Source organism: Streptomyces sp. NPDC056480, from assembly GCF_042795405.1.
Lineage (GTDB): Bacteria > Actinomycetota > Actinomycetes > Streptomycetales > Streptomycetaceae > Streptomyces.
Window position 1 is genome coordinate 1 of the sequence record NZ_JBHTSA010000002.1, and the last position, 55498, is coordinate 55498.

General features: G+C 72.9%; 53 protein-coding genes and 1 pseudogene (1 of these 54 cut by a window edge). 28 read left to right on the forward strand and 26 right to left on the reverse strand.

Annotated elements, in window-relative coordinates; translation table 11 throughout:
- Positions 1-277: 277 nt before the first annotated feature.
- Both ACFQ79_RS01495 and ACFQ79_RS01500 read left to right on the forward strand, forming a co-directional pair.
- Positions 278-1495: a CapA family protein gene (locus ACFQ79_RS01495; RefSeq protein WP_383578762.1), complete on the forward strand. Its 1218-nt coding sequence runs from the start codon at positions 278-280 to the stop codon at positions 1493-1495.
- Between the two features lie 63 nt (positions 1496-1558).
- Positions 1559-1612, forward strand: a pseudogene (locus ACFQ79_RS01500) (hypothetical protein); the annotation flags it as partial.
- Here the strand turns inward: ACFQ79_RS01500 and ACFQ79_RS01505 are convergent.
- Entirely contained in the window at positions 1596-2057 is a 462-nt protein-coding gene (locus ACFQ79_RS01505) for a universal stress protein (RefSeq protein WP_383578764.1), read from the reverse strand. The pseudogene ACFQ79_RS01500 and the gene ACFQ79_RS01505 sit on opposite strands and share 17 nt — an antisense overlap.
- A 105-nt stretch (positions 2058-2162) precedes the next feature.
- Between ACFQ79_RS01505 and ACFQ79_RS01510 the strand changes: the two genes are divergently transcribed.
- Complete coding sequence (locus ACFQ79_RS01510) at positions 2163-3017, forward strand: polysaccharide deacetylase family protein (protein WP_383578766.1); 855 nt, start codon at positions 2163-2165, stop codon at positions 3015-3017.
- 130 nt (positions 3018-3147) lie between these two features.
- Here ACFQ79_RS01510 and ACFQ79_RS01515 read toward each other — a convergent pair whose 3' ends face one another.
- Entirely contained in the window at positions 3148-3807 is a 660-nt protein-coding gene (locus ACFQ79_RS01515; RefSeq protein ID WP_383578768.1) for a class F sortase, read from the reverse strand.
- Between the two features lie 424 nt (positions 3808-4231).
- Between ACFQ79_RS01515 and ACFQ79_RS01520 the strand changes: the two genes are divergently transcribed.
- Positions 4232-4750: a hypothetical protein gene (locus ACFQ79_RS01520; RefSeq protein WP_355967728.1), complete on the forward strand. Its 519-nt coding sequence runs from the start codon at positions 4232-4234 to the stop codon at positions 4748-4750.
- 118 nt (positions 4751-4868) lie between these two features.
- Here ACFQ79_RS01520 and ACFQ79_RS01525 read toward each other — a convergent pair whose 3' ends face one another.
- From ACFQ79_RS01525 to ACFQ79_RS01535, 3 genes are all read right to left on the reverse strand, one after another.
- Positions 4869-5426: a hypothetical protein gene (locus tag ACFQ79_RS01525; protein ID WP_383578770.1), complete on the reverse strand. Its 558-nt coding sequence runs from the start codon at positions 5424-5426 to the stop codon at positions 4869-4871.
- A 168-nt stretch (positions 5427-5594) separates the two neighbouring features.
- Positions 5595-6359 carry a hypothetical protein gene (locus ACFQ79_RS01530; protein ID WP_383578772.1) on the reverse strand — a complete coding sequence of 255 codons (765 nt, stop codon included), beginning with the start codon at positions 6357-6359 and terminating at the stop codon, positions 5595-5597.
- Between the two features lie 18 nt (positions 6360-6377).
- Positions 6378-6920: a hypothetical protein gene (locus ACFQ79_RS01535; RefSeq protein WP_383578774.1), complete on the reverse strand. Its 543-nt coding sequence runs from the start codon at positions 6918-6920 to the stop codon at positions 6378-6380.
- An 830-nt stretch (positions 6921-7750) separates the two neighbouring features.
- Here ACFQ79_RS01535 and ACFQ79_RS01540 point away from each other — a divergent pair.
- Together ACFQ79_RS01540 and ACFQ79_RS01545 are read left to right on the forward strand one after the other, a co-directional pair.
- Positions 7751-8563: an SAM-dependent methyltransferase gene (locus tag ACFQ79_RS01540; RefSeq protein ID WP_383578776.1), complete on the forward strand. Its 813-nt coding sequence runs from the start codon at positions 7751-7753 to the stop codon at positions 8561-8563.
- Complete coding sequence (locus ACFQ79_RS01545) at positions 8560-10725, forward strand: putative bifunctional diguanylate cyclase/phosphodiesterase (RefSeq protein WP_383578778.1); 2166 nt, start codon at positions 8560-8562, stop codon at positions 10723-10725. Before ACFQ79_RS01540 ends, ACFQ79_RS01545 begins: the two co-directional genes overlap by 4 nt.
- Positions 10726-10865: 140 nt before the next feature.
- Here ACFQ79_RS01545 and ACFQ79_RS01550 read toward each other — a convergent pair whose 3' ends face one another.
- A complete protein-coding gene (locus ACFQ79_RS01550; RefSeq protein WP_383578780.1) occupies positions 10866-13040 on the reverse strand; it encodes a hypothetical protein in 2175 nt (724 codons plus the stop codon).
- Positions 13041-13170: 130 nt separating this feature from the next.
- Entirely contained in the window at positions 13171-14082 is a 912-nt protein-coding gene (locus tag ACFQ79_RS01555) for a LysR family transcriptional regulator (RefSeq protein ID WP_383578782.1), read from the reverse strand.
- A gap of 97 nt (positions 14083-14179) precedes the next feature.
- Here ACFQ79_RS01555 and ACFQ79_RS01560 point away from each other — a divergent pair, with 97 nt between their 5' ends.
- From ACFQ79_RS01560 to ACFQ79_RS01580, 5 genes are all read left to right on the forward strand, one after another.
- Complete coding sequence (locus tag ACFQ79_RS01560) at positions 14180-14905, forward strand: succinate dehydrogenase (RefSeq protein WP_383578784.1); 726 nt, start codon at positions 14180-14182, stop codon at positions 14903-14905.
- A gap of 1 nt (position 14906) precedes the next feature.
- Positions 14907-16853: a fumarate reductase/succinate dehydrogenase flavoprotein subunit gene (locus ACFQ79_RS01565; RefSeq protein ID WP_383578786.1), complete on the forward strand. Its 1947-nt coding sequence runs from the start codon at positions 14907-14909 to the stop codon at positions 16851-16853.
- Positions 16850-17599, forward strand: a complete 750-nt coding sequence (locus ACFQ79_RS01570) for a succinate dehydrogenase/fumarate reductase iron-sulfur subunit (RefSeq protein WP_383578788.1) — start codon at positions 16850-16852, stop codon at positions 17597-17599. The genes ACFQ79_RS01565 and ACFQ79_RS01570 overlap by 4 nt, the downstream gene beginning before the upstream one ends.
- Positions 17600-17891: 292 nt before the next feature.
- Positions 17892-18284 carry a tyrosinase cofactor gene (locus ACFQ79_RS01575; protein ID WP_187621270.1) on the forward strand — a complete coding sequence of 131 codons (393 nt, stop codon included), beginning with the start codon at positions 17892-17894 and terminating at the stop codon, positions 18282-18284.
- A 23-nt stretch (positions 18285-18307) separates the two neighbouring features.
- Positions 18308-19135 carry a tyrosinase family protein gene (locus ACFQ79_RS01580; protein WP_073904704.1) on the forward strand — a complete coding sequence of 276 codons (828 nt, stop codon included), beginning with the start codon at positions 18308-18310 and terminating at the stop codon, positions 19133-19135.
- Positions 19136-19290: 155 nt separating this feature from the next.
- Here the strand turns inward: ACFQ79_RS01580 and ACFQ79_RS01585 are convergent, their stop codons facing one another.
- Positions 19291-21651 carry an ATP-binding cassette domain-containing protein gene (locus ACFQ79_RS01585; RefSeq protein ID WP_383578790.1) on the reverse strand — a complete coding sequence of 787 codons (2361 nt, stop codon included), beginning with the start codon at positions 21649-21651 and terminating at the stop codon, positions 19291-19293.
- 99 nt (positions 21652-21750) lie between these two features.
- Here ACFQ79_RS01585 and ACFQ79_RS01590 point away from each other — a divergent pair, with 99 nt between their 5' ends.
- Positions 21751-22878, forward strand: coding sequence for a PP2C family protein-serine/threonine phosphatase (locus ACFQ79_RS01590; protein ID WP_383578792.1), 1128 nt, complete (start codon positions 21751-21753; stop codon positions 22876-22878).
- Between the two features lie 51 nt (positions 22879-22929).
- Here ACFQ79_RS01590 and ACFQ79_RS01595 read toward each other — a convergent pair whose 3' ends face one another.
- Complete coding sequence (locus tag ACFQ79_RS01595) at positions 22930-23964, reverse strand: LLM class flavin-dependent oxidoreductase (RefSeq protein WP_383578794.1); 1035 nt, start codon at positions 23962-23964, stop codon at positions 22930-22932.
- A gap of 98 nt (positions 23965-24062) precedes the next feature.
- On the opposite strand from ACFQ79_RS01595, the gene ACFQ79_RS01600 reads away from it, so the two are divergent.
- From ACFQ79_RS01600 to ACFQ79_RS01625, 6 genes are all read left to right on the forward strand, one after another.
- Positions 24063-24554 (forward strand): hypothetical protein, encoded by a 492-nt coding sequence (locus ACFQ79_RS01600; RefSeq protein WP_383578796.1) that lies wholly within the window; start codon positions 24063-24065, stop codon positions 24552-24554.
- Positions 24554-25078, forward strand: a complete 525-nt coding sequence (locus ACFQ79_RS01605) for a GNAT family N-acetyltransferase (protein ID WP_383578798.1) — start codon at positions 24554-24556, stop codon at positions 25076-25078. Before ACFQ79_RS01600 ends, ACFQ79_RS01605 begins: the two co-directional genes overlap by 1 nt.
- A gap of 116 nt (positions 25079-25194) precedes the next feature.
- On the forward strand, positions 25195-25410 hold the full coding sequence (locus ACFQ79_RS01610; protein WP_383578800.1) for a dodecin: 216 nt from the start codon (positions 25195-25197) through the stop codon (positions 25408-25410).
- A gap of 295 nt (positions 25411-25705) precedes the next feature.
- Positions 25706-26953 (forward strand): extracellular solute-binding protein, encoded by a 1248-nt coding sequence (locus ACFQ79_RS01615; protein WP_383578802.1) that lies wholly within the window; start codon positions 25706-25708, stop codon positions 26951-26953.
- Positions 26954-27091: 138 nt separating this feature from the next.
- Positions 27092-27961, forward strand: coding sequence for a GNAT family N-acetyltransferase (locus tag ACFQ79_RS01620; RefSeq protein WP_383578804.1), 870 nt, complete (start codon positions 27092-27094; stop codon positions 27959-27961).
- A complete protein-coding gene (locus ACFQ79_RS01625) occupies positions 27958-28866 on the forward strand; it encodes a lysophospholipid acyltransferase family protein (RefSeq protein ID WP_383578806.1) in 909 nt (302 codons plus the stop codon). The genes ACFQ79_RS01620 and ACFQ79_RS01625 overlap by 4 nt, the downstream gene beginning before the upstream one ends.
- Here ACFQ79_RS01625 and egtD read toward each other — a convergent pair.
- The 4 genes from egtD to egtA are packed head-to-tail and all read right to left on the reverse strand — an operon-like array spanning position 28761 to position 33056.
- A complete protein-coding gene (gene egtD, locus ACFQ79_RS01630; protein WP_383578808.1) occupies positions 28761-29726 on the reverse strand; it encodes an L-histidine N(alpha)-methyltransferase in 966 nt (321 codons plus the stop codon). The two genes, ACFQ79_RS01625 and egtD, sit on opposite strands and share 106 nt — an antisense overlap.
- The gene (gene egtC / locus ACFQ79_RS01635; RefSeq protein WP_383578810.1) at positions 29723-30475 is read right to left on the reverse strand and encodes an ergothioneine biosynthesis protein EgtC; all 753 of its coding nucleotides are present in this window, start codon (positions 30473-30475) and stop codon (positions 29723-29725) included. Before egtC ends, egtD begins: the two co-directional genes overlap by 4 nt.
- Complete coding sequence (egtB, locus tag ACFQ79_RS01640) at positions 30475-31800, reverse strand: ergothioneine biosynthesis protein EgtB (RefSeq protein WP_383578812.1); 1326 nt, start codon at positions 31798-31800, stop codon at positions 30475-30477. The genes egtC and egtB overlap by 1 nt, the downstream gene beginning before the upstream one ends.
- Positions 31797-33056 carry an ergothioneine biosynthesis glutamate--cysteine ligase EgtA gene (gene egtA, locus ACFQ79_RS01645; RefSeq protein ID WP_383578814.1) on the reverse strand — a complete coding sequence of 420 codons (1260 nt, stop codon included), beginning with the start codon at positions 33054-33056 and terminating at the stop codon, positions 31797-31799. Before egtA ends, egtB begins: the two co-directional genes overlap by 4 nt.
- A gap of 227 nt (positions 33057-33283) precedes the next feature.
- Here egtA and ACFQ79_RS01650 point away from each other — a divergent pair, with 227 nt between their 5' ends.
- Positions 33284-34117 (forward strand): TIGR02452 family protein, encoded by an 834-nt coding sequence (locus ACFQ79_RS01650; RefSeq protein WP_383578815.1) that lies wholly within the window; start codon positions 33284-33286, stop codon positions 34115-34117.
- Between the two features lie 77 nt (positions 34118-34194).
- Entirely contained in the window at positions 34195-34365 is a 171-nt protein-coding gene (locus ACFQ79_RS01655; protein WP_167346832.1) for a hypothetical protein, read from the forward strand.
- Between the two features lie 164 nt (positions 34366-34529).
- On the opposite strand, the gene ACFQ79_RS01660 is transcribed toward ACFQ79_RS01655, so the two are convergent.
- The 4 genes from ACFQ79_RS01660 to ACFQ79_RS01675 form a co-directional block, all read right to left on the reverse strand.
- Positions 34530-35945, reverse strand: a complete 1416-nt coding sequence (locus tag ACFQ79_RS01660) for an SPFH domain-containing protein (RefSeq protein ID WP_383578817.1) — start codon at positions 35943-35945, stop codon at positions 34530-34532.
- 83 nt (positions 35946-36028) lie between these two features.
- Complete coding sequence (locus ACFQ79_RS01665) at positions 36029-36259, reverse strand: hypothetical protein (protein ID WP_030313172.1); 231 nt, start codon at positions 36257-36259, stop codon at positions 36029-36031.
- Between the two features lie 14 nt (positions 36260-36273).
- Positions 36274-36981 carry an alpha/beta fold hydrolase gene (locus ACFQ79_RS01670; protein WP_383578819.1) on the reverse strand — a complete coding sequence of 236 codons (708 nt, stop codon included), beginning with the start codon at positions 36979-36981 and terminating at the stop codon, positions 36274-36276.
- Between the two features lie 42 nt (positions 36982-37023).
- Complete coding sequence (locus tag ACFQ79_RS01675) at positions 37024-38286, reverse strand: MFS transporter (protein WP_383578820.1); 1263 nt, start codon at positions 38284-38286, stop codon at positions 37024-37026.
- Between the two features lie 154 nt (positions 38287-38440).
- Between ACFQ79_RS01675 and ACFQ79_RS01680 the strand changes: the two genes are divergently transcribed.
- From ACFQ79_RS01680 to ACFQ79_RS01690, 3 genes are all read left to right on the forward strand, one after another.
- Entirely contained in the window at positions 38441-39475 is a 1035-nt protein-coding gene (locus ACFQ79_RS01680) for a LacI family DNA-binding transcriptional regulator (RefSeq protein WP_383578821.1), read from the forward strand.
- 44 nt (positions 39476-39519) lie between these two features.
- Positions 39520-39789: a hypothetical protein gene (locus ACFQ79_RS01685; RefSeq protein WP_187621251.1), complete on the forward strand. Its 270-nt coding sequence runs from the start codon at positions 39520-39522 to the stop codon at positions 39787-39789.
- Between the two features lie 168 nt (positions 39790-39957).
- Positions 39958-41145: a thiolase family protein gene (locus ACFQ79_RS01690; protein ID WP_383578822.1), complete on the forward strand. Its 1188-nt coding sequence runs from the start codon at positions 39958-39960 to the stop codon at positions 41143-41145.
- A gap of 60 nt (positions 41146-41205) precedes the next feature.
- On the opposite strand, the gene trxA is transcribed toward ACFQ79_RS01690, so the two are convergent.
- Positions 41206-41571, reverse strand: a complete 366-nt coding sequence (gene trxA / locus ACFQ79_RS01695; protein ID WP_355965405.1) for a thioredoxin — start codon at positions 41569-41571, stop codon at positions 41206-41208.
- Between the two features lie 115 nt (positions 41572-41686).
- Between trxA and ACFQ79_RS01700 the strand changes: the two genes are divergently transcribed.
- Positions 41687-43135: a dihydrolipoyl dehydrogenase family protein gene (locus tag ACFQ79_RS01700; protein WP_383578823.1), complete on the forward strand. Its 1449-nt coding sequence runs from the start codon at positions 41687-41689 to the stop codon at positions 43133-43135.
- A gap of 7 nt (positions 43136-43142) precedes the next feature.
- On the opposite strand, the gene ACFQ79_RS01705 is transcribed toward ACFQ79_RS01700, so the two are convergent.
- The gene (locus tag ACFQ79_RS01705; protein WP_383578824.1) at positions 43143-43829 is read right to left on the reverse strand and encodes a TetR/AcrR family transcriptional regulator; all 687 of its coding nucleotides are present in this window, start codon (positions 43827-43829) and stop codon (positions 43143-43145) included.
- Positions 43830-44027: 198 nt separating this feature from the next.
- Here ACFQ79_RS01705 and ACFQ79_RS01710 point away from each other — a divergent pair, with 198 nt between their 5' ends.
- On the forward strand, positions 44028-45455 hold the full coding sequence (locus ACFQ79_RS01710; RefSeq protein ID WP_383578825.1) for a purine-cytosine permease family protein: 1428 nt from the start codon (positions 44028-44030) through the stop codon (positions 45453-45455).
- Positions 45456-45557: 102 nt separating this feature from the next.
- On the forward strand, positions 45558-47222 hold the full coding sequence (locus ACFQ79_RS01715; protein ID WP_383578826.1) for an amidohydrolase: 1665 nt from the start codon (positions 45558-45560) through the stop codon (positions 47220-47222).
- Between the two features lie 220 nt (positions 47223-47442).
- Here the strand turns inward: ACFQ79_RS01715 and ACFQ79_RS01720 are convergent, their stop codons facing one another.
- From ACFQ79_RS01720 to ACFQ79_RS01735, 4 genes are all read right to left on the reverse strand, one after another.
- Positions 47443-48342, reverse strand: a complete 900-nt coding sequence (locus tag ACFQ79_RS01720; protein WP_383578827.1) for a F510_1955 family glycosylhydrolase — start codon at positions 48340-48342, stop codon at positions 47443-47445.
- 159 nt (positions 48343-48501) lie between these two features.
- Positions 48502-49212 (reverse strand): DUF305 domain-containing protein, encoded by a 711-nt coding sequence (locus tag ACFQ79_RS01725; protein WP_383578828.1) that lies wholly within the window; start codon positions 49210-49212, stop codon positions 48502-48504.
- Positions 49213-49304: 92 nt separating this feature from the next.
- Positions 49305-49718, reverse strand: a complete 414-nt coding sequence (locus tag ACFQ79_RS01730; RefSeq protein WP_383578829.1) for a DUF6153 family protein — start codon at positions 49716-49718, stop codon at positions 49305-49307.
- A 52-nt stretch (positions 49719-49770) separates the two neighbouring features.
- Positions 49771-50118, reverse strand: a complete 348-nt coding sequence (locus ACFQ79_RS01735; protein WP_383578830.1) for a tetratricopeptide repeat protein — start codon at positions 50116-50118, stop codon at positions 49771-49773.
- 120 nt (positions 50119-50238) lie between these two features.
- On the opposite strand from ACFQ79_RS01735, the gene ACFQ79_RS01740 reads away from it, so the two are divergent.
- Complete coding sequence (locus ACFQ79_RS01740; RefSeq protein ID WP_383578831.1) at positions 50239-51204, forward strand: pirin family protein; 966 nt, start codon at positions 50239-50241, stop codon at positions 51202-51204.
- A gap of 35 nt (positions 51205-51239) precedes the next feature.
- On the opposite strand, the gene ACFQ79_RS01745 is transcribed toward ACFQ79_RS01740, so the two are convergent.
- Positions 51240-52742 carry a cryptochrome/photolyase family protein gene (locus tag ACFQ79_RS01745; protein WP_383578832.1) on the reverse strand — a complete coding sequence of 501 codons (1503 nt, stop codon included), beginning with the start codon at positions 52740-52742 and terminating at the stop codon, positions 51240-51242.
- Between the two features lie 263 nt (positions 52743-53005).
- Between ACFQ79_RS01745 and ACFQ79_RS01750 the strand changes: the two genes are divergently transcribed.
- Positions 53006-53668, forward strand: a complete 663-nt coding sequence (locus ACFQ79_RS01750; protein WP_383578833.1) for an SDR family NAD(P)-dependent oxidoreductase — start codon at positions 53006-53008, stop codon at positions 53666-53668.
- An 18-nt stretch (positions 53669-53686) separates the two neighbouring features.
- Here ACFQ79_RS01750 and ACFQ79_RS01755 read toward each other — a convergent pair whose 3' ends face one another.
- Positions 53687-53866 carry a DUF6480 family protein gene (locus ACFQ79_RS01755; protein ID WP_383578834.1) on the reverse strand — a complete coding sequence of 60 codons (180 nt, stop codon included), beginning with the start codon at positions 53864-53866 and terminating at the stop codon, positions 53687-53689.
- A 193-nt stretch (positions 53867-54059) separates the two neighbouring features.
- A protein-coding gene (locus ACFQ79_RS01760) for an ABC transporter ATP-binding protein (RefSeq protein WP_383578835.1) crosses the window boundary here: on the reverse strand, positions 54060-55498 show its 3' portion. It continues 388 nt past the right edge of the window; the window shows 1439 of its 1827 coding nt (coding positions 389-1827); the start codon falls outside the window, past its right edge; the stop codon is at positions 54060-54062.

Here is a 55498-nt window from a genome sequence, read left to right on the forward strand (position 1 = left end):
GCCGTGGTCATGCTCCCCGCCTCTCCTGCGGCTCGTCGTCCGGGGCGTATCGCAACCCATTCGGACGGTGAGGGACAGGGAACGGACACCGGTCTGCGACGAACGGTCGCACCGAGCGGCGAATGGTACGGCGAGCGGTCAGGAGGCGGCCGACCGGAGTCGCTGCGTCCGTTTCAGCGGGGTTCTCACGCCCTGCGGCCCTGACCCTTGACTGCGGCTTTCTCGCGAGATCAATTCATATGAAGAAATGTTCATCCCATGAATCGGGCGGGCCGACATGACCTCACGCACCAGACCCGCGGGTGCGGTGGCGCTCGCCGCCGTCCTGCTCGCGGCGGCGACCGGTTGCACCGACGAGAGCGGCCCGGCCGGGGGAGCACCCAGCCCCGAGGCGAGTAGCGGTCGGCCCGGATCCGCACGGCCGGCCGTGCCGTCCGCCGCGCCCGGCGGGGCGTCCGCGCCCACCGGATTCACCCTCGTCGCCTCAGGAGACGTCCTTCCGCACGACTCGATCATCCGCCGCGCGGCCGAGGACGCGGGCGGGGACGGCTACGACTTCACGCCGATGCTCTCCGGTGTGAAGTCCGTCGTCTCCCGGGCCGACCTGGCCATCTGCCATATGGAGACCGTGTACGGGCAGGAGGGCGGGCCCTACACCGGCTACCCCGCCTTCAAGTCGCCGCCCGAGGTCGCCGCCGCGCTCAAGGCCACCGGATACGACTCCTGCTCCACCGCCTCCAACCACACCCTCGACGACGGAGCGGCGGGCCTCGGCCGCACCCTCGACGCCCTGGACCGGGCCGGTGTCCGCCACGCCGGCTCGGCCCGCACGGCCGAGGAGGCGGCGAAGCCCACACTGCTCGAGGCGGGCGGCGCCACCGTGGCCCAGCTGGCCTACACGTACGACACCAACGGCTATCCGATGCCCGAGGGGCAGCCCTGGGCCGTGCGGATGCTCGACGAGCAGCAGGTGATCGCCGACGCCCGCGCCGCCCGTGCGGCCGGCGCCGACGTGGTCGTGGTCAGCGTCCACTGGGGTACCGAGTGGCAGACCGAACCCGACGAGCGGCAGCTCGCGCTCGGCCGGGCCCTCACCGCCTCGCAGAGCGGCGGCCGCCCCGACATCGACCTGATCATCGGAACGCACGCCCATGTCCCGCAGGCGTACGAGAAGGTCAACGGCACCTGGATCGTCTACGGGATGGGCGACCAGATCGCCGGGGACATGATCAACCACGAGGGCGCCCACGACCCCCGCGGCAACCAGGGCAGCATCGGCCGCTTCACCTTCGGCCCGCCCAGGACGCCCGGCGGGCGCTGGGAGGTCACCAAGGCCGAGTTCGTGCCCCAGTGGTTCGACACCGGACGCGGCCGGGTGGTCAACCTCGGCGCCGCCGACGGGACCGACCCGCGGCTCACCGAGATCCGGGACGCCGTCCGGAAGGTGGTGCTCAGCCGCGGCGCGGCCGAGGACGGCCTGGTGATGGGCAGGTAGCCCGCCACCCGTCGCAGCAGCCGGTCAGGGTGCGCGGCGGGCGGTCACGGCAGTGACGGGCCTGGCGCGGCGCCCCTGGTCGCGGCGGCGGCCGGGCCGGTCACGGCACGACGGTGACCGGCCAGCGGCCCGCCTTCACGAGCCGGACGGCCACCGAGCCCACGAAGCGGTGACCGGCCGACTCGGAGGCGCCCACCACCACGGCGTCCGCCGTCAGCTCCTCCGCCGCCTGGACCAGGCCCGCGTAGGCGTCGCCGCGGAAGGTGTGGAACTCCCACCGCATCCGCCAGAGGTCCTTCACGCGCTCGGCGGAGGTACGGATCTCCGCGACCAGCTCCTGGGCGATCTCCTCGGTGGTTCCCACCGTCGGCGCGCCCATGGCGGCCCCCGCGGTGATCACCGGCTGCACGTAGACGAGCGCGAGCAGGGCGTTCTGCCGCCGTGCGAGCCCGGCCGCGTACGCCGCCGCGCGCAGCGAGGAGTCGGAGCCGTCGACTCCCGCCATGATCACTTTCGGGCCGTCGGTACCGCGTTCGAACCGATCGGGCTGCTGTTCGCTCACCCTTCGAGGTTATCGGCTCATCGGGTGCTTTCGGTGGGGCGGTCGGTGTCGATGAGCCGCGCGGACCCTCATCCGTATGAACCATTAGTCATGAAAAAGGATCAGATGCCCACGGGGCGTCGCGCGGTGCTGCGACTGGCCGCCGCGCTCGGGGCCACCGCCACCGTCGGAGTCATCGCGGCCGACCGGCTCGCGGCACCCGAACGGACCGGCGGGACCGCCGCGCCTCCCGCCCCGCCGGGCCGGGGAGCGGGCCCCGCCGCCGGCCCGCAGGCGCAGGCCGCCCGGCTGCGCCCCACCGCGTACCGCCTCCAGCCGATGACCGCGTACGCGCCCCCGGCGTACCGACGGGCCGTGCCGCCGGTCCGGCAGCGCCCCTTCCTCAGCATGTCCGGGGTCGGCCGCTCGATGGTGCTCAGCTTCGACGACGGCCCGGACCCCCGCTACACCCCGGGCATCCTGGAGACCCTGCGCCGCCACGACTGCCGGGCCATGTTCTTCGTCTGCGGCGAGATGGCGGCCGAGAACCCGGACCTGCTGCGGGAGATGGCCGCGGACGGGCACGTCGTCGGCAACCACTCCTGGTCGCATCCCCTCATCCCCAAGCTGAGGCCCTCCCGCATCCGCGACGAGCTCGGCTCCACCAGCGAGGTCGTCGAACGGACCCTGGGGAACGCCCCGCTCTGGTACCGCGCGCCCTACGGGGCCTGGAACCGGCACTCCTTCGAGATCGGGGCCGAGCTCGGCATGGAGCCGCTCGCCTGGACCGTCGACACCCTGGACTGGAAGGAACCCGGCGCCGACACCATCGTCCGCCGGGTCCTCGACGGTGCCGCGCCCGGCGCCGTCGTCCTCTCCCACGACGCCGGCGGCGACCGCGCCCAGAGCGTGACCGCGCTCCGCCGTTATCTGCCCGAACTCCTCGACGCGGGCTACCACATCACCGTCCCCCGGCGCTGACCACGGCGGTACGGGCGGCGCGTGCGCGGTACGGGCTCCGGCACGGGAAGGGGGCCCAGCACGGGAAGGGGCCCCGGCACGGGAAAGGGCCCCGGCGCCACCAGGTGCCGGGGCCCTTCGCCGTGCCCCGCTAGCGGGAGCCGATCATCCGCGCGTACACCACGACGTTCCCGTCGTAGCCACGCGCCCGCGTGTAGCCGCCGCCGCAGGTGATGACCCGGAGCTCGGGCTCGCCCGTGTCGGCGTACACCTGCACGCCCGGGAAGTTGTCCTTCGAGTACACCTCGAGCCCGTAGATCTCGAAGACCGCGATCCGGCCGTCGTACCGCTCGACCTCGATGTGCTGGCCCTTCTCCAGGGAGCCCAGGCCGTAGAAGACCGCCGGTCCCTGGGCGTTGTCGACATGGCCGACGACCACGGCGGTGCCGCGCTGGCCTGGGGAGATGCCGTTCTGGTACCAGCCGGCGAGGTTGGCGTCCTGGGGCGGCGGGGCCGCCACCCAGCCGTCCGGGTCCAGACCCACGTCCATGATCGGGGCCGCGACCTGGATCGCCGGGATCCTGATCCGGGAGGCGGGGGCGAAGGGCAGCGGTTCCAGACCCTCGGTCGCCCCGTCCGGCGGGGTGACCGGGCGCGCCACCGGACGGGCCGCCGCGGCGGGCTGCGGAGGCCCGTCCGCGAGGTCCACGCCGTTGCGCATCATCGCGATCCCGGACAGCATGGCGAGGGTCAGGACGCCCCAGGGGCGGCGTCTCCTGCGCTGGAAGACGCGGAAGTCCTTCGGGGGCATGGTTCTCCCTTCGTGGCGTCGTCAGAACGGTAAAGCCGACCTGACGGACCGTCGCGCCGGACGGAGCGAACGGGTGGGGGCCGCCGCCGGACGGGTGTCGGAGCCGCGGATACGGGTGCGCCGGCGGCCCCCTCGACCCCGCGCGCCCGGGGGCGGCGCGGAGCGTGCTCCGGGCGCCGGGCGGCCGTCGGGCGGGTGACACCGGGCTGACCCATCCGAGTAATCGTCAGATAACCAGCCCACTCGGCCCTGACCTGCGGTTCCTCCTCCTTCGAAGCCCTGATTCCGGGCGTGTCGCCTCACCGGGGTGGACCAGTGCCGAAATGCGCGGCTCGCTCCGACTTGTGATGGTTCGTCATGGAAGGCGTACTCGTCGACACTCCCGGAGCACCGCTTTGGGGCGTCTTCCACTGGAGGTTCAACCATGCGTGCAGCACGCACTCTGGCGGTGACCGCCACCGCGATCGCGGCGGTCGGCCTCGCGGCCCCCCTTGCCGCCGCCACCTACGGTCCGGGCAACGTCGTCAGCGGTGGCTCCAACAACACCCCGAGCAACGTCACCGTCAGCCCCTTCGAGGTCCACCCGGGGTCGACGCTCACGATCACCGCCAGGGGCTGCAACCGTGGCGGCACGGTCACGTCCAACGCCTTCCCGGACGCCACCCTCTCGGGTGGCAACGGCGTCTCCACCGCCGTCGCCCGCGTCTACAACAACGCCACTCCCGGCAACTACAACCTGGCTGTCAGGTGCAACGGCGGCTCCAACGTGGTCACGGAGCCGTTCCGGGTCCTCCCGGGCCGCGGCGCCCAGGGCGGCCTCGGCGGCTCGCTGGCTCCCAGCTCCACGGAGATGGCCGTCGGCGGCAGCCTGGTCGCCGCCGCCGCGCTCGGCGGCGGGCTCTTCATCGTCCGTCGTCGCCGTATGACCGGTGCGGGGGTCTGACCGGTCGAACCTCCCGGTCGGCCCGCTCCGCCCGTCGCCCCCGAGTCCCTGCCGGGACCCGGGGGCGACGGGCGTCCGCGACGCCGGGCACCGACACCGGACCGGTCACGACGGCCGCTCAGTGACGACGGGCCGAGCCGGAGCGGCGACGCACCACGTACACGCCGCCGACGGTCGCGGCGAGCACGAGGGCGCCTCCGGCGGCCAGTTGGAGCGGTTCGAAGCCGCCCGCCGAACCGCCCAGACCACCCTGCACACCACGCGGGGGAGTGAGGATGGTGGAGCTGATGGTCGGGGTGGCGGTGGGAGTGCCGCTGATCGTCAGCGTCGTGGTGTCCGAGATCCCGCCGGTGCAGTTGAACGACACCGTGTACACGGCGCCGCGTCGCGCGTCCAGGTCCACCGTGGCGATGGCCGCGGAGCCCGGCGCGATGGTGACGGTGTCGAAGATGCCGGCCGAGGCCGTCGCCGTACTGGCGCAGCCGGGGGCGCTCAGCGTCACCCGGCCGCCCGGGGCGACGACCGAGGGCGACACGACGAAATCGCCCGGTGCCTTGGCCCGTGCCGCTCGCGGGTTCGGTGCGGGAGCACCGTCCGCCGCGACGGCGGTGGGGGCGGCCAGGGCGAGGGCGGCCGCCCCCAGCAGGGCAGTGGACGCGGCACGTATCGCGCGCATGGTGAATCCTCCGGGTCCCGAGGGGCAGCCGCGGAAAGGGGGTTTCCGCGAAAGACCGTGCGTACACCTCGTTGTCCGGAACGCTAGAAGCGCACTACCACAGCCGCGAGCGCAGACGTGCGAATGGGGCACGCATGTCCCCCGAGTGGCTCATCCGGCCGTGTCGCCTCACGGTGTGAGCTGCGGGAACAGATCGGTGAACGGCGCGGCGGTGGCCGAGATGCCCCGGCCGAACGGCGCGTCGAAGTCCCAGATGAGGAACAGCAGGAAGGCGATCAGCACGCTGAAGAGTCCGGCGAGCAGCAGTTCGCGCCCGGTTCTGCGGATCTGCAGGGTGAAGATCAGTCCGACCGTCACCAGGGCGCCGATGATCAGGCCGAACCACACCACCCCCGGCATGGTCGCCCCCGCGTTCTGCCCCCGGGCTCCCCGGGCGTCGTCGGCCACCGCCACCTGGTCGACCAGCGGCTGGTAGGCCTGCCCCTCGAAGTCGTCGGCCGGCCGGTAGTCGGTGACGCTGCGCCGCACCTTCTCCAGGAGCGCGGTGCCCTCCTCGCTCAGCTCGCCGTTCTCCGCCATGTACGTCCACTCGTCGTCGACGACGTAGCGGACGTACGCGTCGACGTCGGCCCGGATGCGCTCGCGGACCGCCTGCGGGTACACCTCGACGCGGGCCGAGATCTCGTGCATCGCCTGCGCCTCCTGCCGCACGGTCTCCTGGGCGGCGCCGCGGGCCTCCCAGACGCCGGCGATGGCGAGGCCGAGGACGATCGCGTAGATCACGCCGATCATCATCGTCATGTACTCGATGACGTCCGGGGTCTCGCTCGGGTCGTCGTCCTCGGGGATCCGGCGGTGGTTGATGACGACGATCGTGAGGACGACGGCGCACGCGGCGGCCATCGCAAGGGTGAGAACAAGCCATTCAGACATGGATTCCTCTTGTGGGATTCAGAGGGGCGGAGAGGCAGGGGGCAGAGAGGCGGACGGGGCGTCGGAGTCGTCGGGGCCGCGGGTCACTTGGACCGGGGGCGCAGGATCGCGGTCGCGAGCACCGCGGGCGCGGTGATCATGAGGGTCGCCGTGACGACGGAGGTGCCGCTCTTCGGCTGGGGGCGCGAGACGCGCCGGTAGTGGGGCAATGCCACGGGGCCGGGCGCCGGGGGCCGGGGGCGCACGGTGGGCGGCGGCGTCGGGCTCGGGCTCGGCGGGGGCGGCGCGGGCGGGGCGGGCGCGGGCTCCGGCGGCCTCGTGGCCGGAGGCGCGGGGGGCGGTGGCGCCGGGCGGGGAGCCGGCCTGGTGGACGGTGGCTTCGGCGCGGGCCGGGGCGGAGGAGGGGTCGGCCGTGGAGGCGGCTCCGGCTTCGGTGACGGCGTGGGCGTCGGGGAGGGAGAGGGGGACGGCGGTTCGGGCGTCGGCGTCGGCGTGGGAGAAGGCGTCGGCGTCGGGGAAGGCGTGGGAGTCGGCGTCGGCGTGGGCGTGGGGGACGGGCACGGCGGGGGCGGCTCGGTCGGGCAGGGCTTCGGGTGGTGGTGATGGCCGTGCCCCTTTCCCTTGCCCTTCCCTGGGCTGCCGTGGCCGTGGCCGTGGCCGTGGCCGTCGCTGTGGCCGTGACCGTCGCCGGCGATCGCCACCGCGACGTGGGAACCGCCCGGGCCTGTCGAGGCGTAGGCGCAGGCGTCCGCGGCGGCGGGCACGGGAGTGGTGAGAAGCCACACGAGTGCGAGGGCCGCCAGCGACCGCGCGAGGAGTGATCCGTACAGAGACACGCCGTCGAGCTTGATCACAGGCGCGGCGCGCCGGGGCGGAATCGAGCGGGATTCGCCGGATGGAGCGGATCTCGGGGCGCGGTGGTTTGACGTTTCGCCTCGGCCGAAGTCGGCCGGGGCGGCGCGGCGGGGCTCAATGCCCGGGTATCGCCGGGCAGATGGATTCCGGAAGACGGCGGACCGGGTCCGTTCCGGCCTCGGATCGATAACTGTCCGGTTGTCGCCCTGTCGGACGGGAAGGAGAACGGGGCATCCTGCACCGGCGACCAGACGCCTCCGACGGCAACAACCGAGGTACGGGCGGGGCCTGGGCGTCCGGCGCGGGGAGCCGCACTCGGCCCAGGAGCCGACGCACACTCATATGCACGTGAATTTGCACAGCCTGAAGGCGTGAACTCTTCGTTCCCAAGAGCACGTGCCAATGGCGTGTGACCAAGAACGGACCGCGAATTTCCGTTTCTACTCGCTCTCTCGGCGGGCGATCAGTAGCCTCACCTCGAACACCGGCCGCGAACACATGGCCGCATCCCCCATGGCGACTTGTTGGAGACATTGATGGAGCGTCCCGCCTGGGCTCCGCCTGGTATCGACATTTCGGTGCCGAGCGTGTCCCGTATGTACGACTTCTATCTGGGCGGCTCGCACAATTTCGAAGTGGACCGGGAAGCGGCGCGCAAGGCCATGGAGTTCATGCCTGGCCTGCCCAAGATCATGCAGGCGAACCGTGCCTTCATGCGGCGCGCAGTCCGCCACGCCGTTGACAACGACGTCACCCAGTTCCTGGACATCGGCTCCGGCATACCCACCTTCGGCAACGTGCACGAGGTCGCCCGGACCGCCGACCCCGCGGCCCGGGTCGTCTACGTCGACCACGACCCGGTCGCCGTGGCCCACAGCCGCGCCGTCCTGGAGGGCGACGAGGGTGCCGCGGTCGTCGCCGCGGACCTGCGCAAGCCGGCCGACATCCTCTACAGCCCCGAGGTGTCCCGACTCCTCGACCTGGAGCGGCCGGTGGCCCTGCTCCTCGTCGCCGTCCTGCACTTCCTGGAGGACCAGGACCGGCCGTACGAGGCCGTCACCGAACTGCTCGACGCCCTCGCGCCCGGCAGCCTCCTGGTGCTCACCCACGCCTCGTACGAGGGCATCCCGCTCTCCGAGGAGCAGGCCGGCGGCACCGTCGGGGTCTACCGGAACATCCGCAACCCGCTGGTGATGCGCTCCGGCGCCCAGATCACCCGCTTCTTCGAGGGCACCGAACTGATCGAGCCCGGCCTCGTCCCGATGCCCCACTGGCGTCCGGACAGTCCGGTCGAGGAGGAGGATCCCTACGCCTTCTCCGGGTTCGCAGGGGTGGGGCGCAAGGCGTGAAGGTCCCGTCTCAGCCGTCCGGCGGCGTTGCCGAAGCCGACGGCCCGGAGGACAGACTCAGGCGGTTCGTCACCATCTGGAGCCGTGCCATCTTCCCGGTGACCGCCACCTCGCTGACGCGTGCCGAGTTCGAGGTCCACCTGCTGCCGCTGGCCCGCACCCTGTACGACGCGCTGCACGCCCGGCCGTTCGACACGGCCCCGGCCCAGCGCACCGGCGCGGAGCTCGTCGCCGCCCACTGCACCGACCCGGACGCCCTCGGCCGCAGCCTCGGGGTCGTGGACTCGTACCTGGTGCTCTACTGCGGTACGGAGTCGGAGCTACCCGCCGAGGAGCTCAGGGCGCGCTGCTCCCGGCTCCAGCACGCGATGGCCACCGGCTACGCCCAGGCCCTGCGCGAGCGGACCCGGGCCGAGCAGGAGGCCATCGCGCGCTCCGCGCTCTCCGCCCGCAGCGCCGCCGAGATCGCGCTGCACGCCACCGAGAGCCGCTTCCGGGCGGTCTTCGACGGGGCGGCGATCGGCATCGGCATCGCCGACCTCGACGGCAACGTCCTGGAGGTCAACGAGACCCTCACCCGCATGTTCGGCGGAATGGAGGGGCCGCTGCGCAGCCGGAACGTCAGCGAGTGGGTCCACCCGGAGGACGGCCCGCACGTCTGGAAGCTGTACGACGAGCTGGTCCGCGGCGACCGTGAGCACTACCGGGTCGAGAAGCCGTACTACCGCGGCGACGGAACGGTTCTCTGGACCAACCTCACCGTCTCGCTGCTCCGCGACGCCGAGGGCAACCCCCAGTACCAGCTGGCCCTCATGGAGGACACCACCGAGCGGCGCCTGCTCCATCTGCGCCTGCGGTACGAGGCCACCCACGACGCGCTGACGGGGCTGCCCAACCGGACCCTGTTCTTCGAGCGTCTGGAGAAGGCCCTCGCGCCCGGCGACAACGCCCGCTTCGGCCTCTGCTACCTGGACCTCGACGGCTTCAAGGTCATCAACGACAGCCTCGGCCACTCCACCGGCGACCGGCTCCTCGTCGAGGTCGCCGACCGGCTGCAGAGCTGCGTCACCGGGTCCGGCGAGATGGTGGCCCGGCTCGGCGGCGACGAGTTCGTCGCCCTCACCACCGGCGCCGCCGGCGAACAGGACGTCACCGAACTCGCCGACCGCATCCTCGCCGCCCTCGCCACCCCCCTCCGCATCGACGGCCGCGAACTGACCGTCCGCGGCAGCCTCGGCGTCGTCGAGGGTCCGGCAGGCGAACGCACCCCCGCCGAGGTGCTGCGGAGCGCCGACATCACCATGTACCGGGCCAAGTCCGCCGGCGGCAACCGCTTCGAGCTCGCCGACCCGGAGGCCGACGCCCGCGCCATCACCCGGCACGGCCTCACCACGGCCCTGCCGACCGCGCTGGAACGCGGCGAGTTCTTCATCGAGTACCAGCCGCTCGTCCACCTCGACGACGGCAGTGTGCACGGAGCGGAGGCGCTCGTGCGGTGGTGCCACCCGCAGCACGGAGTGCTCGGCCCCGACCGGTTCATCCCGCTCGCCGAGGACACCGGGCTCATCGTGCCGCTCGGCCGCTGGGTGCTCCAGGAGGCCGTGCGCCAGGCCCGCTTCTGGCAGGCCCGGCACGCCGACGGCGGGCCGCTGCGGATCAACGTGAACCTCTCCCCGACGCAGCTCCACCACCCGCGTCTGGTCGCCGACACCGTCGACGTCCTGGAACGGTCCGGGCTCGAACCGGGCGCGCTCTGCCTGGAGGTGACCGAGTCCGCGCTGATCGGCGCGGACGAGGACCTGCTCAAGCCGCTGCGGCAGCTCGCCGAGATGGGCGTGGACATCGCGCTCGACGACTTCGGCACCGGCTACTCGAACCTGGCCAATCTGCGCCGGCTGCCGGTGAGCGTCCTCAAGCTCGACCGCTCCTTCACCCGGGGCATGCAGCAGCATCCCGTGGACCCGGTCGACCTCAAGATCGTCGAGGGGATCGTCTCGCTGGCGCACAGCCTGGAACTCGCCGTCACCGTCGAGGGCGTCGAGACCGGAGCCCAGGCCCGCCAGCTCCGCGACCTCGGCTGCGACACGGCCCAGGGCTGGTACTACGCCCGCCCCGGCGCCCCGGACCGCATCCACGCGCTGCTCCTGGCGGACGCGGTCTGAGACCTGACCTACGGAACCGGCCTCCCCGCGTGCAGCGGGGAGGCCGGGAAGAGGTACGGGGGAGGAAAGCGGAGAGGCTATTTCAAGGAGTGGGTAGAAGGAAGCCTCTCCATGGCCTCGCCCCGAAAGGACCGTAGCACTCAGGCGGGCAGCAGGTCGCGCAGATTCTCCGGGGTGAACACCCGGGAGCCGGGGGCGAGCCCGTCCGGGCGCTCCAGACCGATGTACGTGACCGGGCCGTCCGGGACGGTCCGGCCGTCCCACAGCGTCGTCTCCGCCCCCGACTCCTCCATCAGGGACACCAGATGACGCATGGTCAGGTGAGTGCGTCCGAGCAGGGCCCGCATCACGACCGAGATCGTCACCCGGTGCCCCTCGACCTGGTTCGCCGAAGGCGCCCCCCGCAGGTACAGGTGCAGCCAGTGCGCGTGCCAGCGTCCCTCGTCGTCCCGGCGGAAGGCGAGCGGCAGCGCCACCTTGCCGGGGCCCCGCAGGTCCGACTTCATCCGCACCGTACGCGGCTCGAACGGCCGGCCCCGCTGCTCGGACGCCCGCAGCATGAAGCCGAAGAAGCCCTCCGCCACCTCGTCGAAGCGCTCTCCCGAGAAGACGTACACCTGCGGCACGATGAACGCGCCCCGAACCGCGCCGAGCCGCAGATCGATGAACTCCGAAGCCCCGTCCGGGGCTTCGGTGATGTCACCCGAGTGCCGGCCCTCGACGTCGGTCAGGGCCGTGTACGACAGCCAGGTCACGGTCCGGTAGTCCGCGTCGAGGACGAGTGCGGACAGATCGAGGTCGGTCGTACGCCGCGCCTCCCGCCAGTACATGAAGAAGCGCAGCAGCTCGCCCTCGACCGGCGACACCGAGCCGCGCGGCAGCACGCCGAGCCCCGCCGAGGCCGCCCGGCCGCTCAACGGCAGGGCCACGTCCAGGACGTCCGGGTCGATCAACAGACGTCCAGGAGACGGGAGTCGGCGCCGGGTCTCGGCGTCGAGCACGGCGAGGAGCCGCTCGCGGTCGGCGTCCTCCAGGGGCGGACGCGTGTCGTCGGCGACCCAGGCCGAGCCCTCCCGGTTCACGAACACCCTGCGCGCGCCGCTTCCGCCCGCGCGGTTCTGGACGTGCTCGCGCACCGACAGGACGACCCGGCCCGCCACCTCCGGCGCGGCCCGCTCGACGGCCGCGAGGACCGCCTCCCGCTCCTTGCCGTCCGCCGCGATGCGCAGCAGCCGGTCCAGGGCGCGGAACAGCCGCCCCGGCGCGTGCGAGGCCAGCAGCTCCGCCGCCCCCGCGACATCGCCCCGCGCGAGCAGCTCCTCCACGCGGCTGTCGAACGACGGCGCCCGACGCTCGCCCCGGGCGACGGCGAACACCTGGGCGGCGTGCGGCCAGTGCGGGTACTCGTGGGGGTGCAGGCGCTCCCCGAGGCGCTTCCACGCCTCCCCGTGCGCGGACACGTCCGACAGCTTCGCCGGGGACGCGGCCACCACCGTGTCGAGCCCCGCGAGCAGGGCACGGCGGTGCGGACGGGACAACGCGCGGAAGCGGGTGGGCTCGCGCAGGGTGACATCGCCGTCCGCGAGGGCGCACGCCAGCCGCAGGACGTCGGTCACGGTGTCGAGCAGCGGTGCGGCTCCCATCCGCAGGCGGGCGTGGTTGACGACGGCGCGGTTCTCCCGGACCGTGATCGTCCCGGGCTGGGGGCCGTCCGCGCAGTGCTCGGCGAGCACGGCGAGATCCCGCAGATGCTCCTCGCCGAGCGGGGTCGTGCTGCCGGCCAGGGCCAGATAGAGCGCGGTGACCTCGGTGTCCGCGTCCGCGCCGAGGTGCAGCACCGTCAGCCGGTCACCGGCCGAGGCGATCAGCTCGTCGTGGACGGTGAGCATCTCCTCGTACGTGTGCCGGTAGCGGCCGTAGGAGGGGAGGGTCAGGAGGTCGAGGACGCCGGCGCTCAGCTGCTCGACCGTACGCGCGTGGGCGTCGCCGTCGGCGAGCGCCTCGGCCACGCACCACCTCCAGAAGTCGAGCGTGTCCGGCACGTTGTCCGGGAAGTCGACGAAGTAGACGTTGTGCCGGACGTGGTCGCCGACGAGCTCACGGACGGTCGCGAGGGTGCGGACGGCGGTCTCGACGACGGTCGGTCCGGCCAGCCCCGACAGGCGCTCGACCAGTTCGCCCGACAGTTTGAACCCCGCGGTCATCAGGGCCGCGTCGAACCTGCGCGTGGCGGCGGCCCCGTCCCCGGCCGGACCGGCGGGGCAGGGGAGACGGTGGGCGTGCCGGACGACCAGGTGCTCGAGCGCGTGGACCATGAGGGCATGCTCGCAGTCGCCGTAGCTCTGTCGCACACGGATTTACGGGGGTGCGGGAGGTGTGCCAGGCGCGGGAGGGGTGACGGGGGAGGGGCGTGGGAGGAGCGACGGGGGTCGATCGACGGCGCCCTCAGACGGTGCTCACCGCCCGGTCCGGGCCGCCCCGCCGCGAGGCCAGCAGCATCCGCTGGAGCTCCCGCGCCGCCCGCGGCGGTGCGACGTCGCTCCGGTGTGCCAGCGCGATGGTCCGGCGCAGGCCGGGCCGGGCCAGGGCGGTCACGCGGAGGTCCCGGCCCGCCCGCGCCGCCACCATCGCGGGGACGACCGCGAGCCCGAGCCCGGCCCGTACGAAACCGAGGACCGCGTCCAGTTCACCGCCCTCGACGGTGAACGTCGGCTCGAAGCCCTCCGCCCGGCAGGCGGCCACGGTGAGTTCCCGCAGGTCGTAGCCGTGCCGGAACATCACGAGCGGCTGGTCCCGCAGGTCGGTGATCCGCACCGGACGGCGCGGCGCCGGAGCCGAGGCCGAGGAGACGACCACCAGGTCCTCCCGGAGCAGCTCCACCGTCGTCAGGGCCGGTGACGGGCTCGGCAGCGGCAGCACGACCAGCGCCAGGTCGAGGGCCCCGCGGGCCAGCTCCCGGACGAGATCGTGCGAGCCGCCCTCCTCGATGAGGAGCTCGATCCCCGGGTGCAGGTCGTGGAAGGCGCGCAGCACGTCCGGCAGCAGCCCCGTGCAGAGGCTCGGGGTCGCACCGAGCCGGACCCGGCCCCGCTTCAGCTGGGCCAGCTCCTGCACCTCGATCCGGGCCGTCTCCGTGTCGGCGAGGATCCGGCGCGCGAGCGGCAGCAGGGCCTCGCCCGCGTCGGTGAGCGTGATGTTCCCCCGGGCGCGGCTGAACAGCTCGGCGCCCAACTCCTGTTCCAGGGCCTTGATCTGCTGGGAGAGCGAGGGCTGCGAGACATGGACGCGCTCGGCGGCCCGGGTGAAGTGACGGGTCTCGGCCACGGCGACGAAGTAGAGGAGCTGCTGGAACTGCATGGTCACCAGCGTAGGCGACATTCATAGGGTGGGCCTATCGAGATCAGCCGGACCATGTCTTGGACCTCTCGGGCCCTTCGGCCCTAGCGTCGTGTGCATGGCTCTGGCACCCACGAGGGACCGGACGACGGGCCGCCCGCCGTCCCCCACACCGTCACGCGGATTCCTGTCATCGACCCTCGGCAAGAAGACGGTCATGGCAGTCAGCGGGCTGCTCATGCTCGGCTATCTCGTCGCCCATGTCGCCGGCAACCTGAAGGTCTTCTTCGGCCCCGAGGAGTTCAACGCCTACGGGCACTGGCTGCGGGTCATGGGCGCCCCCGTCCTGCACCACGAGTGGGCCCTCTGGATCGTACGGATCGTGCTCCTCGCGGCCGTGGTGGCCCACGCCGTCTCCGCGTACCAGCTCAGCCGGCGCGACGTGAGGGCCCGCCCCACCGCGTACGTCCACCGCCGCAAGCGCTCCTCGTACGCCACCCGCACCATGCGCTGGGGCGGGATCATCCTGGCCCTCTTCATCGTCTGGCACGTCCTCGACCTGACCACCGGCACCGTCCACCCCGGCGGCTTCGAGGAGGGCAAGCCCTACCAGAACGTCGTCGACACCTTCTCCACCTGGTACGGCAACGTCATCTACATCGTCGCCATGCTCGCCGTCGGCCTCCACGTGCGGCACGGCTTCTGGAGCGCCGCCCAGACCCTCGGGGTCGGCAGCGCCCGCCGCGAGCGCCTGCTGCGAGGCCTCGCCAACGCCCTCGCGCTCGTCCTGACCGCGGGCTTCATCTCCGTCCCCGTCGCCGTCATGACCGGAGTGGTGAGCTGACATGAGCTTCCTCGACTTCACGACCGGAGAGCCGGTCGCCGACGACAAGGCCCCTTCGGGGCCCGTCGCCGAGCGCTGGGACACCCGGCGCTTCCAGGCCAGGCTGGTCAACCCCGCCAACCGCCGCAAGCACCGCGTCATCGTGGTCGGCACCGGCCTCGCCGGCGGCTCGGCGGGCGCCACCCTCGCCGAACAGGGCTACCACGTCGTCCAGTTCTGCTTCCAGGACTCGCCGCGCCGGGCCCACTCCATCGCCGCCCAGGGCGGCATCAACGCCGCCAAGAACTACCGGAACGACGGCGACTCGATCCACCGCCTCTTCTACGACACCGTCAAGGGCGGCGACTTCCGCGCCCGCGAGTCCAACGTCCACCGGCTCGCCCAGATCTCCGTCGAGATCATCGACCAGTGCGTCGCCCAGGGCGTCCCCTTCGCCCGCGAGTACGGCGGACTCCTGGACACCCGCTCCTTCGGCGGCGTCCAGGTCTCCCGCACCTTCTACGCCCGCGGCCAGACCGGCCAGCAGCTCCTGCTCGGCGCCTACCAGGCGCTGTCCCGGCAGATCGCCGCCGGAAGCGTCGAGATGCACGCCCGTACGGAGATGCTCGATCTGGTCGTCGTCGACGGGCGGGCCCGCGGCATCGTCGCCCGTGACCTGATCACCGGCGAGATCTCCACCCACTACGCGGACGCGGTGGTCCTCGCCAGCGGGGGCTACGGCAACGTCTTCTACCTGTCGACGAACGCCATGAACTCCAACGCCACCGCCGTCTGGCGGGCCCACCGGCGCGGCGCGTACTTCGCCAACCCCTGCTTCACCCAGATCCACCCCACCTGCATCCCGCGCACCGGCGACCACCAGTCCAAGCTGACCCTGATGAGCGAGTCGCTCCGCAACGACGGCCGCATCTGGGTTCCCAAGGCCAAGGGCGACACCCGCGCCGCGGCCGACATCCCCGAGGACGAGCGCGACTACTACCTGGAGCGCATCTACCCCTCCTTCGGCAACCTCGTCCCGCGTGACATCGCCTCCCGCGCCGCGAAGAACGTCTGCGACGAGGGCCGCGGCGTCGGCCCCGGCGGACAGGGCGTCTACCTCGACTTCGCCGACGCGATCCGCCGCATGGGCCGGGCCGCCGTCGAGGAGAAGTACGGGAACCTCTTCGACATGTACGCGCGGATCACCGCCGAGAACCCGTACGAGGTCCCCATGCGGATCTACCCCGCCGTCCACTACACGATGGGCGGACTCTGGGTCGACTACGACCTCCAGACCACCGTCCCCGGGCTCTTCGCCATCGGCGAGGCCAACTTCTCCGACCACGGCGCCAACCGGCTCGGCGCCTCCGCCCTCATGCAGGGCCTCGCCGACGGCTACTTCGTCCTGCCGGCCACCATCAACGACTACCTCGCCCGGCACCCCCACGCGGAGCCCGTCACCGACGAGCACCCGGCCGTGCGGGAGGTGCTCGCCGAGACCGAGGACCGGCTGAACCTCCTCCTCGCCGTCGACGGCGACCGCACCCCCGACTCCTTCCACCGCGAGCTCGGCGAACTCATGTGGGAGTACTGCGGGATGGCCCGTACGGAAGCGGGCCTGCGGACCGCGCTGGCCCGCATCCCGGAGATCCGCGAGGAGTTCTGGAGCCGGATCAAGGTCCCGGGAACGGGGCTGGAGTTCAACCAGTCGCTCGAGAAGGCCAACCGCGTCGTCGACTACCTGGAGCTCGCCGAGCTCATGTGCCTCGACGCGCTCCACCGCGCCGAGTCCTGCGGCGGCCACTTCCGCGAGGAGTCCCAGACGCCCGACGGCGAAGCCGCCCGTCACGACGAGGAGTTCGCGTACGCCGCGGCCTGGGAGTTCGGCGGCACCGGCACGGCCCCGGTCCTCCACAAGGAGGACCTCACCTTCGAGTACGTCCACCCCACCCAGCGGAGCTACGCATGAGGCTCACCCTGCGCGTCTGGCGCCAGCGGAACGCCGACACCCCCGGCGCGATGTCCACCTACGACGTGGACGGGATCTCCGCCGACATGTCGTTCCTGGAGATGCTCGACACCCTCAACGAGGACCTCATCCTGCGGGGCGAGGACCCCGTGGCCTTCGACCACGACTGCCGCGAGGGGATCTGCGGCGCGTGCAGCCTCGTCATCAACGGCGACGCGCACGGGCCGGAGCGGACCACGACCTGCCAGCTCCACATGCGGTCCTTCGACGACGGCGACACCATCGACGTCGAGCCCTGGCGGGCCTCCGCCTTCCCCGTCGTCAAGGACCTGGTCGTCGACCGCTCCGCCTTCGACCGGGTCATCCAGGCCGGCGGCTACATCTCCGCCCCCACGGGCTCGGCCCCCGAGGCGCACGCGACCCCCGTCCCCAAGGCGGACGCGGACTCCGCCTTCGAGCACGCCGAGTGCATCGGCTGCGGCGCGTGCGTGGCGGCCTGTCCCAACGGTTCGGCGATGCTCTTCACCTCCGCCAAGGTCAACCACCTGAACGTGCTGCCGCAGGGCTCCCCGGAGCGCGAGACCCGGGTCCTCGACATGGTGGCCCAGATGGACGCCGAGGGCTTCGGCGGCTGCACCCTGACGGGCGAGTGCGCGACGGCCTGCCCCAAGGGCATCCCGCTGCCCTCGATCTCCGCCATGAACAAGGAGTGGCTGCGGGCGCAGCGGAAGACGGCCCGCGGCTGAGGCCGGATCAGGACAGTCTCGGGGCGTGGGCTCCACCACATGGCGCACCCCGAATCGAAAGATCATTCACGAAACGATCACTTTCTCCGTAAGATCTTCGCTTCGGGGTGCTGTCGACCGTTCGAACAGCAAGATCAACTCCGTTCAACTCTGTACATTTCATGGCAAGTTGTCCACATCGCAGCCAACCGGCTCCCGGCGATTTCCGCCCCGCCCCCACCCCCGGGTACTGATGAGCACTGCCGGGGGCATATGACCAAACCCCCGGTCGCACAGACCATTTGGGGGTTTCATGTCCAGCATCACCCGCCGCCGGGTTCTCGGCGTCGCGGCCGGAGCCGCAGGGGCCGCCGCGGGCCTCGCCCTGGCCGGTTCCGCCGTGGCCGACGGGCCCCGGGCCGCCGCTCCCGCGGCCGGCCCGGCCCCGGCGTCGTTCGACGAGGTCTACCAGGGCCGCCGCATCCAGGGCGGGCCCGCGCACGGCGGAGGCCACCACGGGGGGCACCACGGAGGGGGCTACTCCGTGACGATCGACGGCGAGGAACTGCACGTCATGCAGAACGCCGACGGCACCTGGATCAGCGTGATCAACCACTACGAGCCCGTCGCCACGCCCAAGTCGCTGGCCCGCGCGGCCGTCCGCGAACTCCAGGGCGCCCCGCTCGTACCCCTCACCCTCGGCTGATCGATCCAGGAGCGGCACCCGTCATGACCGTACGCAAGAACCAGGCCTCCCTCACCGCCGACGAGAAGCGGCGCTTCGTCAACGCCGTCCTGGAGCTCAAGCGCTCCGGGCGGTACGACACCTTCGTCACCACGCACAACGCCTTCATCATGAGCGACACCGACAACGGCGACCGCGTCGGCCACCGCTCGCCCTCGTTCCTGCCCTGGCACCGGCGCTTCCTCATAGAGTTCGAGCAGGCGCTGCAGTCCGTCGACCCGACGGTCAACCTCCCCTACTGGGACTGGACGGCCGACCGCACCTCCCGCTCCTCGCTCTGGGCGCCCGACTTCCTCGGCGGCACCGGGCGCGCCCGTGACGGCCAGGTGCTCGACGGCGCGTTCGCCCGCAGCGGCAACCGCTGGACGATCACCGTCCGCGTCGACGGCCGCGACTACCTGCGGCGCGACCTCGGCGCGGGCGGCCGCCAGCTCCCCACCCGCGCCGAGGTGGACTCCGTGCTCGCCATGGAGACCTACGACACGGCCCCGTGGAACAGCTCGTCCGACGGCTTCCGCAACCACCTCGAAGGGTGGCGCGGGGTGAACCTCCACAACCGGGTCCACGTCTGGGTCGGCGGCCAGATGGGCACCGGGGTCTCCCCGAACGACCCCGTGTTCTGGCTGCACCACGCCTTCATCGACAAGCTGTGGGCCGACTGGCAGGCCCGCCACCCGCGGTCCCCGTACCTGCCGGCCGCGGGCACCGCGAACGTCGTCGACCTCGGCGACACCATGCGCCCGTGGAACGACGTGACCCCGGCGGACATGCTCGACCACACCCGCCACTACACCTTCGACACGGCGGCCTGACCCACCGGACCGGGGCTCGGCTCCGTGGGGTCCGATCCCGCGGGCCGGGGCTCGGCTCCGGCAGCCCCGATCCCGCGGACCGAGGCTCGGGCCCGGCAGGCCGACCCCGCCGGACAGGACCCCGGCTCCGTGGGTCCGATCCCGCCGGACGGACCTCAGCTCCGTCCGGCGGGCCCCAGGGCCCGGAGCAGATACGGCGCGGTGCGGCTCTCCGCCGCCCGCGCCACCCGGTCCGGGGGACCCGCGGCCACGATCCGACCGCCCTCGTCGCCGCCGCCGGGCCCGAGGTCGACCACCCAGTCCGCGGTGGCGACCACGTCCATGTCGTGCTCGACGACGACCACCGAGTGCCCGGCGTCCACGAGGCCGTGGAGCTGCCGCATCAGGACCTCGACGTCCGCCGGATGCAGGCCCGTCGTCGGCTCGTCCAGGACGTACAGCGTGGGGGAGCGGTGCGGCCGCTGGAGTTCGGACGCGAGCTTGATGCGCTGGGCCTCGCCCCCGGACAGCTCCGTCGCGGGCTGCCCGAGCCGCAGATAGCCGAGGCCCACGTCGAGCAGGGTGCGCAGGCTCCGGGCGGCGGCGGGCGTGTCCGCGAAGAACACGGCGGCGGACTCGACGGTGAGATCGAGGACCTCGGCGATGGTGAGGCCCCGCAGCCGCACTTGGAGGGTCTCGGGGTTGTAGCGGGCGCCGTGGCAGTCGGGGCAGGGCGCGTACGTACTGGGCAGGAAGAGCAGCTCGACGGAGACGAAACCCTCGCCCTGGCAGGTCTCGCACCGGCCGCCGGGCACGTTGAACGAGAAGCGGCCCGCCTTGTAGCCGCGCGCCCGCGCCTCCCCGGTCTCCGTGAACAGCTTGCGCACCACGTCGAACAGGCCCGTGTACGTGGCCAGGTTGGACCGCGGGGTGCGCCCGATCGGCCGCTGGTCCACCGTCACCAGGCGCCCCACTCCGGAGAGTTCCTCGGTCAGCGCGCCCACGAGCGTCGACTTGCCCGAGCCCGAGACGCCGGTGACCGCCGTCAGCACCCCGACGGGGAAGGCCGCGTCGACCGACCGCAGATTGTGCCGGGACACCGGCCCCGTCCGCAGCCACCCGGCCGGTGCGCGCACCGCCCGCTCGGGCCCGGGCCGGCGACCGAAGAGGAAACGGCGGGTCGCGGACGCCTCGACGTCCGCGAGTCCACCCGGCGGTCCGCTGTGCAGGACCCGCCCGCCGTGCACCCCGGCGAGCGGTCCGACGTCCACGAGCCAGTCGGCGTGCCGGATCACGTCCAGGTGGTGCTCGACGACGAAGACGGAGTTCCCGGCGGCCTTGAGCCGGTCGAGCACCACGAGCAGGGCCTCCGTGTCGGCCGGGTGCAGCCCCGCGGAGGGCTCGTCCAGGACGTACACCACACCGAAGAGCCCCGAGCGCAGCTGGGTGGCGAGCCGCAGCCGCTGGAGCTCGCCGTTGGAGAGGGTGGGGGTGGCACGGTCCAGACTGAGATAGCCGAGGCCGAGCTCGGTCACGGTCGCGATCCGGGCGACGAGGTCCTCGGTCAGGACGCGCGCGGTCTCCCCGTCCTCCGCCGCCGCGGCGGAGAGGAGCCCGGCCAGCGACGTCAGCGGCAGCGACGCCAGGTCGGCGATGGTCCGGCCGGCGAACGTCACCGCGAGCGCCTCCGGACGCAGCCGCCCGCCGCCGCAGACCGGGCAGGGCGCGCTGGTGAGGAAGCGCTCGGCCTTCGCCCGCAGCGTCGGGCTCTTCGAGTCGGAGAAGGTCCGCAGGACGTAGCGCCGGGCGCTCATGTACGTCCCCTGGTAAGGGCGTTGGATGCGGTCCGCGTCCCGTACCGGATGGACCGTGACGACCGGCTGCTCCTCCGTGAAGAGGATCCACTCCCGGTCCTTCGCGTCGAGCTCGCGCCACGGCAGGTCGACGTCGTACCCGAGCGTGTCGAGGACGTCCCGCAGGTTCTTTCCCTGCCACGCACCCGGCCAGGCCGCGATGGCACCCTGACGGATCGACAGATCGGGTTCGGGCACGAGGAGTTCCTCGCTCGTGTCGTGGACGCGGCCGAGGCCGTGACACGAAGGGCAGGCGCCCGCAGCCGTGTTGGGGGAGAAGGCGTCGGAGTCGAGCCGCTCCGCGCCCTCCGGATAGCGGCCCGCCCGGGAGAACAGCATGCGGAGCGAGTTGGAGAGGGTGGTGACCGTGCCGACGGACGAGCGGGCGTTCGGGGAGGACCGGCGCTGCTCCAGGGAGACCGCCGGCGGGAGCCCGGTGATCTCACCGACCGCGGGCGCCCCCACCTGATGGATCAGCCGCCGCGCGTACGGCGCCACCGACTCGAAGTAGCGCCGCTGGGCCTCCGCGTAGATCGTGCCGAAGGCCAGGGACGACTTGCCGGACCCGGAGACCCCGGTGAAGACGACGAGCGCGTCGCGGGGGACGTCGACGTCCACCCCGGCGAGGTTGTGCTCACGGGCGCCTCGGACGCGGACGTACGGATCATGGTGGCTTTCGGGCATAACGTGATTTTATCCGGCGAACCCGGAGACCCCTCGCTCGCAGGGGGCCCGGGGCGCCCGCATACTGGGAGTGGCCCAGCTCCCTCCCTGGAGGGCCGCATGGACGATCGTTCAGGTGGTGCCCCGGGCATGCCGCCCGGCGGAACCCGCTCCGGCAGCGCCGGGCAACTCGCCCGCGCCCTGCCCTCTCTGTTCCTGGCGATGGGGGTGGCCTTCCAGCTCAGCACCCCGCGAGAGCTGACCGGGACCCCGTTCTTCGCCTCGGCTCCGCTGATCTCGGCGCCGCTCTTCGCCTGGTGGGCTCCCGTCCTGTTCGGTGGCGCGGGACTGCTGGCCATCACCGTGCTCTACGCGATCACCGGGCACATGGGTGGCATCACCGCGCTCCACGGTCTGGTGACCGAACTGGCGACCCTGGTCTTCGTCACGGCGATCGCCGTCTTCCTCAACCGCGTCGTCCGCCGTGACCGGAACCGCCTGGCCTCCGCCCGCGGCGTCGCCGAGACCGCGCAGCGGGCCGTGCTGCCGGCGCCCGAGCACCGCCTGGGAGCGCTGAGGTCCGGCGCCCGCTACGAGGCCGCCCAGGAGGACACCCTCATCGGCGGGGACCTCTACGCCGCCCGTTCCACCCCGCACGGGGTACGCCTCCTCATCGGCGACGTCCGCGGCAAGGGGCTCGGGGCCATCGAGACGGTCTCCGTGATCCTCGGTGCCTTCTGGGAGGCGGCGGACCGGGAACCGTCCCTGCACGGGGTGGCGGACAGCCTGGAGCGCGCTCTGACCCGCGAGGGCAGCCGCCGCACGGGCATCGACGACACGGAGGGCTTCGCCACGTGCGCCTTCGTGGAGATCCCGCCGGGGGACGAGGAGCTGCGCGTCCTGAACCGGGGGCACCCCGAGCCGCTCCTGCTCCGCGGAGACGGGACGGTCGTCCCGCTGAAGCCCCGGGCCTTCTCCCTCCCGCTGGGGCTCGGGGAACTCTCCCCCGGGCCGGGCGAGATGACGGCGCGCCCGTTCCCGCCGGGGTCCACCCTGCTGCTCTACACGGACGGCCTGTCGGAGGCACGGAACACGGCGGGCGTCTTCTACGACCCGGCCGTCCGGCTGAACGGCCGGACCTTCGCCTCGCCGGACCGCCTCCTCGACGTCCTCGTGGCCGACGTGTACCGATTCACCGGAGGCGTACGCTCCGACGACATGGCGCTGCTGGCCGTCCGCCGCCCCTGAGCCGAACGGGCCGCCGCACCGGCGTCCCATCGACGGCTCGCACCCACGCCGTCACGCCGGGAGCGGCGGCCGCGCCCCCGGGGTGAGGCCGACCGCCCTCGCGAGCCTCCGGTACGACTCGCTCAGCGCCGTCCTGTCGTACGTGCTCGTGGTGACCAGCACCTCCTGCGCGCCGGTCTCCTTCACCGCCCCCTCCAGCGCCTCGGCCACCTGCTCCTCCGTGCCGTACACATGACCGCCCAGTCCCGACTCGTAGAAACCGCGCTGCTTCTCCGTCATCGTGAGCCCCTCGATCGCCTCGGGCGCGACGAGCGGCGGGAACACGCCCCGCGTCCGGGAGTGGGCGAGCGACCAGGCCTCCGGCATCAGCAGCCGCCGGGCCTCCGCCTCCGTCCCGGCCACCGCGACCGTCCCGGCGACCACCACGTACGGCTCGGCGGACCACGAGGACGGACGGAACGCGGAGCGGTACGTCTCGACGGCGGCGAGCAGCCGGTCCCTGCCGCGGAGATCGCCGATGACCAGCGGCAGTCCGGCCGCCGCGGCGATCGACGCGCCCTCGCCGGTCGCCAGGACGAAGGGCGGCACCCGCAGGCCCTCCGCGGGCCGGGCGTGCACCTGCGGGTGGGCGGTCTGCTCGCCGGTGAACCAGCCGAGCAGCTCGCCGAGCTGCTCCCCGAAGCGGTCGGCGTCGTCCTTGTCCCGCCCGAGCGCCCGGCGGATGCCGTCGGTGAAGCCGACCGAGCGGCCGACGCCCATGTCGATCCGGCCCGGGAAGAGGGACTCCAGGACGCCGAACTGCTCGGCCACGACCATGGGCTGGTGGTTGGGGAGCATCACCCCGCCCGTACCCACCCGGATGCCCGTCGTGGCGGCGGCCACGGCGGCCGCGAGGATCGTCGGCGCGGAACCGGCGACCCCGGGCACGCTGTGGTGCTCCGACACCCAGAAGCGGTGGTAGCCGAGGGCCTCCACCTCCTGGGCGAGGCGCACGGTGTCGCGCAGCGCCTGCGGGGCGTCCTCGCCCTCCCGGGTGCGGGAGCGGTCGAGGACGGAGAAGCGGATGTCGCCGGGAAAGATGCTCACAAGGGGTTCAACGCTCGGGACGGGGAGGGATTCCCGTCCCGCGCCCTTGATCCACGGCGTCGGGGTGCCGCCCGCGGCCACCTTCTAGGCTGGGCCGTGTGACAGCCGAAACCCACCGGCCCCTGGCCGTCTTCGACCTCGACAACACGCTCGCCGCCACCGCCCACCGGCAGCACTTCCTGGAGCGGCGCCCCAAGGACTGGGACGCCTTCTTCGCGGCGGCGCCGGACGATCCGCCGCTGGACGAGGGGGTCGCGCTGTGCCGCGGGGCTGCCGAGGAGTGCGACGTCGTCTACCTGACCGGACGCCCGGAGCGCTGCCGCAGGGACACCCTGGCCTGGCTGGCCGCGCAGGGGCTGCCGGAGGGGCCGGTCCACATGCGCCGCAACCGGGACTTCCGCCCGGCCCGGGTCACCAAGGTGGAGATCCTGCGGCGGCTGGGCGCCGACCGTGCGATCAGGATGCTCGTCGACGACGACATGCTGGTCTGCGACGCGGCCGAGGAGGCCGGCTTCCCCGTCGTACGTGCCCGGTGGGCGACCCCTTCCGAGGAACTGAGGGACGCCCAGGAGAAGGAGGGCCGGACCTGATGGGCGCGGAGCGGCCCACCGCGGCGCCGGCGGTGGTGCGGCTGGAGGCCTACGACCGGTCCGAGATCTTCGGGGACGCCGCCGACCCGTTCGGGGTGGACGCCTGGGGTCTGGTCTGGCTGCCCAAGGAGCACCACTTCGGAGTCAGGGCGGACGGCCGGCTCCTCGCCCACGCCGGACTCCTCGTACTGCCCCTGTCGGTCGGCGGGCGCCGGATGGACGTGGTGGGCCTCGGCGGGGTCGCCGTCGCCTCGGACCAGCGGGGCCGCGGGCTCGCCGCGCGGGTGGTGGGCGGCGCTCTCGAGCAGGCGCGCACGCTGGGGCCCGAGTTCGCGCTGCTGTTCTGCCGGCCGGAGGTCTCCGGCCTCTACGCGCGGCTCGGCTGGAGCGAGGTGGCCGGCGAGGTGGAGGTGGAGCAGCCCGACGGTCCCGCGGCGATGCCCCTGCGGACGATGTGGTTCCCGCTCCGGGAGGCGAGCCGGTGGCCCGAGGGGCCGGTCCGGCTGCATTCCTGTCCGATGTGACGCGGGCGTGGTGCGGCCGCGACCCGGGAGCGCGGTCCACCCGGTCCACCTCGACTCGCGGCGGTCTCCGGTTCCGTGCAGTGTGGATGGAGTCGGAACGCGAAGGAGAGGCCGCCATGGGAGATCACGTCTACCGCGTCACGGAGATCGTCGGGTCGTCCTCGGAGGGCGTCGACACCGCCATCCGCAACGGGATCACCCGCGCCTGCGAAACGCTGCGCTCGGTCGACTGGTTCGAGGTCACCGAGATCCGCGGTCACGTCGAGGACGGGCAGGTCGCCCATTTCCAGGTGGGCATGAAGATCGGCTTCCGCCTGGAGGAGCCCAGCTAGGGCGGTCCTTCGTCCGAAGCTCCCGACGATGCCTCAGTGGCGTCGCTCGGGGGCTTTGTCGTGCTTCCTCTCCCGCGCAGAGCGGATCAAAGGTCACCGACCGGGAGTTACCTGAGGTAATGGCCCGCATGGTGCGCTCGCGGTGCGGAACGGGATGGTCAAGGACTTGACCATCCCGTTGGTCCAGACCAGAATCCAGGCCACATACCCGCGCGAACACCCCGTTCGGTCCCCCCATGTCGGGTCAGCCCCCCATGCCGCACGACCCTGTGCTGAACCGCAGAAGGTGACCTACGTGAAGAACCGCCATCTGGCCTGCCCCCTGGCAGCCGCCACAGCGCTCGCCCTCGCCGGCTGCGGGCTGCTCCCGGGCGGCGGGGGGACGAAGACCGTCAACATCTGGCTCATGCGGGACAGCGTCAGCGAGGACTTCCTCAACCGCTTCACCGAGGCGTACGAGGAGGAGCACGACGGCGTCGAACTCCAGGTCACCATCCAGGAGTGGACCGGCATCGGAAAGAAGGTCACCGAGGCCATCCAGGGCCCCGGCGGACCCGACGTCATCGAGGTCGGCAACACCCAGGTCGCCCAGTACGCCGACACCGAGAAGCTCTTCGACCTCACCCTCGAGTCGGTCCGCGACCTCGGCAGCGAGGACTGGCTGCCCGGTCTCGCCGAGCCCGGCAGCATCGGCGGATCCCAGTACGGCATCCCCTGGTACGCGGCGAACCGCATCGTCATCTACAACAAGGACCTGTTCGCCGACGCCGGCATCGACAAGCCGCCGGCCACCCGCGCCCAGTGGCTCTCCGACACCGAGAAGCTCAACAGCAAGGGCTCCCAGGGCATCTACCTCGCCGGCCAGGACTGGTACACCCTCGCCGGATTCATCTGGGACGAGGGCGGCGAACTCGCCACCGACAAGGGCGGCGAGTGGACCGGCGCGCTCGAGAGCGCCGCGGCCCGGCGCGGCATGGCCTACTACAAGGAACTCCAGTCCCTCGGCTCCGGCCCCAAGGACGCCGACGAGCAGAACCCGCCGCAGGCCGACGTGTTCGCCAAGGGCGACGTCGCCCAGCTCATCGCCGCGCCCAGCGCCGTGGCCGCGATCCTCAAGGCCAACCCGGCCCTCAAGGACAAGCTCGGCTTCTTCCCGATACCCGGCGCCAAGGCGGGACAGCCCTGTGCCGTCTTCACCGGCGGCTCCGACCTCATCATCCCGGAGAACGCACCCCAGCGCGGCGCCGCCCTCGACGTCGTCAAGGCACTCGCCGGCGAGAAGTGGCAGACCGACCTCGCCCGCACCATGGGCTACGTGCCCAACAAGAAGGGCCTCGCCTCCGTCGTCGCCGGCCAGGAGGCCACCGCCGTCATGGCCAAGGGCGCCGCGCGCGGCCGCGCCACCCCCAACTCCCCGCAGTGGGCCAACGTCGAGGCCGACAACCCCATCAAGCCCTACATGACGGCCGTCCTCCAGGGCGAGGACCCCGTGAAGGCCGCCAAGCTGGCCTCGGCCGAGATCACGGACACCCTCGCCGAATAGCATTCAGCGCCTCCACACCCGCGGGTCCCCGGACGGTCATGTCGAATCCAGCCGGTCACGGAAGAAGTAAGGAGTCGGGCCACCGCTCACACGGTCCGGCGCCGCCCCTTACCCTTCCGTACGCCGGAGGAGCCCGACATGGCCGCACCGACCCCCACGCTCGCCGTCCCCGCTCAGCCGCTCGCCGTCCCCGCCCAGCCCCAGCCGCTCGTCGGGCAGCCCGAACCCCGGGCCCTCGTCGAGCAGGCGGCGCCGCAGACCCCGGCCGAGGAGCCCACCCCCCGCTACCTCGTCGGGCTCGCCCGTGACCAGGAGGACGTCCGCGCCGCCCAGCGGCTGCGCCACCAGGTCTTCGCCGGCGAACTCGGCGCCCGGCTCGACGGTCCCGAGCCCGGCCTCGACATCGACGCCTTCGACGCGTACTGCGACCACCTCCTCGTACGGGAGGAGACCACCGGCGAGGTCGTCGGCACCTACCGGATCCTGCCGCCCGACCGGGCCGCCGTCGCGGGGCGCCTCTACTCCGAGAGCGAGTTCGACCTCGCCCGGCTCGCCCCCATCCGCCACGACCTGGTCGAGGTCGGCCGCTCCTGCGTCCACCCCGCCCACCGCAACGGCGCCGTCATCGCCCTCATCTGGGCCGGGCTCGCCCGCTACATGACGGACACGGGCCACAACTGGCTCGCCGGCTGCTGCTCCCTCCCGCTCGCCGACGGCGGCACCCTCGCCGCCGCCACCTGGGACACGGTCAAGGCCAAGCACCTCGCCCCGGAGGAGTACTGGGTCACCCCGCACAAGCTCTGGAGCCCCGAGGGCGTCACCCGCCCCGAGGGCCGCACCGAGCTGCCGCCGCTGCTCCGCGGCTACCTCCGGCTCGGCGCCTGGGTCTGCGGCGCCCCCGCGCACGACCCCGACTTCGGCGTCGCCGACCTCTACGTCCTGCTCTCGCTGCGCCGGACCAACCCGCGCTACCTCAACCACTTCCTCTCGCTCGCCCCGTCACGGTGAACGGGACCACGGCCCTCTCGCCGTGGCTCCCCACGGCGCCCTGCACCCCGGGCCACTGCGCCGCCCATCCCGGGTCCGCCCCCCGCCGGAGCGGCGCCGAGGCGGACCCGGCCGGGTTCGTCCGGGCCGTCGCCCGGCTGATCGCCGGACTCGGCACCGTCCTCCTCGGCCTCCTCCTCGCCCCGCCGGCCGGCCTCCTGCCGGCCGCCGCCCGGCTCACCCTCGTCCGGTACTGGATGCGGGCGGTGGTCCGTGCCTTCGGCGTCCACGCCCGGTACGAGGGAACGCCCGCCCCGGCCGGCGGCCCGCTCCTCGTCGTCGCCAACCACGTCTCCTGGCTCGACATACCGCTGATCGCCGCCGTCCTGCCCGGCCGCACGGTCGCCAAGTCGGAGGTGCGCCGCTGGCCCGTCCTCGGCACGCTCGCCGCGCTCGGCGGCACCCTCTTCATCGACCGGGAAGGGATCATGGCCCTGCCCGGCACCGTACGCACCATGGCCGGCGTGCTCGCGGGCGGCGGCCGTGTGGTCGTCTTCCCCGAGGGCTCGACCTGGTGCGGAAGGGAACGCGGCCGGTTCCGCCCGGCCGCGTTCCAGGCCGCCCTCGACGCCGGTTGCGCCGTGCAGCCGGTACGGCTCGACTACCGGCCCACGGACGCCGCCGCGTACGTCGGGCCCGACCCGCTCGGCTCCTCACTGTGGCGGGTCGTCAGCACCCGCCGGCTCACCGCCGTCGTCCGGCTCCGGGAGCCCCTTCCCGGAGCCCTGTACCCGGACCGCCGTACCCTGGCGGCCGCCGCTCAGCGGGCGGTGGCAAGCGACAGCGCGAACCTGCCCTCGCTGTCGGTCCACCAGCGGTCGAGGTCGAGGTCCGCCTCCGCGAGCTCGGCCCGGACGCCCGCCTGACGGAACTTCGCGGACACCTCCGTCCGCATCTCCTCGCCCGCCGCGAACGGCACCACGAGATCCAGCTCCGGGATCTTCACGGTCAGCGCGCGGCGGGCCCGCAGCCGCATCTCGATCCACTCCCGCTCCGGGTCCCACACCGCCACGTGGTCGAAGGCCTCCGGGTCGAAGTCCGCGCTCAGCTCCCGGTCGATCACCGCGAGCACGTTCTTGTTGAAGGCGGCCGTCACCCCGGCCGAGTCGTCGTACGCGGCGACCAGCGTCGACTCGTCCTTCACCAGGTCCGTGCCGAGCAGCAGCGCGTCTCCCGGCGTGAGCATCGCCCGGACGGAGCGGAGGAAGGTCCGCCGCTCGCCGGGGAGCAGATTGCCGATGGTGCCGCCGAGGAAGGCCACCAGACGCGGCCCCGGCGTCCCGGGCAGCGCGAGGCCCCGGGTGAAGTCGGCGACCAGCGCGTGGACGTGCAGCCCCGGCCGTTCGGCGAGCAGCGATTCCGCGGCGCCGGTCAGCGCGGACTCGCTCACGTCCACCGGCACGTAGCCGTCCAGGCCGGGCAGCAGCGCGTCGATCAGGAACCGGGTCTTCTCCGAGGAGCCGGAGCCCAGCTCGACCAGGGTCCTGGCCCCGGTCGCGGCGGCGATCTCCGGCGCCCGCTGCTTCAGGATCTCCCGCTCGGCCCGGGTCGGGTAGTACTCGGGCAGCCGGGTGATCTCCTCGAAGAGTTCGCTGCCCCGGGCGTCGTAGAACCACTTGGGCGGCAGCTCCTTGGGGGAGCGGTTGAGCCCGTGGAGGACGTCGGCGCGCAGATCGGCGCCGGCGGCGTCCGGGGCGAGGGTGCGGGTCAGCTGGAACGGGCTCACGTGGAGGGCTCCTTGAGCGGGGTGAGGGTGACATCGGCTCGGGTGGCGGTCACGAGCGTGCGCCCGGGGACCTCGAGCCAGCGCGGATCGTCGTCGTACGGTTCGGAGGCCACGACCACCCGGTCGGGGCCCGTCAGGTACCAGAGGCTGTTCTCCCAGGCGGTCGCCGCGATCAGCGACCCGTCGGTGAGCAGCAGGGTGAGACCGGAGCCGGGGGCCGCCTCGGCGACCTCCCGCACCGTGTCGGCCAGGGCGGCGCCCGGCGCGTCGCCGGACCGCAGCCGGTGCAGGACCAGCGCCCAGAGCAGGGCCGAGTCGGTCCTGGCCTCCAGCGAGAGGAGCTCGCCGGCCGGGAGGGTCGCGGCGAGCGGCGCGAGCGAGCCCGGCCAGCCCCTGACGGCGCCGTTGTGGCTGAACAGCCAGGGCCCGGCGGTGAACGGAGCCGCGGCGGCCTCCCCGTCGGCACCCGGCAGGGTCGCCCCGCGCACCGCGGCGAGCAGCGCACGGGAGCGCACCACCCGGGCCAGGTCCGCGAAGGAGAGGTCGCCCCAGAGGGGGCCCGAGCGCCGGTACCGGGCCGGCACCGGATCGTCCTCGGCGTACCAGCCCACCCCGAAGCCGTCGGCGTTCACCACGCCGCTGGTCTGGGCGCGGGGCTCCCAGGACTGGCGCAGCAGGGCGTGCTCGGGCCCGACGAGCAGCTCGCCCAGCGCCACCGGCTCGCCCACATAGGCGATGTGACGGCACATCAGTCGAGCTCCGCGCTGCGGGCCGTACGGAAGCCGGAGAAGATCTGGCGGCGCACCGGCAGGTCCCAGTTGCGGAAGGTCCCGCGGCAGGCGACCGGGTCCACGGCGAAGGAGCCACCGCGCAGCACCTTGTGGTCGGGGCCGAAGAACACCTCCGAGTACTCCTTGTACGGGAACACGGTGAAGCCCGGGTACGGCAGGAAGTCGCTGGCCGTCCACTCCCACACGTCGCCGATCAACTGCCGGACGCCGAGCGGCGACGCGCCCTCCGGATAGCTGCCCGCGGCAGCCGGCCGCAGGTGCCGCTGGCCGAGGTTGGCGTGCTCGGGACCCGGGTCGGCGTCACCCCACGGATAGCGGCGCGAGAGCCCGGAGTCCGGGTCGTACCGGGCTGCCTTCTCCCACTCGGCCTCGGTCGGCAGGCGCCGGCCCGCCCAGCGCGCGTAGGCGTCCGCCTCGTACCAGCTGACGTGCAGGACCGGCTCGTCCTCGGGCACCGGCTCGGTCACCCCGAACCTGCGGCGCAGCCACTGGGCGCCGTCCCCGCGCCAGAACAGCGGGGCCGCGATGCCGTGCTCCCTGATCTGCGCCCAGCCCTCGGGCCGCCACCAGCGCCGGTCCGTGTAGCCGCCGTCGGCCATGAAGGCCAGATAGGCGCCGTTGGTGACCGGCACGGTGTCGATGTGGAAGGCGGGCACGACCCGGACGTGCGCCGGACGCTCGTTGTCCAGCGCCCAGGGCTCCTCCGAGGTCCCCATGGTGAACGGGCCGCCCGGCACCAGGACTTCGGCGGGAAGGGGACCGCTCCGCAGGGGCGGCGGCGGGGGAGCGGTCAGCGCGGCGGGACCCTTCCGCAGCTGATGGGTGATCAGCATCGTCTCGTCGTGCTGCTGCTCGTGCTGGGCGACGAGACCGAAGGCGAAGGCCGCGCGCAGCAGCGGACGTTCGTCGAACTCGGCGCGCTCCAGCACGTCGAGGACCCGCAGCCGTACGTCCGCCGCGTAGGTCCGCGCCTCGCCCGGCGCGAGCAGCGGCAGCGACGGCCGGGCGGACCTCGGGTGCTCGAAGGCGTCGTAGAGCGAGTCGATCTCGGGCCGCAGCGCCTCCCGCCCGCCGACGGCCCGCCACAGCCACAACTCCTCCTGGTTGCCGATGTGCGCCAGGTCCCAGACCAGCGGAGACATCAAGGGGGAGTGCTGGGCGGTGAGTTCGCCGTCCTCGACACAGGAGGTGAGCAGCGCCGTGCGGGCCCGCGCGGCGGTCAGGGCGTCCAGGGCGTGCCGGCGCAGGGCCTCGGGGTCCCGTTCGGTCCGGGTCTCCGTCATGACGTCAGCACCTCCAGATCGTCGGCCGGGCAGCTCCCGGGAATCACGTACCGCTCGTGGAACGCGGCGACGGACCGCCGCACCTCCTCGCTCGCCCCGATCCGGGGCAGCGCCTCGAGGGCCGTGGCGAACACGGCGAGGGCGGTGGCGTGCAGCTCGGGGTCGGCCAGGCCGTCACGGGCCGCCGCCAGCCAGAGCGGGTTGCGCGGGGCGGGGGAGGGGCCGGCCCGCTCCGCGAGGGGCTTCACCGCCCGGTACACGGTCTCCGCCGCCGCCGGGTCGTCGAACACCGCCGTCGTCACGGCCACCGGCACCATCCACCCGTCCGGGCCCGGCTGCGCGTCGACCATGCGCAGTTCCAGATGGCCGCGCGGCCGTACCGGCGGGAAGAGCGTCGTCATGTGGTAGCGCAGGTCGTCGGCGTCGGCCGGCCGGGGCAGGCCCGAGCGCAGCCAGTCGCGGAAGGTCATCCCCTCCGGCACGGCCCACGGCCCCTCGTCGGCCCGTACGCACAACACCGGGGTGTCCAGGACGTGGGCCGCGTACTCGGCGCGCGGCTCCCCGTCCGGCAGGGGGGCGAGGGCCCGCCGGGGGTCGAGGTCCGTCCACAGCGCCTGCCGCGTCGAGCGCCAGCCGGTGCGACGGCCCCCGTGCTGCGGGGAGTTGGCGAAGGCCGCCACGAGCACCGCTCCGAGGAGATGCGCGAGCTGCCAGCGCCGGTGGTAACCGAGCGGCCCCGGCTCCTCCAGGCCCGCGTCCAGGCAGATCTGCACCGACGCCGAATCGCACATCATCGCCCGGCCGGCGGGGCCGGTGCGGTCCAGCGCCGCCTCCATGGCGTCGTACCGCGGCTCGTGGAGCACCCGGCCGCGCGGTGAGTGCCAGGGGTCCACCCCGTATCCGCTGAGGGTGAGGCCGAGCGGCCCGAGCGCCGACCGTACCGCCCGGAGGTCGGCGGCGAGGGAGTCGAGACATTCCATGAGCGAACCGGCCGGGCGCGAGCTGAGCTCCAGCTGCCCGCCGGGTTCGAAGGTCAGGGACGACACCAGCGGCAGGGACCGTACGGTGTCGAGGGCCGCCGCGAGCCTCGGCGGGCGGACGGGGAGCCGGGGATCACGCAGCTCGTGCACGAGCCATTCCAGCTCCACCCCCACGGTGCGGGGCGGGCCGGTCTTGAAGCAGATACATCGCAGCAGTTCCTCCGCCTCCGCCTCGGCGAGAGGGGGTTCGCCGCTCCGTATGCCGCTGGACGACATCCGTACACCTCCTGGTCGTCAGGCCGGTCGTCGGAACCGGCCCCGGGAAGTTCTGCTTCCACCTAAAGCCACCACCGAGCGGCGTGCAAGAGCGCCCCGAACCCGCCGAACGCGCCCCCTGCGCCCCCGCCGGGCCGGAAACCACCGGGGACAGGTCCTCTCGGGACCCGGCGGGAACCCGGGAAAATCCGTTGTCCCGAGCGGGACGAAACGATCATCCTGAGGCCATGAGTGCACGACTGCGCGCGATCGCGCGGCAGACCGAGGAGATCGTTGCCGCGGGCCACTACCAGGCCCCGGACGGCCGCACCGTCTCCGTCGCCGAGGACCTCGCCGCCGCCCTGGCCGGAACGCGACTCCACGGCCCCGAGCCCGTCACGGTCACCCCCGACACCGACCGGACGCCCACCCTCGACGTCACCGGCGAGAGCAGCCTGGCCGCCGCCCGGCGGATGACCGCCGCCGACGCGGCCCGCCCCGTGGCCGTCCTGAACTTCGCCTCCGCCCGCAACCCCGGCGGCGGCTACCTCAACGGCGCCCAGGCCCAGGAGGAGGCGCTCTGCCGCTCCTCCGCCCTCCACGCCACCCTGCTCCGCGCCCCCGCCTACTACGCCCACCACCGGGAGGACCGCGACGTCCTCTACACCGACCGGGTCATCCACTCGCCCCGCGTACCGGTCTTCCGCGACGACCGCGGCGCCCTGCTCGCCGCGCCCTTCACCGTCGGCTTCCTCACCTCGCCCGCGCCCAACGCCGGCGTCGTCCGCCGCCGCACCCCCGCCCTCGTCGACCGCCTGCCGGGTGCCCTCGCCTCCCGCGCCGAGCGGGTCCTGGAGACGGCCGCCGCCGCCGGCTACCGCCGGCTCGTGCTCGGCGCCTGGGGCTGCGGCGTCTTCCAGAACGACCCGGAACAGGTCGCCGGAGCCTTCGCGGCACTGCTCACCGGGGACGGCCGCTTCGCCGGCCACTTCGAGGAGATCGTCTTCGCCGTACTGGACCGCGCCCCCGGCACGCCGACCCTGGCCGCCTTCGCCCGGGTCGTGGGAGCGGCCACCGCCTGACATGCGGGGCCCGCACCCCCGTGCGAGGCTGAGGGGATACGGACCACCGTCCGAAACCCGTCACGGGAGGCACGATCGTGGGCAAGAAACAGACCCGGACCAACCGGGGAGCCCGTACCGGCGGCCATGAGCACCGCACCGAGGCGACCACGAAGGAACAGACCTCGGCGGCTCCCAAGAGCGAGACGTCGATGCCCCTGGTGGAGCACGCGTCGCACCGCAAGGAACGGAAGTTCGGCCACAACTGAGGGTGGCCACGACTCGGTCTGGACACAACCGAGTGCGGCCCCGCACGAGTTGAGCCCCCACAGCGAGTACGGAGCGAGGCGGGGAGCCGACGGGGGTACGAGGCCGGGGCCCGGCGCCGTCATGGCCCCGGGCCCCGGCCCGCATCCCTCCTGCCCGATGTCGGCTACTCCCCGTCGCCGACCCTGATCTCGACGCTCTCCTCCGGCGCCCGGGGCGCCGGAGGCACACCCGTGCCCAGCCGCTCCTGGGCGGCCGGGTTCATCGTGGAGAGCAGCTGCCGGGCCAGCCCCAGACCGGTTCCGCCCATGGTCAGCGCCTTGGCGAACACGTCCGCCATCCCGTCGGCGCCGTTGAGCAGCACCATCTGGTCCACGTTCCCGAACGCCGAGGCGCCCGCGGAGACGATCTCCGGCCATTTCTCGGCCAGCTGCTGTGCGACCACGGCCTCCTGGTTCTCGGCGAGCGCCGCCGCACGGGCCTTGATCGACTCGGCCTCCGCCAGACCCTTCGCCCGGGTCGCCTCCGCGATCGCGAGCCCCTTGGCGTGCTGCGCCGCCGCCTCCGCCTCACCGGTGAGCCGGGTCGCCGTCGCCTTGGCCGCGCTCGCCAGCTCGGTCTCCTTCGCGTCGGCCTCGGCCGCCGAGATCCGGGCGTCGCGCTCGGCCGCGGCCAGCGTCCGGGTCTCGTACGCCATCGCGTCGGCCGGCTTGCGGACCTCCGCCTGGAGCTGCTGCTCCTTGCGGTGTCCCTCGAGCTCCGCGACCCGGGTCTCCTGCACGACGACCTCCTGGCGCGAGGCCGCGTCCGCCAGCGGACCGGCCTGCCGGGCCTTCGCGGACGCCTGGTCCCGCTCGGCCTGGTAGCCCGCCTGGAGGATCTCGCTGTCGCGGGTCGCCTCCGACATGCGCGCCGCCGCCTGCTGCTCGGCCTCGGTCGCCCGCCGGTTGGCCTCGGCCTGCGCGATCCGCGCGTCCCGCTGGACGGCGGCCGCGTGCGGAGCGGCCAGGTTCTTGATGTACCCGGTCGGGTCCTCGATCTCGTGGATCTGCAGCGAGTCGACGATCAGACCGAGCTTCTCCATCTCCGTGCCACAGGCCGAACGCGCCTGTCCGGTCAGCTTCTCCCGGTCACGGATCATGTCCTCCACGGTCAACCCGCCGACGATGGCGCGGAGATGACCGGCGAAGACGATGTGCACCCGCTCGCTCATCAGCTTCTGCTGGTCGAGGAAGCGGCGTGCGGCGTTGGCGATCGACACGAAGTCGTCACCGACCTTGAAGATCACCACACCCCGGACCTTCAGCGGAATGCCCTGGTGGGTGACGCACTCGACGGACAGCTGGGTCTCGTTGAGGTCGAGCGAGAGCTTGCGCACCGCCTGCACACCGGGCAGCACGAGTGTGCCGCGCCCGGTGACGATGCGGAACCCCATACCCGCGCCGAGGCCCTCGTTCTTGTGGTTCGAACCGGAGATGATCAGCGCCTCGTTGGGTTCCGCGACGCGCCACATCATCTTGAAGACGATGACGAGAACGGCGAAGGCGCCGACGACGGCGCCCGCGAGAATGCCGATGCCCATGGACATGGTCCCCCTTCACCGGAGCCGGTGCGGATCCGGTGAAGGGAGTGTGCGCCTGTGACCGGCGCCACTCAACGGTTGCGTCAACTGTCGTACGCGGCTGTGACATAGACGGTGCGTGGAGGGAGATGTTCCATGACCATCACCACCGTTCCGACGTCGATCCGCTCCTTCGGGGAGGCCGGATGGGCGAGGAAGTGCTCGGCACCGCCCCGGATCCGGACGATCACCTCACCGACGAGACCGGGCCCGACGGTGCCGGTCACCCGGCCGAGCAGTCCCACCATCGAGGAGTCCATCGACGCGTCGTCCATGGCTGAACGGTACGTCAGATCCAGTCGTCCAGCGCGGACATGAACCCGTCGAACTCGTCCCGGTGGATCGTGTGCCCCGCCCCCTTCACCGTACGGAGCTCGAATCCGCGGTCCGTCAGCATCCGGGCGTGCTCCGGCCGCACCAGCGTGCTCGGATCGGCGAGGGTGACGAGGGAGGGCACCACGGGCCGGACCGGCCACATGTCGGCGCCCACGAAAGCCGTGAGGCCGTGCGCCGTTCCCTCGTCCCAGTCCCGTACCGACGCCATCTCCACCTCGACGTCCTCGTCCGGCCAGTGCGGGTTGAACCCCTTGATCTGCTCCCGGGTCATCGACCCGCCCCGGACGAACATCTCGGCCCGGTAGCCGCAGGGACCGGCCGCCAGGTGCCAGGCGGGGTCGGAGTACACCGCCCGGGCCGGCGCCAGCCGCTCCACCGCCCGGGCGAGCGCCAGCCCCCCGAGCGAGTGGCCGATCGCCAGCTCCGCCCCGCTGGGCAGCGTTTCGACGAGGTCGTCGGCGTGGTCCGCCGGGCGGTACGCCTCCGGGCCCGCGGCCCGCCCGCTCGCCCCGTGCCCCCGCAGGTCCACCGCGATCACCCGGTAGCCGCGCTCCGCGAGCGCCGGGCCGACCCGCCGCCAGGTGCGGTGGTCGGCCATGAGGCCGTGGACGAGCAGGGCGATCCGGTCGCCCGAACCCCAAGTGGTCGTGTGCAGAAGCACGGTGCGGCCTTTCTGACGGTGCCGGACGGGCGCCGACCGGGGTCAGCGCACGCTGCGGATGGGGCGCACGGCGAGCGCGCCGAGTACCGACAGTACGGCGGCGATCAAGAACAGCGCCGTGTACCCGCCACTGAGCGAGACCACGAGCGAGGCCACGAAGGGGGCGACGATCTGCGGCCCCGCGTTGGCGACGTTGAGGACCCCCATGTCACGGGCGGCGTCCTCGGCCTTCGGCAGCACCATGGTCACCAGGGCGGTGTCGACGGCCATGTAGCAGCCGAAACCGAGGCCGTTGACCGCGGAGAAGACCAGCATCGCGGTCCAGCTCGTCGAGAAGGCCGGGATGAGCAGGGCGACGGCGGCCAGCGCCGCGGAGGCGCCCACGAAGAGCTTGCGCCGGTCGAAGCGGTCCGACAGCCAGCCGCCCAGCACGGTGGAGACGACCATGGCGACCGCGTTGAGCGGCATCAGGATCGCCACCGCCTCCTCGGGGCTCAGCCCGGCTGGCAGCTCGGTGTGGTCCTTGAGGATGTACAGCTGGAACCCGGCCACCGCGAAGTAGCCCAGGACCAGCAGGGCGCGGCCGATGAAGGCCCAGCGGAAGTCGTGGTTTTTGAGGGCGCTGCCGAAGGCCGCGAGCTGCTCCTTCACCGGCAGCGGGGCCTTCGCGGGCATGCGCTGCTCCCGGGCGCAGGCCGTGAAGAGCACGGCGGTGGCCGCGACGATCGCACCGAAGACGAGATAGCCGGTGCGGTAGTCCTCGGAGAAGGCGGCGCCGACCAGGGCGCCGATCGTCGAGCCGACGGGGAGGCCCAGGCCGACGGCCGCCGAGGCCTTGCCCCGGGAGGCCACGGGGACCCGGTCGGGCACCACGGAGGTCAGGGCCGCCTGGTAGATGTTCATGACGGCCTGGCCGAGACACCAGGCGATGGTCACCAGCAGGATCGTGTGGACGCTGCCGAGGAGCAGCATCACGGGCAGCGCGAGCAGACCGCCGGCGAGGATCCACGGGTTGCGGCGGCCCGAGCGGTCCGAGAGGGCGCCCGCCACCGGGTTGAAGACGGTGGCGAAGATCGCGGATATGCCGGAGACGAGGCCGAAGTTGGCCACCTTGTCGGCCGGGTCGATCTCCTCGATCTGGAGCGCGAGGAGCAGCCCGGGGACGCCGATGTACAGGGCGTACATCGCGGTGTTCCCGGCGAGGAGCAGGGGCAGCAGCCCGCGGGTCGGCCGGCCGGCCGCGGCGGAGCCGGGACCCGGATCGCCGGTGCCCGAAGTGGTGGAGCCGGGGGAGGAAAGGGCCACGGTGCCCTCCTGGGGAGATCGCCCGACGAGGGGCGAGAAGCGGATCGAACGAGTTAGTTACACGTGTCAGTGACGCGTGTGAGCATTGTGTAGCACCCGTTTCCGGCCATCCGCCAGACCCTGGGCCGGATTGTTCTGGAAAGATGCCGAAGCGATGAGTCAGCCAACCGAACACACCCCCGAACGCCCCTCTGGGCGCGCGGTCCCGACCAGCGCCGATGTCGCCCGTCTCGCGGGCGTCTCCCGGGCCACCGTCTCGTACGTCCTGAACAACACCTCGGCCGTCCGCATCAGCGAGCCCACCCGCCGCCGGGTGCGCGACGCGGCCGAGGAGCTGGGGTACGTGCCGCACGCGGCCGCCCGCAGCCTGCGGGCCGGCCACAGCCGGATGGTGCTGCTGCCGACCTCCCACGTGCCGGTCGGACCGCTGTACAGCCAGTTCTTCAACGAGTTCCAGTGGGCCCTGCGGCGCCTCGACTACACGGTGGTCCAGTACGGCAGCGTCGGCCTGGAGGCCGAGGAGGCCGCCCGCGCCTGGGCCGAGCTCCGGCCGGTGGCCGTGGTCTCGCTCGGCGAGGTCCAGCTGACCGGGCAGGGCGTCGAGATCCTCAAGAGGTCCGGGGCGCGGGCCGTGATCACCCTCGGCACCCAGGGCGTCGAGGGCACCCACGCCCTCGTCATGGACCAGGGCCGGGTGGGCGAGGTGGCCACCGCCCACCTCGTGGAGAGCGGCCGCCGCCGGATCGGCGTCGTCATCCCCGAGGAGCCGGGCCTCGCCATGTTCTCGGGGCCCCGCCTCGACGGCGCGCGGCGCGCGGTCCACGGCACCGACGCCACCGTCGTACCCGTGCCGCTGCGGTACGACGAGGAGTCGGCGAACGAGCTCGCGGCGCGCTGGCGGGAGCTCGGCCTCGACGCGGTCTTCGCCTACAACGACGAGTACGCGATGCTCCTGATGCGGGCGCTCCAGGACGCCGGTCTGGCCGTGCCGGAGGAGGTCGCCGTCGTCGGCGCGGACGATCTGCTGCTCGGCCGGCTCCTGCGGCCCCGGCTCAGCACCGTGCGGATCGACATGGTGCTCGGGCGCGAACTCGCGGAGCTGGTCGACCGGGCCGTCCGGGAACCGGAGGTACCGCCCCGCACCCGCGCGCTGCTCGCCTCACGGGTCGTCCGGCGCGAGTCCAGCTGACCGGCCGCCCGGCGAGCGGGCGGCCGAGCGCTTAGCGTCGATCCATGAGCACAGTTCCGCAGCGTTTCGAGATCCTGCTGGTGCCCGCGCACGTCGAGGACCGGGGCGGCGCCGCCGTGACGGACAGCGCCGTGCGCACCGCCGTCGTGGAGGCCACCGGGCGGCACGGCGAGTCGGGTTATCCGATCTACGAGGGGCATGGCATCAGGGCCGACATCGACCCCGAGACGCGCACCGTGGAGGCGCTCCTCGTCGACGGGCGGGAGCTCGACTACGGCCTCACGGCCCTCGCCCGCCCGGCGGGACGCGACTGACCTGCGGCGTCCCGTTCCGACCCGGGGCGGCCCGTCCCGAAGGGGCCCGTTGACAGGGCGGTCCGACGGGCAGAGACTCTGCGCGCGCGCCAAGACGTGAGTGTGCGGGGCGAAAGCCCTGTCACCAGGCGAACAGAGTCGTTCCGAAGGTCACGTGGGAGAGAACCGATGAGCATCCGCGACGTCTACATCGTCGACGCCGTCCGCACCCCGATCGGGAAGTTCGGGGGCGCCCTCGCCTCGGTACGTCCCGACGACCTCGCCGGGCACGTCGTCCGGGCCCTCGTGGACCGCACTCCCGCGCTCGACCCCGCGCGCGTCGACGACGTCTACTTCGGCGACGCGAACGGCGCCGGCGAGGACAACCGCGACGTCGCGCGGATGGCCGTGCTGCTCGCCGGGCTGCCCGTCTCCGTGCCCGGCGTCACCGTCAACCGCCTCTGCGGCTCCGGTCTGGAGGCCGTCATCCAGGCGGCCCGCGCCATCGCCCTCGGCGACGCCTCCGTGGCGATCGCCGGCGGTGTCGAGTCGATGTCCCGCGCCCCCTGGGTCCTGCAGAAGCCCGAGCGGGCCTTCCCGGCGGGCCACCAGCAGCTGTACTCCACGACCCTCGGCTGGCGCATGACGAACCCGCGCATGCCCGCCGAGTGGACGGTCCCGCTCGGCGAGGGCGCGGAGCTGATCGCCGACAGGCACGGCATCACCCGGGAGCAGCAGGACGCCTTCGCGCTCGCCAGCCACCGCAAGGCGGCCGAGGCCTGGGCGAAGGGCCTGTACGAGGACGAGGTCGTCCCCTACCCGGGGGTGGAGCTCGCCCGCGACGAGTGCATCCGCGACTCCACGTCCATGGAGGCCCTGGCCAAGCTGAAGCCCTCCTTCCGTCCCGAGGGGGGCACGGTCACGGCGGGCAACTCCTCCCCGTTGAACGACGGCGCCGCCGCCCTGCTGCTCGTCGACGAGGACGGGCTGCGCGAGACCGGCCGGGAGCCGCTCGCCCGGATCCGTACCTCCGCGGTCACCGGCATCGAGCCCCAGCTCTTCGGTCTCGGCCCGGTCGAGGCGGTCCGGCGGGCCCTGGAGAAGTCGGGGCGTTCCTTCGCCGACCTGCGGACCTTCGAGCTGAACGAGGCCTTCGCGGCCCAGTCGCTCGGCTGCCTCGCGGAATGGCCGGAACTCGACCCCGAGATCGTGAACCCCCGCGGCGGAGCCGTCGCCATCGGCCACCCGCTGGGCGCCTCGGGCGCCCGCCTCGCCGGATCCGTCGCCCACCAGCTGGCGGCGGCCGGTTCGGGCACCGGCCTCGCCGCCCTCTGCATCGGCGTCGGCCAGGGCCTCGCCCTGGTCCTGGAGCGCTGAGCACCCGGACAGCACACGAGGGGGGTACGGGAGCGGCTCCCGTACCCCCCTCGGGGTGGATCACTTCTGCTTGGCGTCCTCGACGGACTTCCGGACCTCGTCCATGTCCAGCTTCCGCGCCTGGCCGATGACGTCCTCGAGCGCCGCCTCCGGCAGGGCGCCGGGCTGCGCGAAGATCGCCACGTTGTCACGGACGATCATCAGCGTCGGGATCGAGCGGATCTCGAACGCCGCGGCCAGCTCCGGCTGCGCCTCGGTGTCCACCTTGGCGAAGACCAGGTCCTCGTGGCGCTCGGAGGCCGCGTCGTAGACCGGGGCGAACTGACGGCAGGGACCGCACCAGGAAGCCCAGAAGTCGATCAGGACGAAGTCGTTCCCACTCACGACCTCGTCGAAGTTGTCCTTGGTGAGCTCTACGGTGCTCATTGTTCCTACCTTTCGGGGATCTCCTGGCGGTGTCCTCACGGTCCCCTGGGGACTCGCCCGGCACAACGGCGTATCGAGCCGCGCTATTCCGCGCCGCTGAGCCAGACTGTCACCCATGACACGAACGGTGGACAGCGAGCACGAGCACGAGTACGACGTGGTGGTCCTGGGGGCCGGCCCCGTGGGCGAGAACGTCGTCGACCGAGTACGGGCCGCAGGCCTCAGCGCCGCGATCGTCGAGAGCGAACTGATCGGCGGCGAGTGCTCGTACTGGGCCTGCATGCCCAGCAAGGCCCTGCTCCGGCCCGTGATCGCCCGCTCCGACGCCCGGAAGGTGGCAGGGCTGCGCGCGTCCGTCCAGGGACCGCTGGACGCCCTGGAGGTCTTCGCCCACCGGGACGAGGTCGTCGGCGACTGGACGGACGACGGCCAGGTGGACTGGCTCGACTCGATCGGCGTCCGGATCTTCCGGGGCCACGGCCGTCTCCTCGGGCCGCGCCGGGTCGAGGTCGCGGGCCCCGAGGGCGAGCGTCATGTCCTCACCGCCCGCCACGCGGTCGCCGTCTGCACCGGCAGCCGCGCCGTCCTCCCCGACCTGCCCGGCCTGTCCGGGGCGCGCCCCTGGACCAGCCGCGAGGCGACGAGCTCCGACCGGGTGCCGGGGCGGCTGATCGTGGTCGGCGGCGGAGTCGTGGGCGTCGAGATGGCGACCGCCTGGCACGCCTTCGGCGCGAAGGTGACGATGCTCGTACGGGGCGGGGGACTGCTGCCCCGGATGGAGCCCTTCGTCGGCGAGCACGTGGCCGAGGCCCTCACCGCGCGCGGCGCGGACATCCGTACCGGCGTCTCGGTCACCGCGGTCGTCCGCGACGGCGGTACGGGACCGGTCACGGTGGTCCTGGAGGGCGGTGACCACGTCGAGGGCGACCAGGTGCTGTTCGCGACCGGCCGGGCCCCGCGCACCGAGGACATCGGCCTGGAGAACGTCGGCCTGAAGCCGGGCTCCTGGCTCGACGTCGACGACAGCCTCAAGGTCACCGGCACCGACTGGCTGTACGCGGTCGGGGACGTCAACCACCGTGCGCTCCTGACCCACCAGGGCAAGTACCAGGCCCGGATCGCCGGCGCCGCGATCGCGGCCCGCGCGAGGGGCACGGAAGCCCTGGACGAGTCGAGCTGGGGCGCGCACGCGGCCACCGCCGACCACGCCGCCGTACCGCAGGTGGTGTTCAGCGACCCCGAGGCGGCCGCCGTCGGGCTCTCGCTCGCCGAGGCGGAGCGGGCCGGCCACCGGGTCCGGGCCGTGGACCTCGACATGAGCAACGTCGCCGGGGCGGGGCTCTACGCCCAGGGCTACCGGGGGCACGCCCGGATGGTCGTCGACCTCGACCGCGAGGTGATCCTCGGAGCCACCTTCGTCGGGCCGGGCATCGGCGAACTCGTCCACTCGGCGACGGTCGCGGTCGTCGGAGAGGTCCCGATCGCCCGCCTGTGGCACGCCGTACCGTCCTACCCGACGCTGAGCGAGGCGTGGCTGCGCCTCCTCGAGGCCTACCGGGGCTGACGGTCCGTCACGACGCTGCGCCGTTCCGGATGTCGTCGGTGCGGCGCGGCTCGTTCCGGGAACCGCCCGGGACGTCGTCGGCACCGGAGGCGTACGGGGCGATCAGCGCCCGTGCCGCCGACCGGGCCGCCTCGAGGGCGGGCCGCGGATCCCGTCCGGACTCCTGACCCAGGACGACCCGGGTGCTCAACCCGTCGAGCAGGGCCAGGAGTTCGGAGGCGCGCGCCCCGGCGTCGAGCGGGGCGAAGCGCCGCCGTGCGACGCCCGCCGCCAGGAGCGCCTCCAGGTCCTCGTGCCACCCCCGGTCCAGCTCCTCCTGGGCCTCGCCGAGCGCGCTGTTGCCGGGGGTACGGGCCCACAGTTCGATCCACAGGGTCCAGCGCGGATCGCGCGGCCCGCGCGGCAGGTAGAGCCGCAGGAATCCGTCGAGCTTGCGCTCGGCCGTCATCCGCCGGGACAGCAGCGCGCGGCGCTCCTCGGCCAGCGCGGCCTCGCTCCACCGGAGGGCGGCGAGCAGCAGCAGGTCCTTGCTGCCGAAGTAGTACAGGATGTGGCCGCCGCTCGTGCCGAGCCGCTCCGCGAGCGCCGACATCGTGAGCGAGGAGAGGCCGTCCTCGGCGATCGCCGTCATGGCCTCCTCCAGCATCCGTTCCTGGGTGACGTGCCCGTCCCGCCTTCGTGCCGCCCCTGCCACCGCCGCTGTCCCCGTTCCGTCGATCCACCGGTGCCTCTGCTGGTTCGACCTTAATCGCAACCCCGCAGGTCTTGACGTGGCCGGAACTCATCGCACATCTTGAATGCCATTCAAGAACTTAGAACGTCATTCAAGACGGCGTTCAGGGCAGCGTTCACGGCAGCGTCCGCGAAGACGCTCAGGATCAGGAGGTGCGGAGTGCTCGGACACGAGACGGCGCCCGGGACCACGGGGGCCACGGCGACCACGGCCCGGGACGAGGTGTTCCAGGTCGAGGAACACGGGATCGACCCCATCCCCGACGCCGAACGGCACGGCAGCGCCAAGGACGTCTTCTGGCTCTGGTTCGGCTCGAACCTCACCTTCACCTACGTCATCAACGGCGCACTCGCCGTCGCCTTCGGGCTCTCCTTCTGGCAGGCCACCGCGGTCGTCGTGATCGGCGGCCTCTCCTTCCTCGCCATCGGCGCGGCCGGCCTCAGCGGCGTCCGCACCGGCACCGCCACCCTCGTCATCTCCCGCGCCGCCTTCGGCCTGCGCGGCAACTGGCCTGCCGGTCTGCTCAACTGGATCGTCAGCATCGGCTACACCATCGTGAACACCGTGGTGGGCACCCTCGCCCTGGAAGCCTTCTTCGCCGACCTCGGCTGGAGCGGCGGCTCCGCCACCCGGGCCCTCGCCCTCGGTGTCACCCTCACGCTGACCTTCGCCGTCGCCCTCTGGGGCCACGCCACCGTCCAGTTCGCCGAACGCTGGATGGCCTACGTCCTCGCCGTCGGCTTCGCCGCCCTGCTCGTCCTCGTCCTGCCGGGCGCCGACACCTCCGCGCCCTCCGCCGCACCGGGCGCCGCCGGGTGGAGCCTCGCCTTCGTCGTGATGCTCGCCGGCCCCTTCTCGTACCTCCCCATGCCCGCCGACTACACCCGCTACCTGCCCCGCACCACCACCCTCAAGGCCGTGACCTGGAGCGGAGCCCTCGGAGGCTTCGTCTCCTCCGTCGCCCTGGGGGTCGTCGGGGTGGCCGCCGCGACCCAGGCCGACATGACGGACGCCGTCGCCGGCACCGAGAGCCTGCTCCCCGGCTGGTTCCAGCCGCTCTTCCTCGCCCTGGTCCTCGGCGGGTCCGTCACCAACTCGATCATCACGCTCTACTCGTCGAGCCTGAACCTCCAGGTCCTCGGCATCCCCTGGAGCCGGGCCCGCGCCATCGTCATCAGCGCCGCCGTGACCGCCGCCGGCTCCCTCGGTGCCCTCTTCCTCACCGACTTCACCACCTCGCTCCTCTCCTTCCTCTCCCTCCTGATCATCGTCTTCGCCCCCTGGGGCGGCGTCTTTCTCGCCGACATGGTGCTCCGCCGCTGCAGCTACGACTCCGCCGGACTGCACGCGAGCACCGGCGGCGCCTACTGGTACCGCTCCGGCTGGCACCCGCCCGGCCTGACCGCACTCCTCGCGGGCCTGCTCTTCTCGGCCCTGACCTGCGACTCCGAGCTGTGGACCGGCCCCCTCGTCGCCCCGCTCGGCGGCGCGGACCTCACGCTGCTCGGCGCGGGAGTCTCGGCGCTCGTGTACGTGCTCCTGGCGCGCCGGACGGTCGGACCGGGACCGGCGCCGGTACGCCCCTGAGTCCCCGCCCCCGGAGCGGTCCCCGGTACACCCCGAGCGCCCCGGGCTCCCCCCCCGAACCGCATGAACACCCCTCGTACGTACGTCACGGAGTCACCCCGCATGAACGGCACCACCACCCCCTCCTCCGCTTCCGCCGACCTCCTCCTCACCGGGGCGCGGATCCACACCGTCGACCCCGCGCACCCCGAGGCCGAGGCCCTCGCCGTCCGTGACGGCCGGATCGTCTGGATCGGCCCCGACGCGGAGGCGCACGCCTGGGCCGGGCCCGGCACACGGGTTCTCGACGCCGGCGGACGGCTCGTCCTGCCCGGCTTCGTCGACGCCCACAACCACGTCCGCCTCGGCTCCGACGACGCCTGCGTCCAGCTCGCCGGGGCCCGCACCCTCGACGCGATCCACGACCGCATCCGCGCCTGGCACACCGCCCACCCCGACGCCGACTGGATCGAGGCCGAGGCCTTCGACTACTCCGCGATCCCCGACGGGCGCATGCCCACCGCCGCCGACCTCGACCCGGCCACCGGCGACACCCCCGCCCTCGTCCTCAGCTACGACGTCCACACCGCCTGGCTCAACACCGCCGCCCTCCACCGGCTCGGCGTCGACCGCGACCACACCGACCTCCCCTTCGGCCGGGCCGTCACCGACCCGGACACCGGCGAACCCACTGGATTCGTCAAGGACTTCGCCGTCAAGGGACTCTCCCGCGACGGCCACCGCGCCCTGCGCGAGCTCGGCGTCCCCTGGGCCGCGCCCGACCGGCAGTACGGCCGGCTCGCCAAGAGCCTCGACGACGCCATCGGCTTCGGCATCACCACCGTCGTCGAACCCCAGAACTCCCTCGACGATCTCGCCCTCTTCCAGCGCGCCCGCGCCGAGGGACGCCTGCGCTCCCGGATCGTCGCCGCGCTCTTCCACCCGCGCGGCACGACCGACACCGACCTGGACGAATTCCAGGCCGTCGCCGAGGAGTTCGCGGACGACCGGCTGCGCGTCGGACCGCTCAAGCTGTACATCGACGACGTCGTGGAACCCCGTACGGCCGCCCTCCTGGAACCGTACGCGGGCTGCGCCCATCACCGCGGCGACACCTTCTACCCGCCCGAGGAGTTCGCCGAGCTGCTCACCCGGCTCGACGCGCGCGGCTTCCAGTGCTTCGTCCACGCCACCGGCGACCGGGGCATCAGGACCGTGCTCGACTCCGTCGAGCGGGCCCGTGCGGCCAACGGGCCGCGTGACGCCCGCCACCAGATCGTCCACGTCGAGTGCCTCGACCCGGCCGACACCCCGCGCTTCGCCGAGCTCGGCGTCGTCGCCTGCATGCAGCCCCGGCACGCCGCCCCGGACATCGCGGGACCGGGCCAGGACTGGGCCGAGAACGTAGGCCCCGACCGCTGGCACAAGGCCTGGCCGCTGCGCAGCCTGAGCGAGGCGGGCGCCGTCCTCGCCCTCTCCAGCGACTGGAACGTCGCCGAGATGGACCCCATGGTCGGCGTCCACGCCGCCGTGACCCGCCGCCCGCCCGGTGGCGGGGAGGCCTGGACGGCGGGGGAGACGATCGATGTCGAGACCGCGGTCGAGGGCTACACGATGGGCTCGGCGTACGCCAACTTCCTGGAGCACGAACGGGGTTCGCTGACGGTCGGCAAGCTCGCCGACTTCGTCGTCCTGTCCCGCGACATCCTGCGCGTCGCCCCGGAGGAGATCCCGGGCACGGTGGCGGAGACGGTCGTGGTGGGCGGTGAGGTGGTCGTGGAGCGCTGAGCGGGGGAGCGGGGGCGCGACCGGCCCCGGCCGCGCTGAGCGGGCGAGCGCGGGCGCGACCGACCCCGGCCCGGGCCGAGGCCGTCCGGACCCGACCGGTCCCGGCCCGGGCTGCGGGCGCTCCGACCGGACCCGGCCCGGGCTGCGGGCGCTCCGCCCCGCCCCGCCCGACCCGGGCCGTGGTCCGGAGCAGGGTGGGACGGCAGGGCCCCGGTGCCGGTCAGTGGTCGCCGCCCGCGGCCTTCACCGCCATCCGGCGCTCGAAGGTCCGGCCCGCGTCCCGGGACTCGTACACCCCGTCCCCGGTCGCGACGAACAGCCGGCGGGCGTCCACGACGGTGAGCGCCTGCGGGGCCCCGCCCGGCACGGCCGAGACGCGGGTCCAGCCGGTGCCCCCGCCCGTACCGCGGAAGAGGACGCCGTCGGGATCGACGCCGAACAGGGCGTCGGGGGCGCCCCACGAGAGGTACGCGAGGACCCGGCCCGCACCGGGCGCGAACGTCCTGCCGCCGTCCGTGCTGCGGGCCACCCCGGACTCGGTGGAGGCGAGGACCGTCCCCGGGTCGGCGGGGGAGACGGCGATGTCCAGGGCGCGCAGCGCCGCGCGGTCGTCCCAGGTGATGCCGTCGGCGCTGACCCGGAGGAGCCCGTTCGCGCTGTCGTACCCGTAGACGGTGGCATCGCGCGCGGTGTCGAGCGCGTGGAAGTCGACCTGCCCGGCGAGCGACTTCTCCCGCCAGGTGCGCCCGGAGTCCGTCGAGGCGACGAGGCCGAGGTCGGCGGGGCCGTCGGTGCCCGGGGCCGGGTGCCCGCTCGCGAGGAAGTCGCCGTCGGCCGTGACGGTGAAGCCCATGAAGTCGTCGCGGCGGTCGCCGACGGGGAGGGGGGAGCCGTCGGAGTCGGGTGTGTAGATGCCCTGGTGGGTGGCGACGTAGAGGCTGTCGCCGCGCAGCCCGAGGCCGTGGATGTGGCTGAGGGCCGCGGCGGAGCCGCCGCCGGGGGGCCTGGCGCCGGACGCCTCACCGGACGGCTTGCCGGAGGTCGAGCACGCGGTGAGGGCGAGGGCCAGGGTGAGTGCGGCGGCGCCGGCGGCCGGCGAGCGGGGGAAATGCTTCGTCATCGTTCTTTCGCCTGGGAGCAGGGGAGCAGGGGAGCAGGGAGTAGAGGAGCAGGGGTACGGCGGCGGGGCGGCCCGCCCCGGTGGGGGACGGGCCGCCTGTGGCACGCGGAGGTGTCCGTGTGCCGTGCCGTGTGTACGGGAAGGGGGAGCCGGACCGGATCAGAGCCGGTCGAGGATCTTCTTCAGAGCGGCGACCTCGTCGGACTGGGTCCGTACGACGTCGTCGGCGAGCGCCTTGGCGGTGGGGTTCTCGCCGTTCTTCCGCTCGTCCTCCGCCATGTCGACGGCGCCGTTGTGATGGGCGATCATCAGCTCGGCGAACCTGCGGTCGAAGGCCTTGCCCTTGACGGCGGCGAGGTCCTTCATGTCCTGCTCGGACAGCATCCCGGCCATGCCGTGACCGCCCCCGCCGCCGTGGCCGGCGGACTCGGGCCTGCCCCAGCCCTTGAGCCAGGCCTTCATCTTCTGGATCTCGGGGTCCTGGGCCCGCTCGATCGCGGTGACCAGCCTCTTGACCTCGGGGTCCGCGGCCCGGCCCTCGGCGAGCTTCGCCATCTCCAGGGCCTGCTCGTGGTGGGGGATCATCATCTGCGCGAACATGACGTCCGCGTCGTTGAAGGCGCCGGGTGCGGCGGCCGTGTCGGAGGAACCGGAACCGGAACCAGAACCGGAAGCGGACGGAGCGGCCGACGGAGAGCCGGACGCGGAACCGGACGCGGAGGCGGAGGCGGACGCCGTGGCGGACGTGCCGCCGTGGTCCATTCCGCTCTTGCCGTCGTCCGTGCCGCAGGCGGTGAGCAGCAGCCCGGTCGCGGTGGCGGCGCCGACGAGGGCGAACTTCCTGGTGGTGCGGCGGGTGAAGGAACGCATGGGTGACACCTCGTTGTGCTGGTCGTGCAGACGGAAAGGGGAAGGCCGAAGGCGTTCACGGGCAGCGCGAGGCGCCCGCGGTGGCGTACGGCCTAGATCCGCAGGACGGACAGCTGGGCGAGGTCGGGAGGCAGGGGCGGGGGCGCGTGCGGCCCCAGCGCGGGCGTCAGCCGCGCGAGCAGCAGGGTGAGCCAGTCGGGGCGGCGGCCGAGCGCGGCCCGGACGAGCCCCGCGAACAGCCAGCCGGCGAGGACGGCCACACACAGGGTGGTCATGTCCATCCCCGAGCCCGGCTCGTGCCCCGCGTCGGTGCCGGGGCCCTCGTCACCGTGAGGGGCGACGGAGTGGTGGGCGGATGCCGAACCGGTCCCCGTGCCGCCGGCCGACCCCTCGGGGTGACCGACGGCGTGCATCAGGAACACCCCGAGCGCGAGCACGACGACGAGCAGAAGGTGCGCCAGGGCACCTTCTGCTCGTCTGCGGCGTTCCGCTCGGTGTGGATGCACGGCCAGGACCTCCTGGCCGCCGAATATACCGGACGGGGGTATCGGGGGCGCGTCAGGCCGGCGGTGTCTCGCCCGCCATCGCGGCGGCCATCCGCAGGTGCGGCGCGGCCTCGTCGGTGCGCCCCAGGCGCTCCAGGGTGCGGCCGAGCATCAGCCGGGCGTAGTGCTCGACCGGGTCGCGCTCCAGGATCGCCCGCAGTTCGGTCTCGGCCCGGGAGAGCTGGGCGGAGTGGTAGTAGGCGCGGGCCAGGAGGAGCCGCTGGGCCGTCTGCTCCGGGTGCTCGGCGACCAGCCCGTTGAGGATGCGGACGGCTGTTCCGTACTCCTTCGCGTCGAAGAAGAACCGGGCGCGGTCCCAGCGCTCGCCGGCCGTTCCGAACTCGTAGTACGTGTCGCTCACTTGCTCGCCCTTTCCCGAGGCCCGGATCTGCCACCCTGTGGGGTGGTCGACCACGTCAACACACCGAGATGGTTGAACATTCCACAAGGACTGCCGTCTCCGGACAGGAACAGGTTGAGCATGAGCAATCTTGATCGTCAGGCCGCGCTGACCGTGTGCGGCGGCCGCGGATTCGTCGTCGCCGAGCCGGTACGGGAACTCCTCAGCCCCCGCCACGTCCAGCTCGGCGAGTCGACCGAGGTCCGCCGGCTGCTCCCGAACCTGGGTCGGCGGATGGTCGGGGCCTGGGCGTTCGTCGACCACTACGGTCCCGACGACATCGCCGACGAACCGGGCATGCAAGTCCCGCCGCACCCGCACATGGGACTCCAGACCGTCAGCTGGCTCCACGACGGCGAGGTCCTGCACCGCGACTCCACCGGCAGCCTCCAGACCATCCGGCCGCGCGAGCTGGGCCTGATGACCTCGGGCCGGGCCATCTCCCACTCGGAGGAGAGCCCACGCCCGCACGCCCGCTACCTCCACGGCGCGCAGCTCTGGGTGGCGCTCCCCGACGCCCACCGTCATGTGGAACCGCACTTCCAGCACCACGCCGACCTGCCCCGGATCGCGAGCCCGGGCCTCACGGCCACGGTGATCCTCGGCGAGCTCGACGGCGCGGCCTCGCCCGGCACGACGTACACCCCGATCGTCGGCGCCGACCTCGCGCTCACCTCCGGCACGGAGACCCGCCTCCCCCTGGACCCCGACTTCGAGTACGCGGTCCTCGCCATGTCCGGCGAGGTCCACGTCGACGGCGTGCCGGTCCTGCCCGGCTCCATGCTCTACCTCGGCTGCGGCCGCACCGAGCTTCCCCTCCGGGCGGCCTCCGACGCCGGCCTGATGCTCCTCGGCGGCGAACCGTTCGAGGAGGAGATCGTCATGTGGTGGAACTTCGTGGGCCGCACCGACGAGGAGATCCGCGAGGCGCGCGAGGCCTGGACGACGGGCACCCGCTTCGGCGAGGTGAAGGGCTACGACGGCGACCCCCTGCCGGCCCCGGACGTCCCGGCCGCCCATCTGAAGGCCCGGGGGCGCGTGCGCTGACCCGGTGGACCGGCGACCGGCTCACGGCGACCGGTTCACGGCGGACCCTCGCCCCGTTCCCGTTCCTGCTCCAGCAGGGCCGACAGGTCCCTGAGACGGTCGAGGCCGTGCACGGCGCGGGAGACCCGGGCGTTGTGCACGAGCGTGCCGCGATGACGGTGCAGGAAGTTCCAGTAGCCCGCCGTGAACGGGCAGGCGTCGGCCCCGACCCGCCGGTCGGGGCGGTACGGGCACGGTCGGCACAGGTCGCTCATGCGATCGATGTAGGCACCGCCCGACGTGTACGGCTTCGTGGTCATCCTGCCGCCGTCCGCGTACTGCGACATGCCCACCACGTTCGGCAGCATCACCCAGTCGTATCCGTCGACGAAGCAGCGGTGGAACCAGTCCGTCACGGCGGCCGGATCCCAGCCGTGCTGGAGCGCGTAACTCCCCAGCACCATGAGCCGCGGGATGTGATGGGTCCATCCCGTGTCCCTGACCTGGCGCAGCACCGTGGCCAGGCACCGGGCCGACACGGCATCCGCGTCGAGGTCGTTCCACCAGTCGGGCAGGGCGGCGGTGTGGCCGAGAGCGTTGGACGTCCGGTAGTCCTCACCGAAGTACCAGTAGAGCTGCCAGACGTACTCGCGCCAGCCGGCGATCTGCCGGACGAAGCCCTCGACGGAGTTCAGCGGCGCCTCGCCCGCCCGCCAGGCGGCCTCCGCACCCTCCACGCACTCGAGCGGGTCGAGCAGTCCCAGATTCAGGGAGGAGGACAGAAGGCTGTGGCTCATGGCGCCGTCGTCGGCGAGCATGGCGTCCTCGTACGCGCCGAAACCCGCCAGCCGGTGGCGCAGGAAGCGGCGCAGAGCGGTCCGGGCCTCCCGACGGCTCGCGGGAAACCGCCGGGGCCCGTCGCGGCCGACGAAGGAGACGTCTCCCTCGCGCTCCCAGCGGTCGAGATCGCGGCGGACCCCCTCGTCGATGGAGTCCTCCCGCGGCCGGTAGGGAGCCGCGCCCCCGAGCGTCCGCCGTCCCGGTGGCGGCGGCTCCCGGTTCTCGTGATCGAGGTTCCACGTGCCGCCCGCGGGCTCCGCGCCGTCCATCAGCAGATCGTGGTCACGGCGGACGTGCCGGTAGAAGGACTCCATCCGAAGGCCCCGCTGCCCGTCCGCCCACCCGCGGAAGTCGTCCTGACGGAGCAGGAACCCGCGCGGAGGGAGCACGGTGACGTGGTCCAGGGAGCGTACGAGAGCCAGCGCCGCCCGGGAGGTCGGATGGTGCACCGTCACCGGCCCGCCGCCCACCGCCCGCCGCAGACCCTCCCGGTACGTGTCGGCCTGTACGTACGTCACACGGTCGCCGAGTTCGGCGGCCCGGTGCCGCATCGCGGAGAGAACCAGATGGGCCTTCGCCCGGTGGAAACGCCGACGACGGAAGACCGCACGGGACTCGATCATCAGCACGGGGGCGTCGCGCGCAGGGCCCTCGCCGTCCGCCGAGGTGAGGAATCCCGGCCCGAGCTGGTCGCCGAAGAGCCAGTGCGTAGGGGTCATGCCGCTCTCGATCCGCTCCGTCCCCGTGGGAGGCCTCGGGGTACCCGTTCCGACTTCGTCGCACGGGTGCGCCGCGGATGCGGTTCCTCGCGGACGCTTCGCGGCGGCACGCCCGCCGAGGGCACCGGCTGGCGGGGTACCGCATCCCCACGGGCCGTCGCGGGAGAAGTACAGACGGCCGAGCCGGTCGGCAGGCCAGGCGGTGCGTGCGGCAGCGCCCGTGCCGGGCGGCCGCACACCGGAGCCTTCGGGAGGTCTCGAACATGGCCGGGGAAAAGGTACTCGTCGTGGGTGCGACGGGCATGATCGGCGGTCTGGCGACGCAGCTGATGGTCGGCCGTGGCCGCTCCGTCGCCGTGGCCGGCCGCGACGCGCGCGAGCTGGCGGAGCGGTCGAGCCGGTGGGGGAACTGCCCGCACCGTTCCTTCGACGCCTACGACCTCGAAGGCGGGGCCGCGCTGGCGCCGTGGGCCGCGCGCGCCCTCGGGGGACTGGACACCGTTGTCGTCGCCGTCGGGGTCGCCGGCTTCGGCCGGGCCGAGGAGGTCACGGAGGCTGCCGCGGAGCACCTCATGACCGTCAACGCGCTCGCGCCCATGGCCGTCGTGAGGGGAGCCCTGCCGGTACTGGAGCCTCCGGGGGTCGTCGTGGTCGTCACCGGAGCGATCGTCGACAGGCCGATGCGCGCGACGGCCGACTACACGGCGGCGAAGACGGCCCTCGCGGCCTGGCTGGGCGTGGTGGAACGAGAACAGCGCGATCGCGGGATCTCCGTCGTGGACGTGCGCATGCCCCACCTCGAAGGCGGATTCGCAGACCGGGCATGCGTCGGCAGCCCGCCGCGGCTGCCGCGCGGCGCGGACGCGGCGGAGGCGGTGGAACGGTACGTGATCGCTCCGATCACCGCCGGTGCGCAGGCCCGGTGAGGGGCGCTCCGGAAGCGGTCAGAAGGCGACGGTCCGGAAGATGAAGAAGAGAGCTCCCATGACCGCGCCCAAGGCGATGAGGGATAGCCAGACCATCGGGTGCTCCCAGATGCCGCCGTCAGCGCGCTCCTGGTGGGCCGAGGACGTGGAGCCTTCCGCGGGCGGGGTCTCCTGGGGCGGTACGAGCGGCTGAGTCATGGCCCCTCCCAGGGGGTGTGGGACGGCGTACGGCCGCCGGTCCCTCCACCGTCCCCCGATCCCCAGGGGCCCGCCACGCGCGTCGATGGTGCGTCGAAGTCGCCGCCCTCGCGGCCCTGACGGCCACCCGGCCACCCGGCCACCCGGCCACCCGGTCACGGAGGGTGGGCGTGCCGCCACGCCCACCGGGCCCTTACACCTGCTCCGCCCTGGTGGCGGTGTCGTCGAGGAAGCCGCCCGACTGGTGCTGCCACAGCTTCGCGTAGGCGCCCTCCGAGGCGAGCAGTTCGTGGTGCGTGCCCTGCTCGACGATGCGTCCGCTGTCGAGGACGACGAGCCGGTCCATGGTGGCGACCGTGCTGAGCCGGTGCGCCACCACGAGCGCGGTCCGCCCGTCCATGAGGCGCCAGAGCGCGTCCTGGACGAGGATCTCGCTCTCGGAGTCCAGGGCGCTGGTCGCCTCGTCGAGCAGCAGGATCGGTGCGTCGCGCAGAATCGCCCGCGCGAGCGCGACCCGCTGGCGCTGGCCGCCGGACAGCTTCACCCCGCGCTCTCCCACCATCGTGTCGAAGCCCTCGGGCAGCGTGTCGACGAACTCCGTGACGTGGGCCGCCTCGGCCGCGCGGCGGATCTCGGCGTCGGTGGCGTCCGGCCGGGCGAAGGCGATGTTCTCCCGCAGCGTGCGGTGGAACATCGCCGGGTCCTGCGGCACATAGGCGATCAGGCTGCGCAGTTCGGTCTGCCGCAGCCTGCTGATGTCCTGTCCGCCGATCGTGATCCGGCCGCCGTCGATGTCCGTCATCCGCAGCAGCAACCGGGTGAGCGTGGTCTTGCCGCCGCCGGACCGGCCGACGAAGCCCACCTTCGCCCCGCTGGGCACGGCCAGTTCGAGGCCCTCGAAGAGCGGCTTCGCACCCGCGTGGGCGAAGGTCACCCGCTCGAAGCGCACATCGGCGCCGTCGGAGAGCAGCGGTTCCGGCTTCTCCGGGTCCCGCACGGTCGGCGGGGTCCGCAGCAGTTCGGTGAACTGCGCGGCTTCGGTCATCGAGCTTTCCAGGCGGCGGTAGATCTGGTTGAACTCGAACATGATCCGGGTGGCGTTCGAGTAGTAGGTGAAGGCGACGACGACGGCCTCGACACCGTGTTCCCCGGCGCCGAGGGAGAGCGCGAGCACCAGGCCGAGGACGTTGGTCAGCACGGACATCGGTGCGATCAGGGTGTCGATGCGCAGGTTGCCGTAGTCCCACGAACGCAGCGTGAGGCGGCGTGATTCGGCCACCCGGGAGCGGTGTTCGGCTGCCTCACGTTCCTCGGCGGCGAACGACCGGACCGTGTCCATGTTCATCAGGCTGTCGGCGACGTGCCCCGACACCCGGGCGATCGCCTCCTCGCGTCGGTCGACGAGTGCCTGCCGTCGACGGATCAGGGGCCGTACGCACAGCGTCGTGACCGCGATCATCGTCAGAAGGCCGACCACGAGCAGGGGTTCGTACGTCCACAGCACCACCGACGCGAACACCAGGGGCACGAACTTGCCCATCACCGAGAAGGTGAGCGTGTCGACGAACTCCTCGAACCGCGAGGCGAAGCTCAGGACCCGCTTGGTCAGCGAGCCGGCGAAGTTATCGTGGA

Bases quoted from the DNA above. Each gene is read 5' to 3' on its own strand.
- ACFQ79_RS01495 (WP_383578762.1), top strand. From the start codon at position 278: ATGACCTCACGCACCAGACCCGCGGGTGCGGTGGCGCTCGCCGCCGTC.
- ACFQ79_RS01510 (WP_383578766.1), top strand. From the start codon at position 2,163: ATGCCCACGGGGCGTCGCGCGGTGCTGCGACTGGCCGCCGCGCTCGGG.
- ACFQ79_RS01515 (WP_383578768.1), bottom strand. From the start codon at position 3,807: ATGCCCCCGAAGGACTTCCGCGTCTTCCAGCGCAGGAGACGCCGCCCC.
- ACFQ79_RS01520 (WP_355967728.1), top strand. From the start codon at position 4,232: ATGCGTGCAGCACGCACTCTGGCGGTGACCGCCACCGCGATCGCGGCG.
- ACFQ79_RS01525 (WP_383578770.1), bottom strand. From the start codon at position 5,426: ATGCGCGCGATACGTGCCGCGTCCACTGCCCTGCTGGGGGCGGCCGCC.
- ACFQ79_RS01530 (WP_383578772.1), bottom strand. From the start codon at position 6,359: ATGTCTGAATGGCTTGTTCTCACCCTTGCGATGGCCGCCGCGTGCGCC.
- ACFQ79_RS01540 (WP_383578776.1), top strand. From the start codon at position 7,751: ATGGAGCGTCCCGCCTGGGCTCCGCCTGGTATCGACATTTCGGTGCCG.
- ACFQ79_RS01550 (WP_383578780.1), bottom strand. From the start codon at position 13,040: ATGGTCCACGCGCTCGAGCACCTGGTCGTCCGGCACGCCCACCGTCTC.
- ACFQ79_RS01555 (WP_383578782.1), bottom strand. From the start codon at position 14,082: ATGCAGTTCCAGCAGCTCCTCTACTTCGTCGCCGTGGCCGAGACCCGT.
- ACFQ79_RS01560 (WP_383578784.1), top strand. From the start codon at position 14,180: ATGGCTCTGGCACCCACGAGGGACCGGACGACGGGCCGCCCGCCGTCC.
- ACFQ79_RS01565 (WP_383578786.1), top strand. From the start codon at position 14,907: ATGAGCTTCCTCGACTTCACGACCGGAGAGCCGGTCGCCGACGACAAG.
- ACFQ79_RS01570 (WP_383578788.1), top strand. From the start codon at position 16,850: ATGAGGCTCACCCTGCGCGTCTGGCGCCAGCGGAACGCCGACACCCCC.
- ACFQ79_RS01575 (WP_187621270.1), top strand. From the start codon at position 17,892: ATGTCCAGCATCACCCGCCGCCGGGTTCTCGGCGTCGCGGCCGGAGCC.
- ACFQ79_RS01580 (WP_073904704.1), top strand. From the start codon at position 18,308: ATGACCGTACGCAAGAACCAGGCCTCCCTCACCGCCGACGAGAAGCGG.
- ACFQ79_RS01585 (WP_383578790.1), bottom strand. From the start codon at position 21,651: ATGCCCGAAAGCCACCATGATCCGTACGTCCGCGTCCGAGGCGCCCGT.
- ACFQ79_RS01590 (WP_383578792.1), top strand. From the start codon at position 21,751: ATGGACGATCGTTCAGGTGGTGCCCCGGGCATGCCGCCCGGCGGAACC.
- ACFQ79_RS01605 (WP_383578798.1), top strand. From the start codon at position 24,554: ATGGGCGCGGAGCGGCCCACCGCGGCGCCGGCGGTGGTGCGGCTGGAG.
- ACFQ79_RS01610 (WP_383578800.1), top strand. From the start codon at position 25,195: ATGGGAGATCACGTCTACCGCGTCACGGAGATCGTCGGGTCGTCCTCG.
- ACFQ79_RS01620 (WP_383578804.1), top strand. From the start codon at position 27,092: ATGGCCGCACCGACCCCCACGCTCGCCGTCCCCGCTCAGCCGCTCGCC.
- egtC (WP_383578810.1), bottom strand. From the start codon at position 30,475: ATGTGCCGTCACATCGCCTATGTGGGCGAGCCGGTGGCGCTGGGCGAG.
- egtB (WP_383578812.1), bottom strand. From the start codon at position 31,800: ATGACGGAGACCCGGACCGAACGGGACCCCGAGGCCCTGCGCCGGCAC.
- egtA (WP_383578814.1), bottom strand. From the start codon at position 33,056: ATGTCGTCCAGCGGCATACGGAGCGGCGAACCCCCTCTCGCCGAGGCG.
- ACFQ79_RS01650 (WP_383578815.1), top strand. From the start codon at position 33,284: ATGAGTGCACGACTGCGCGCGATCGCGCGGCAGACCGAGGAGATCGTT.
- ACFQ79_RS01660 (WP_383578817.1), bottom strand. From the start codon at position 35,945: ATGGGCATCGGCATTCTCGCGGGCGCCGTCGTCGGCGCCTTCGCCGTT.
- ACFQ79_RS01665 (WP_030313172.1), bottom strand. From the start codon at position 36,259: ATGGACGACGCGTCGATGGACTCCTCGATGGTGGGACTGCTCGGCCGG.
- ACFQ79_RS01680 (WP_383578821.1), top strand. From the start codon at position 38,441: ATGAGTCAGCCAACCGAACACACCCCCGAACGCCCCTCTGGGCGCGCG.
- ACFQ79_RS01685 (WP_187621251.1), top strand. From the start codon at position 39,520: ATGAGCACAGTTCCGCAGCGTTTCGAGATCCTGCTGGTGCCCGCGCAC.
- ACFQ79_RS01690 (WP_383578822.1), top strand. From the start codon at position 39,958: ATGAGCATCCGCGACGTCTACATCGTCGACGCCGTCCGCACCCCGATC.
- trxA (WP_355965405.1), bottom strand. From the start codon at position 41,571: ATGAGCACCGTAGAGCTCACCAAGGACAACTTCGACGAGGTCGTGAGT.
- ACFQ79_RS01700 (WP_383578823.1), top strand. From the start codon at position 41,687: ATGACACGAACGGTGGACAGCGAGCACGAGCACGAGTACGACGTGGTG.
- ACFQ79_RS01715 (WP_383578826.1), top strand. From the start codon at position 45,558: ATGAACGGCACCACCACCCCCTCCTCCGCTTCCGCCGACCTCCTCCTC.
- ACFQ79_RS01720 (WP_383578827.1), bottom strand. From the start codon at position 48,342: ATGACGAAGCATTTCCCCCGCTCGCCGGCCGCCGGCGCCGCCGCACTC.
- ACFQ79_RS01725 (WP_383578828.1), bottom strand. From the start codon at position 49,212: ATGCGTTCCTTCACCCGCCGCACCACCAGGAAGTTCGCCCTCGTCGGC.
- ACFQ79_RS01740 (WP_383578831.1), top strand. From the start codon at position 50,239: ATGAGCAATCTTGATCGTCAGGCCGCGCTGACCGTGTGCGGCGGCCGC.
- ACFQ79_RS01745 (WP_383578832.1), bottom strand. From the start codon at position 52,742: ATGACCCCTACGCACTGGCTCTTCGGCGACCAGCTCGGGCCGGGATTC.
- ACFQ79_RS01750 (WP_383578833.1), top strand. From the start codon at position 53,006: ATGGCCGGGGAAAAGGTACTCGTCGTGGGTGCGACGGGCATGATCGGC.
- ACFQ79_RS01755 (WP_383578834.1), bottom strand. From the start codon at position 53,866: ATGACTCAGCCGCTCGTACCGCCCCAGGAGACCCCGCCCGCGGAAGGC.